Source organism: Bradyrhizobium sp. MOS001 (assembly GCF_004634465.1).
Lineage (GTDB): Bacteria > Pseudomonadota > Alphaproteobacteria > Rhizobiales > Xanthobacteraceae > Bradyrhizobium > Bradyrhizobium barranii.
Genome location: NZ_SPVJ01000020.1, coordinates 1 through 57,671, shown reverse-complemented (window position 1 = coordinate 57,671; position 57,671 = coordinate 1). Strand labels below are relative to the sequence as shown.

At 61.9% G+C, this 57,671-nt stretch carries 53 protein-coding genes (1 of these 53 running past the window's edge); 27 read left to right on the top strand and 26 right to left on the bottom strand.

What is annotated here, in order from left to right; translation table 11 throughout:
- From CT676_RS23620 to CT676_RS23610, 3 genes are all read right to left on the bottom strand, one after another.
- On the bottom strand, positions 1-952 hold the 5' portion of the coding sequence (locus CT676_RS23620; protein WP_135215513.1) for an adenylate/guanylate cyclase domain-containing protein. The gene continues 1,199 nt to the left of window position 1, outside the view; only the first 952 of its 2,151 coding nucleotides appear in the window; its start codon is at positions 950-952; the stop codon falls past the left edge of the window.
- An 18-nt stretch (positions 953-970) separates the two neighbouring features.
- Positions 971-1,642 carry a hypothetical protein gene (locus tag CT676_RS23615; protein WP_167768129.1) on the bottom strand — a complete coding sequence of 224 codons (672 nt, stop codon included), beginning with the start codon at positions 1,640-1,642 and terminating at the stop codon, positions 971-973.
- Between the two features lie 188 nt (positions 1,643-1,830).
- Entirely contained in the window at positions 1,831-2,970 is a 1,140-nt protein-coding gene (locus tag CT676_RS23610; RefSeq protein ID WP_135215511.1) for an HD domain-containing phosphohydrolase, read from the bottom strand.
- A 286-nt stretch (positions 2,971-3,256) separates the two neighbouring features.
- Here CT676_RS23610 and CT676_RS23605 point away from each other — a divergent pair, with 286 nt between their 5' ends.
- The 12 genes from CT676_RS23605 (at position 3,257) to CT676_RS44205 (ending at position 15,433) form a co-directional block, all read left to right on the top strand.
- Positions 3,257-3,580: an STAS domain-containing protein gene (locus CT676_RS23605; RefSeq protein ID WP_135215510.1), complete on the top strand. Its 324-nt coding sequence runs from the start codon at positions 3,257-3,259 to the stop codon at positions 3,578-3,580.
- Complete coding sequence (locus tag CT676_RS23600; RefSeq protein WP_008142319.1) at positions 3,580-3,945, top strand: response regulator; 366 nt, start codon at positions 3,580-3,582, stop codon at positions 3,943-3,945. Before CT676_RS23605 ends, CT676_RS23600 begins: the two co-directional genes overlap by 1 nt.
- The gene (locus CT676_RS23595; protein ID WP_135215509.1) at positions 3,942-6,029 is read left to right on the top strand and encodes a chemotaxis protein CheA; all 2,088 of its coding nucleotides are present in this window, start codon (positions 3,942-3,944) and stop codon (positions 6,027-6,029) included. Before CT676_RS23600 ends, CT676_RS23595 begins: the two co-directional genes overlap by 4 nt.
- Positions 6,029-6,484 carry a chemotaxis protein CheW gene (locus CT676_RS23590; protein WP_014497540.1) on the top strand — a complete coding sequence of 152 codons (456 nt, stop codon included), beginning with the start codon at positions 6,029-6,031 and terminating at the stop codon, positions 6,482-6,484. The genes CT676_RS23595 and CT676_RS23590 overlap by 1 nt, the downstream gene beginning before the upstream one ends.
- A gap of 38 nt (positions 6,485-6,522) precedes the next feature.
- Entirely contained in the window at positions 6,523-8,220 is a 1,698-nt protein-coding gene (locus CT676_RS23585; protein ID WP_135215508.1) for a methyl-accepting chemotaxis protein, read from the top strand.
- Positions 8,221-8,256: 36 nt separating this feature from the next.
- Positions 8,257-8,733 carry a chemotaxis protein CheW gene (locus CT676_RS23580; protein ID WP_014497538.1) on the top strand — a complete coding sequence of 159 codons (477 nt, stop codon included), beginning with the start codon at positions 8,257-8,259 and terminating at the stop codon, positions 8,731-8,733.
- Positions 8,734-8,793: 60 nt separating this feature from the next.
- Entirely contained in the window at positions 8,794-10,596 is a 1,803-nt protein-coding gene (locus CT676_RS23575; RefSeq protein ID WP_135215507.1) for a methyl-accepting chemotaxis protein, read from the top strand.
- Between the two features lie 138 nt (positions 10,597-10,734).
- A complete protein-coding gene (locus CT676_RS23570; RefSeq protein WP_071916273.1) occupies positions 10,735-11,589 on the top strand; it encodes a CheR family methyltransferase in 855 nt (284 codons plus the stop codon).
- A 16-nt stretch (positions 11,590-11,605) separates the two neighbouring features.
- Positions 11,606-12,697 carry a chemotaxis response regulator protein-glutamate methylesterase gene (locus tag CT676_RS23565; RefSeq protein ID WP_135215506.1) on the top strand — a complete coding sequence of 364 codons (1,092 nt, stop codon included), beginning with the start codon at positions 11,606-11,608 and terminating at the stop codon, positions 12,695-12,697.
- A gap of 5 nt (positions 12,698-12,702) precedes the next feature.
- On the top strand, positions 12,703-14,430 hold the full coding sequence (locus CT676_RS23560; RefSeq protein ID WP_135215505.1) for a chemotaxis protein: 1,728 nt from the start codon (positions 12,703-12,705) through the stop codon (positions 14,428-14,430).
- Positions 14,431-14,577: 147 nt separating this feature from the next.
- On the top strand, positions 14,578-15,024 hold the full coding sequence (locus CT676_RS23555) for a hypothetical protein (RefSeq protein ID WP_135215504.1): 447 nt from the start codon (positions 14,578-14,580) through the stop codon (positions 15,022-15,024).
- Between the two features lie 124 nt (positions 15,025-15,148).
- A complete protein-coding gene (locus CT676_RS44205; protein ID WP_166350037.1) occupies positions 15,149-15,433 on the top strand; it encodes a hypothetical protein in 285 nt (94 codons plus the stop codon).
- 24 nt (positions 15,434-15,457) lie between these two features.
- Here CT676_RS44205 and CT676_RS23545 read toward each other — a convergent pair whose 3' ends face one another.
- The 3 genes from CT676_RS23545 to CT676_RS44200 all read right to left on the bottom strand — a co-directional run bounded on the left by CT676_RS23545 (position 15,458) and on the right by CT676_RS44200 (position 16,985).
- On the bottom strand, positions 15,458-15,835 hold the full coding sequence (locus CT676_RS23545; protein WP_135215502.1) for a VanZ family protein: 378 nt from the start codon (positions 15,833-15,835) through the stop codon (positions 15,458-15,460).
- A gap of 500 nt (positions 15,836-16,335) precedes the next feature.
- A complete protein-coding gene (locus CT676_RS23540; RefSeq protein WP_014497530.1) occupies positions 16,336-16,587 on the bottom strand; it encodes a hypothetical protein in 252 nt (83 codons plus the stop codon).
- A gap of 224 nt (positions 16,588-16,811) precedes the next feature.
- The gene (locus CT676_RS44200) at positions 16,812-16,985 is read right to left on the bottom strand and encodes a hypothetical protein (protein WP_167768128.1); all 174 of its coding nucleotides are present in this window, start codon (positions 16,983-16,985) and stop codon (positions 16,812-16,814) included.
- 766 nt (positions 16,986-17,751) lie between these two features.
- Between CT676_RS44200 and CT676_RS44195 the strand changes: the two genes are divergently transcribed.
- Positions 17,752-18,135 carry a hypothetical protein gene (locus CT676_RS44195; RefSeq protein WP_167768122.1) on the top strand — a complete coding sequence of 128 codons (384 nt, stop codon included), beginning with the start codon at positions 17,752-17,754 and terminating at the stop codon, positions 18,133-18,135.
- A 13-nt stretch (positions 18,136-18,148) separates the two neighbouring features.
- Here the strand turns inward: CT676_RS44195 and CT676_RS44190 are convergent, their stop codons facing one another.
- Positions 18,149-18,367 (bottom strand): hypothetical protein, encoded by a 219-nt coding sequence (locus tag CT676_RS44190; RefSeq protein ID WP_167768127.1) that lies wholly within the window; start codon positions 18,365-18,367, stop codon positions 18,149-18,151.
- Between the two features lie 162 nt (positions 18,368-18,529).
- On the opposite strand from CT676_RS44190, the gene CT676_RS44185 reads away from it, so the two are divergent.
- Both CT676_RS44185 and CT676_RS23525 read left to right on the top strand, forming a co-directional pair.
- The gene (locus CT676_RS44185) at positions 18,530-18,775 is read left to right on the top strand and encodes a hypothetical protein (RefSeq protein WP_039146277.1); all 246 of its coding nucleotides are present in this window, start codon (positions 18,530-18,532) and stop codon (positions 18,773-18,775) included.
- A gap of 51 nt (positions 18,776-18,826) precedes the next feature.
- Positions 18,827-19,249: a hypothetical protein gene (locus tag CT676_RS23525; protein WP_028159056.1), complete on the top strand. Its 423-nt coding sequence runs from the start codon at positions 18,827-18,829 to the stop codon at positions 19,247-19,249.
- Between the two features lie 28 nt (positions 19,250-19,277).
- Here the strand turns inward: CT676_RS23525 and CT676_RS23520 are convergent, their stop codons facing one another.
- Positions 19,278-20,012, bottom strand: coding sequence for a metallophosphoesterase family protein (locus CT676_RS23520; protein WP_135215501.1), 735 nt, complete (start codon positions 20,010-20,012; stop codon positions 19,278-19,280).
- 112 nt (positions 20,013-20,124) lie between these two features.
- The gene (locus CT676_RS23515; RefSeq protein WP_167768126.1) at positions 20,125-20,448 is read right to left on the bottom strand and encodes a hypothetical protein; all 324 of its coding nucleotides are present in this window, start codon (positions 20,446-20,448) and stop codon (positions 20,125-20,127) included.
- A gap of 345 nt (positions 20,449-20,793) precedes the next feature.
- Between CT676_RS23515 and CT676_RS23510 the strand changes: the two genes are divergently transcribed.
- Complete coding sequence (locus tag CT676_RS23510) at positions 20,794-22,218, top strand: undecaprenyl-phosphate glucose phosphotransferase (RefSeq protein WP_085402144.1); 1,425 nt, start codon at positions 20,794-20,796, stop codon at positions 22,216-22,218.
- A gap of 86 nt (positions 22,219-22,304) precedes the next feature.
- Here CT676_RS23510 and CT676_RS23505 read toward each other — a convergent pair whose 3' ends face one another.
- The 7 genes from CT676_RS23505 to CT676_RS23475 form a co-directional block, all read right to left on the bottom strand.
- The gene (locus CT676_RS23505) at positions 22,305-23,102 is read right to left on the bottom strand and encodes a hypothetical protein (protein ID WP_135215499.1); all 798 of its coding nucleotides are present in this window, start codon (positions 23,100-23,102) and stop codon (positions 22,305-22,307) included.
- Positions 23,086-25,311, bottom strand: coding sequence for a GNVR domain-containing protein (locus CT676_RS23500; RefSeq protein WP_135215498.1), 2,226 nt, complete (start codon positions 25,309-25,311; stop codon positions 23,086-23,088). Before CT676_RS23500 ends, CT676_RS23505 begins: the two co-directional genes overlap by 17 nt.
- 19 nt (positions 25,312-25,330) lie before the next feature.
- Positions 25,331-25,885 carry a hypothetical protein gene (locus CT676_RS23495; RefSeq protein WP_135215497.1) on the bottom strand — a complete coding sequence of 185 codons (555 nt, stop codon included), beginning with the start codon at positions 25,883-25,885 and terminating at the stop codon, positions 25,331-25,333.
- Positions 25,886-26,257: 372 nt separating this feature from the next.
- Positions 26,258-26,905, bottom strand: coding sequence for a transglutaminase-like cysteine peptidase (locus CT676_RS23490; RefSeq protein ID WP_135215496.1), 648 nt, complete (start codon positions 26,903-26,905; stop codon positions 26,258-26,260).
- 149 nt (positions 26,906-27,054) lie between these two features.
- Positions 27,055-27,762, bottom strand: a complete 708-nt coding sequence (locus CT676_RS23485) for a hypothetical protein (RefSeq protein ID WP_244623248.1) — start codon at positions 27,760-27,762, stop codon at positions 27,055-27,057.
- Positions 27,746-29,014, bottom strand: coding sequence for an O-antigen ligase family protein (locus CT676_RS23480; RefSeq protein WP_244623258.1), 1,269 nt, complete (start codon positions 29,012-29,014; stop codon positions 27,746-27,748). The genes CT676_RS23485 and CT676_RS23480 overlap by 17 nt, the downstream gene beginning before the upstream one ends.
- 259 nt (positions 29,015-29,273) lie before the next feature.
- Positions 29,274-29,978: a class I SAM-dependent methyltransferase gene (locus CT676_RS23475; RefSeq protein WP_135215494.1), complete on the bottom strand. Its 705-nt coding sequence runs from the start codon at positions 29,976-29,978 to the stop codon at positions 29,274-29,276.
- A 14-nt stretch (positions 29,979-29,992) separates the two neighbouring features.
- Here CT676_RS23475 and CT676_RS44180 point away from each other — a divergent pair, with 14 nt between their 5' ends.
- The 6 genes from CT676_RS44180 (at position 29,993) to CT676_RS23450 (ending at position 36,646) form a co-directional block, all read left to right on the top strand.
- Positions 29,993-30,160: a hypothetical protein gene (locus CT676_RS44180; RefSeq protein ID WP_167768125.1), complete on the top strand. Its 168-nt coding sequence runs from the start codon at positions 29,993-29,995 to the stop codon at positions 30,158-30,160.
- 111 nt (positions 30,161-30,271) lie between these two features.
- The gene (locus tag CT676_RS23470) at positions 30,272-31,516 is read left to right on the top strand and encodes an acyltransferase (RefSeq protein WP_244623246.1); all 1,245 of its coding nucleotides are present in this window, start codon (positions 30,272-30,274) and stop codon (positions 31,514-31,516) included.
- Between the two features lie 11 nt (positions 31,517-31,527).
- Positions 31,528-32,838: a hypothetical protein gene (locus tag CT676_RS23465; RefSeq protein ID WP_135215493.1), complete on the top strand. Its 1,311-nt coding sequence runs from the start codon at positions 31,528-31,530 to the stop codon at positions 32,836-32,838.
- A gap of 89 nt (positions 32,839-32,927) precedes the next feature.
- Positions 32,928-34,025 (top strand): acyltransferase, encoded by a 1,098-nt coding sequence (locus CT676_RS23460; RefSeq protein WP_135215492.1) that lies wholly within the window; start codon positions 32,928-32,930, stop codon positions 34,023-34,025.
- Positions 34,022-35,098, top strand: a complete 1,077-nt coding sequence (locus CT676_RS23455; protein ID WP_135215491.1) for an acyltransferase — start codon at positions 34,022-34,024, stop codon at positions 35,096-35,098. Before CT676_RS23460 ends, CT676_RS23455 begins: the two co-directional genes overlap by 4 nt.
- 93 nt (positions 35,099-35,191) lie before the next feature.
- On the top strand, positions 35,192-36,646 hold the full coding sequence (locus CT676_RS23450; RefSeq protein ID WP_135215490.1) for a lipopolysaccharide biosynthesis protein: 1,455 nt from the start codon (positions 35,192-35,194) through the stop codon (positions 36,644-36,646).
- Between the two features lie 27 nt (positions 36,647-36,673).
- Here the strand turns inward: CT676_RS23450 and CT676_RS23445 are convergent, their stop codons facing one another.
- The 8 genes from CT676_RS23445 to CT676_RS23410 form a co-directional block, all read right to left on the bottom strand.
- On the bottom strand, positions 36,674-37,978 hold the full coding sequence (locus CT676_RS23445) for a glycosyltransferase family 4 protein (RefSeq protein WP_135215489.1): 1,305 nt from the start codon (positions 37,976-37,978) through the stop codon (positions 36,674-36,676).
- A 177-nt stretch (positions 37,979-38,155) separates the two neighbouring features.
- Positions 38,156-39,547 carry a hypothetical protein gene (locus tag CT676_RS23440; protein WP_135215488.1) on the bottom strand — a complete coding sequence of 464 codons (1,392 nt, stop codon included), beginning with the start codon at positions 39,545-39,547 and terminating at the stop codon, positions 38,156-38,158.
- A gap of 82 nt (positions 39,548-39,629) precedes the next feature.
- Positions 39,630-40,775 carry an acyltransferase gene (locus CT676_RS23435; RefSeq protein ID WP_135215487.1) on the bottom strand — a complete coding sequence of 382 codons (1,146 nt, stop codon included), beginning with the start codon at positions 40,773-40,775 and terminating at the stop codon, positions 39,630-39,632.
- A gap of 206 nt (positions 40,776-40,981) precedes the next feature.
- The gene (locus CT676_RS23430; protein ID WP_135215486.1) at positions 40,982-45,325 is read right to left on the bottom strand and encodes an RHS repeat protein; all 4,344 of its coding nucleotides are present in this window, start codon (positions 45,323-45,325) and stop codon (positions 40,982-40,984) included.
- 379 nt (positions 45,326-45,704) lie between these two features.
- A complete protein-coding gene (locus CT676_RS23425; protein ID WP_135215485.1) occupies positions 45,705-46,901 on the bottom strand; it encodes a glycosyltransferase family 4 protein in 1,197 nt (398 codons plus the stop codon).
- Positions 46,902-46,954: 53 nt separating this feature from the next.
- On the bottom strand, positions 46,955-48,157 hold the full coding sequence (locus tag CT676_RS23420; RefSeq protein WP_135215484.1) for a glycosyltransferase family 4 protein: 1,203 nt from the start codon (positions 48,155-48,157) through the stop codon (positions 46,955-46,957).
- Between the two features lie 42 nt (positions 48,158-48,199).
- Positions 48,200-49,537: a hypothetical protein gene (locus CT676_RS23415; protein WP_343287547.1), complete on the bottom strand. Its 1,338-nt coding sequence runs from the start codon at positions 49,535-49,537 to the stop codon at positions 48,200-48,202.
- Between the two features lie 112 nt (positions 49,538-49,649).
- On the bottom strand, positions 49,650-50,873 hold the full coding sequence (locus CT676_RS23410) for a polysaccharide biosynthesis/export family protein (protein WP_244623244.1): 1,224 nt from the start codon (positions 50,871-50,873) through the stop codon (positions 49,650-49,652).
- 543 nt (positions 50,874-51,416) lie between these two features.
- Between CT676_RS23410 and CT676_RS44175 the strand changes: the two genes are divergently transcribed.
- Positions 51,417-51,560, top strand: coding sequence for a hypothetical protein (locus tag CT676_RS44175; RefSeq protein WP_166084269.1), 144 nt, complete (start codon positions 51,417-51,419; stop codon positions 51,558-51,560).
- A gap of 11 nt (positions 51,561-51,571) precedes the next feature.
- Here the strand turns inward: CT676_RS44175 and CT676_RS23405 are convergent, their stop codons facing one another.
- Positions 51,572-52,732: a glycosyltransferase gene (locus tag CT676_RS23405; protein ID WP_135215483.1), complete on the bottom strand. Its 1,161-nt coding sequence runs from the start codon at positions 52,730-52,732 to the stop codon at positions 51,572-51,574.
- Between the two features lie 98 nt (positions 52,733-52,830).
- Positions 52,831-53,946 (bottom strand): glycosyltransferase family 1 protein, encoded by a 1,116-nt coding sequence (locus CT676_RS23400; protein WP_167768124.1) that lies wholly within the window; start codon positions 53,944-53,946, stop codon positions 52,831-52,833.
- A gap of 269 nt (positions 53,947-54,215) precedes the next feature.
- Between CT676_RS23400 and CT676_RS23395 the strand changes: the two genes are divergently transcribed.
- The 4 genes from CT676_RS23395 to CT676_RS23380 form a co-directional block, all read left to right on the top strand.
- Positions 54,216-55,235, top strand: coding sequence for an NAD-dependent epimerase (locus CT676_RS23395; RefSeq protein ID WP_038960118.1), 1,020 nt, complete (start codon positions 54,216-54,218; stop codon positions 55,233-55,235).
- A 176-nt stretch (positions 55,236-55,411) separates the two neighbouring features.
- Positions 55,412-56,482 carry a GDP-mannose 4,6-dehydratase gene (gmd, locus tag CT676_RS23390; protein ID WP_135215482.1) on the top strand — a complete coding sequence of 357 codons (1,071 nt, stop codon included), beginning with the start codon at positions 55,412-55,414 and terminating at the stop codon, positions 56,480-56,482.
- Positions 56,454-57,404, top strand: a complete 951-nt coding sequence (locus CT676_RS23385; RefSeq protein ID WP_135215481.1) for a GDP-L-fucose synthase — start codon at positions 56,454-56,456, stop codon at positions 57,402-57,404. The genes gmd and CT676_RS23385 overlap by 29 nt, the downstream gene beginning before the upstream one ends.
- Before the next feature lie 175 nt (positions 57,405-57,579).
- A partial coding sequence (locus CT676_RS23380; protein WP_135215480.1) for an NAD-binding protein occupies positions 57,580-57,671 on the top strand: 92 nt, incomplete at its 3' end.

Here is a 57,671-nt window from a genome sequence, read left to right as displayed (position 1 = left end):
GCGTGGTGTTCGTCGGGACGGGCAGGGCGCATCGCGCAGCCGGCGTCCCGTCATGTCCGCCGGACAGTCGCATCGAGGTCAGCTTGCGGTCCTCGAAGTTGAGAATGGTGCCGAACAGCACGACCTTGCCGTCGAAGGCGCGGCGGAAGAAATCGGCGTCGCCCTTTTCGAGGCAAGCCCGCAGGTCGGCGAAAGAATAGGTCGGGACATCGCGGCCCATGCCACGGTAGTTGAGCGTCAGCGTGTTCGGCAACGCGCTTGGGATGGCATAGCCAGACAATATCGTTGCGCCAGACGGCTCGATCTGCGGCGCTGCGCCGAGTGCGTGCGCAGCCAGCTCGACGGCCATAGCGGGCACCCGTTTGTCGCCGATGGAAAAGCTTAGAGGCATCCGCCGGATCACGTCGTCGGTGTCGGTATGAACGTTGAGGGCACGGACATTGTTTCTCACCGCAAGTCGCTGTGCGGGGTAGGGCACATCCGGATGGTCATTGCTGAGGATTTCGCCGAGCACCAGCTTGCCGTTGTCGGAAAGCTGCCGCAGCGCGATCAGATAGTCCCGGTCAAAGCCCTTCATCCGGGCGCCGATCGGCGCGTCACCAAAGGAAATCTCCGACTGCTCGATCGAGCTCGGAAAGATGACGTCGAAGCCGATCACCTTGGCGCCGCCATCGGCGATCCCGGTGAGCACCCGGCCGATCTCGCGTGTCCAGGTCTGGGTCGGCGATCCCTTGAAGGGCGGGCTGTCGTAGGTCTCGCCGTCGATCGCGACGACGACGACCGGAGATGTCGCGAGATCGCGGCTGTCGCCAATGATCTTGCCGCGCAGCGCCGTGAGGATATCGAGCGAGAGACCTTGCAGCGTCTGAAGCGGCGGGGACGTGAAGACTGCGCCCGCGACGAGCGCAATCAGGATCGCCGCAACGATGTCCCGTCCCCCGATCCGCCGCATCGCCCCGTCGCAGACCGCCTATTCGAGCCGCAGCAGGCGACCGACGATCGGCGTCGGCGATGACGTGGCGCTGGCATCGACCTGGAAGGCGTAGCGCTTGGCGCCGAGGATGGCGAGATAGCTGCCGCCCGGGGTCAGTGTCTTTCCGGCCTTGGCAAAGTCGTAGAACTTGCCGCCGACCATGATCTCGCTCTTGAGCGGCACGCTGATCGTGGGCTCCTTGCCGTCGGTGCGTTCGATCACCAGCGTGCTGCCGCTCTTGGCCTGCACCAGCGGGGCGACGCCATAGAGCGTCGGCAGCTTGGCCGGCGGCGCTCCCTTGGCGTCCGATCGCATGGTGCGGAAGGTCGTTGCGGCGCTCTGGTTGGCCTCGCGCTCGGACAGTTTTGCCGCATTGGTATCGCAGGGCACCTTCTCGCGCTTGACCTCGCCGAGCTGCACGGTGCTCTGCTCGGCGCCGACCAGGACGACGCCTTCGCTGATGGTCTCGCGCTGGCAGGATTTGAGGTAGCTGAGCGTGATGCTGGCCTTGGGCCCGAGCTTGATGATCTTGCCGGGCGCCACGTAGTCCATGAACGCGATGCCGTCGACCTTGCCTTGGACGTCCTCGACGATCGCGGCAGGGGTCTCCGCCAAAGCGGGGGCCGCAAGACAGAACGCGCCGACACCAGCGCTGATCAGGCTTCTCATGGGAATTCTCATCCAATTCGACCGATAAATCGCCGGTCCCCGTCCTGGTCCGATGCTTAGCAGCGGCGCGTCCAGACAAATGTGACCGGAATCACTCTTGGTTGTTGGTGCACTCTAGCAGGAACAGGTTCAAACCTGCGACCGGAGAAAAGCGAAGCCGCGGCAAGCTATTTGCCGGATGGATCATGTCAGGCGGCCGGGACGGGCTCAGGCAACCGGTCCTCGACCGCAGGGCTCTCTGCCGCACACTCTATAATGGGCGCGAGAGGGGCTTCGGTCTTCTGATACGGCGTCGCCTGCTGACCGGCGGCGATTTCCACGACCTCGTCCCAGCGCGACAGGAAGGCCTCGACGCAGGCCGGGTCGAACTGCCGGCCCTGGTTCTCGACGAGATAGTTGCGCGCCACGTCGAGCGGCATCGGCTCTTTATATGGCCGGCGCGTCGTCAGGGCGTCGAAGACGTCGGCGACCGCGACGACGCGTGCGGCGACCGGGATCTCGTCTGCCTGAAGGCCGTTCGGATAGCCCGCGCCGTCCCAGCGCTCGTGATGGCCTGCGGCAATTTGCGCACCGAGCTGGATCAGCTCGCAGCTGGAGTCCGCCAGGATCTTTTCGCCGATCGTCGCATGGGTGCGGATCACCGCCATCTCATCGTCGGTGAGCCTGCCGGGCTTGAGGAGGATATGGTCGGGGATGGCGACCTTGCCGACGTCGTGCAGGGGCGCGGCCAGATAGATGTCGCGGCAGAGCCGGGGCGGCAGGCCGAGCTGCTCGGCGATGATGCGGCTGTAGCGGGCGACCCGCAGCGTGTGCTCGCCGGTGTCGTTGTCGCGGTATTCGACCGCGAGCGCGAGCCGCAGGATGATCTCCTCCTCGCGCTCGCCGAGCTTCTGGGTCGCGGCCGCGACCGCGCTTGCCAGATCGGCGGCACGGTCGTTCTGCTTGCGCACGGCTGCACCAAGGCGCACCAAATTGCGCAGGCGCACCGTCATCTCGACGCTCTGTGGCTGTTTCGGTAAGAAATCGGTTGCACCAACCTGCAGCGCTTCCATCTTGACGTCATCAGTCTGTCGCGACGTGATCATCGCGATCGGGATGTCGGCGCAGCCGGGCAGGGTGCGGAAGGCGCGGATGAAGCTGATGCCGTCCATATGCGGCATCTCGTAGTCGACCAGCACGAGGTCGAAGACGCGCTCGCGTGCGCAAGCCAGCGCCTCGACGGGATCGAGGAAAGTCGTGGCCTCGACCAGGCCTTCGGCTTCGATATGACGTTTCAGGAAATTGAGGACAGAGCGGCTGTCATCAACGAGAAGCGCTTGGGTCAGCATCGGCGGCCGGTCTCGTTCGGATGCGAGGCGTGACCTCCACGAATAGTCTTTGCGATTTAACGCGGAGCAAACGCCCGGGCTGCGGCGAACTGACTCAAGACTGCGCACAGCGCATGCGAATTGAGCGAACCATGCACGCCTGCATGCATGCGCGAAGTTCTTCGGTTTGTGACCCGTAGTTGTACGGTGATGCCCATTAGGGGTTTGCACACTCTCCCAAGCGAATAGTCGTCGCGCGAGATTCGCGTCATGCGTGCAGCGAATCCCGAGGAAATCTGGGGGACGAATGCCGTCTGATGTCACTGAGCCGAAGTGGTCCCTACGGCTGCCTGCGGATTGCAGCATCGCTGCGATCCGCAACGTCTATGACCTGATCCGCGAAGCTTTCGGCCGGCAGGACCGGCTCGAGATCGATTGCTCGAGCGTCGACAAGGCCGACGTAACCTCGATCCAGCTTCTGCTGTCGACCGCCAAGACGGGCGAGGCCCAGGGCCGCCCGGTGGTGCTCACATCATTCTCCCAGTCTCTGCGCAACACCCTTCGCCGCGCCGGCTTCGCCAGCGATGCGATGATCGATCAGCACTTCCCGCAAAAGAAAGATGGCACCTGATGGCCACGATTCTCACGGTCGACGATTCCCCCAGCATCCGTCAGATGATCAAGGTCGTGCTCGAACCGGCCGGTCACAACGTGATCGAGGCCGGCGACGGCGCGCAAGGGCTCGCCAAGGCGCAGGCCGGCAAGCTCGACCTCGTCATCACCGACCTCAACATGCCCGTCATGAACGGGCTGGAGCTGATCCGGGCGCTGCGCAAGCTGCCGAGCGCGGTCGGCATGCCCATCGTGTTCCTGACCACCGAATCCAACGATACGGTGAAGCAGGAAGCCAAGAGCGCCGGCGCCACCGGCTGGATTACCAAGCCGTTCAAGCCGGAGCAGCTGCTCGCCGTGGTCGGCAAGCTGGTGCGTGCATGAACGCGATGGACCCGACAGAGGTCTTTCGCCAGGAAGCCAGCGAGCTGTTCGAGGTTCTGGAAGGGGCTCTGCTCGATCTCGGCCAGCGTCCCGACGACCGCGAGCTGGTCGATTCCGCCTTCCGCGCCCTGCATACGATCAAGGGCTCGGGCGCCATGTTCGGCTTCGACAAGGTCGCCTCCTTTACCCACGAATTCGAGACTGCGTTCGACCGCGTCCGCAAGGGCGAGATCAAGCCGACGCAGGAGCTGATCTCGGTCGCGCTTGCGGCCAAGGACTATATCCGCGCGCTGATCGAGGATCCGCAGTCGACCGACGACATCATCGGCGAGGCCATCTTCGACGACCTCAAGCGCTTCGTGTTTCCCGACCAGCCTGCCGCGCCCGTCGCCGAAATCGCTGAAGCGCCGCCGCTGGCCCCCGGCGAGAGCAAGCAGGCCGGCTGGCACCTGTATCTGGAATTTGAATCCCACGTTCTGCGCAACGGCTCGAACCCGCTCGATCTGCTGGAAGACCTTTGCAAGCTCGGCCCGTGCTTCGTCGTGCCCGTGACCGAGGGCATCCCGTTCCTCGACGAGATGGAGCCGGAAGACTGCTATCTGAAGTGGGACGTCAAGCTGCACGCCGCCTGCGACAAGGACGCGATCGACGACGTCTTCATGTTCGTCCAGGACGAGATGAAGCTGACGCTCTCGCCGCTTGAGCAGGTCGAAGCGCCCGCGCCGCTGCCGTTGTTCCAGCTCCTCGACGAGGAGCCGGCTCCCGTGGCCGAGATGGCCGCGCCGGCGGTCGAGGCTGTTGTTGCGCCTGTCGCCGCGCAGCCCGTCGCAAAGGCGGAGCCGAAGCCGGAAGCCAAGCCTGAATCGAAGTCCGAACCGAAACCCGAGGCCAAGCGTGACGATCGCGGCATCGCCACCGTCCGCGTCCAGGCCGAGCGTCTCGACGAGTTGATGGACCGGGTCGGCGAACTCGTCATCGCCCAGGCGCGGCTGACCCAGCTCGCCTCGTCCGGCTCGGATCTCTCGATCAAGATGATCGCCGAGGAAATCGAGCGCCTCGCCTCCTCCTTGCGCGACACCACGATGGGCGCGCGCATGGTACCGATCGGCTCGCTGTTCGGCCGCTTCCGCCGCCTGGTGCATGATTTGTCGCGCGACCTGTCGAAGCCGGTCGAATTCGTCACCACGGGCGAGGACACCGAGCTCGACAAGACCATGATCGAGTGCCTGGCCGATCCGCTGGTTCACCTGATCCGCAACGCCATCGACCATGGCATCGAGGACACCGCGACCCGCTCCGCCAACGGCAAGACGGAGCAAGGCCGGATCGAGCTCGCGGCCGTTCATTCCGGTGCGCAGGTGCTCGTCACCGTGAAGGACAATGGCGGTGGCCTCAACACCGCGCGCATCCGCGCGAAAGCGGAAGAGCAGGGGCTGATCGCCTCCGGCGCCGTGCTGACCGATCACGAGATCCACCAGTTCCTGTTCCACCCGGGCTTCTCGACCGCGCAGACCATCTCGGCGCTGTCGGGCCGCGGCGTCGGCATGGACGTGGTCAAGCGCACCATCGAGAACATGCGCGGCACGATCGACCTGTCGACCCGGCCGGGCCAGGGCACCACGGTAACGCTACGCCTGCCGCTGACGCTTGCAATCATCGAGGGTCTTTTGATCCGCGTCGGCGAGGACCGCTACATCATTCCGTTGTCGGCGGTGGAGGAGTGCGTCGAGCTGACGGCCGAGGACGAGCGCTCCCGCGGCCGCAACTTCCTCAACGTGCGCGGCAACCTCGTGCCGTTCCTGCGCTTGCGCGAGATCATGACCGCATCGGGCGCGCCTGACCGGCACCAGAAGACGATCATCATCTCGACCGGCGAGACCCGCGTCGGCCTGGTCGCCGACCAGATCATCGGCAACCACCAGACCGTGATCAAGTCGCTGTCCAAGCTGCACTCCGACGTCACGATCTTCTCCGGCGCGACCATTCTGGGCGACGGTACGGCAGCGCTGATCCTCGATGTCGCACAGCTCGTCGCGATGGCGCAGTCGAAGGTCGAGAAGCAGCACATCAGCGAGGCGGCGTGATGAACGAGGCGGGCGAACATCAGGTCGACGCGATGCAGGTCGTGATGATCGGCCTCGGCGAGGAGAAGTTTGCGCTCGATGCCGGCCTCGTGCGCGAGATCATCGATCCCGTGCCGGTGACCAAGGTGGCGGGCGCGCGGGCCTTCGTTCCCAGTGTCATCAACGTGCGCGGCAACGTCATTCCGCTCGCCGACCTGCGCATTCGCTTCGGCATGCCGCAGCTCGACGACTCCGCCGACACCCGCATCGTCGTCATCGAGATCGAGCTCGACGGCGAGCCGGTGCTGGTCGGCGTCACCGCCGACAAGGTCTATGAGGTCACGGAGATATCGCAGACCGACGTGCAGCAGACGCCGCGCGTCGGCATGCACTGGAAGCCGGAATTCATCCGTTTCATCGCCAAGTGGCGAGAAGAGTTTGTCATCGTTCCCAACATGGAACGCATCCTGAATTGAAATGAGGTCTCGGGGCGAGACTGGGGTAGGGGCTGGAAATGAGATTCACGGTCAAGGCAAAGCTTGCCATCGCGTTCGGTGTGGTCCTGTTGCTGTCGATGGCGGCGGGCGGCCTCGCTTATGTGAAACTGAGCGAGATGATCGACACCGCCGACAGTCTGGTGTCGCGTGCCAACCGGATGGACCGTGCGGCGGAGATCGAGAAGGGTATCCTGCTTCAGGTTCGCGCCGAGAAGAACCTCATTCTCGCGCCTGAAGGCGAGGCGGATCGTTTTATCGCCGAAATCGCCAAGCAGCGCGAGACGCTCTCGAAGTTGAAGGAAGAGATCCAGGCCGCGGCTTCCCCCGAAGGCAAGAAACTCATGGAGAATTTCGGCGTCGCGTATGCGCGGATGAACGCCGTTCAGGACGACGCCCTCAAGACCGCCCGGACCGACAAGGCGAAAGCCGCCGAGCGCTCCATGACCGAGGTCCGCAAGGCGGTCGCCGAGGCCATGGAAGCCGCCAACGTCTACGTCACCAACGTCAAGAAGAACATGGCCGCTCAGGCGGCCCAGGCTCACGAGGACGGCAACCGGGCCCAGCTCCTGCTGATCTCGGCCGTGCTGGCTTCGCTTGTCATCGGCCTGATCGCCGCGATCTGGATTTCCTTGAGCATCTCCCGCGGTCTCGGCCGCGCCGTCGGGCTCGCCGGCGCGGTTGCCGATGGCGATCTCAGCCAGTCGATCAAGGTCACAAGCAACGACGAGATCGGCGATCTCGTTACCTCGCTGAACTCCATGGTCGAGAAGCTCAAGCAGATCGTCGCCGAAGCACTCACCGCGGCGCAGAACGTCTCGGCCGGCAGCCAGGAGCTTTCGGCCAGTGCCGAGCAGCTGTCGCAGGGCGCGACCGAACAGGCTTCGTCGGCCGAGGAAGCCTCGTCCTCGATGGAAGAGATGGCCTCGAACGTGAAGCAGAATGCCGACAACGCCAACCAGACCGAGAAGATCGCCGCGCAGTCGGCCAAGGACGCGGAAGCCAGCGGCGTCGCCGTGGGGCGTGCCGTCAATGCGATGCAGACAATCGCCGAGAAGATCACGATCGTGCAGGAGATCGCGCGCCAGACCGACCTGCTTGCCCTCAACGCCGCGGTCGAGGCCGCGCGCGCCGGTGAGCATGGCAAGGGCTTTGCGGTGGTCGCGTCCGAAGTGCGCAAGCTCGCCGAACGCAGCCAGGCGGCAGCGGCGGACATCGGCACGCTGTCGACGGAAACCGTGAAGGTCGCGCGGGAAGCCGGCGACATGCTGTCCAAGCTTGTGCCCGACATCAAGAAGACTGCCGAGCTGGTCCAGGAGATCACGGCGGCCTGCCGCGAGCAGGACGTCGGCTCGGCCCAGATCAACCAGGCGATCCAGCAGCTCGACAAGGTCGGCCAGCAGAACGCCAGCGCCTCCGAGCAGGTGTCCTCGACCTCCGAGGAGCTCGCCTCGCAGGCCGAGCAGCTTCAGTCCACCATCTCGTTCTTCCGCATCGAGCATGCCGGTCGCGGCGAGGCTGCTGCGCCCGCGCCGATCGACCGTGCGGTCACCCAGCTCCGCGCCAAGGCCGCGCACATGGCGGCAGTGGACCGCGGCGTCAAGAAGCCCGCGCCCGCCCGCAAGCCGGCGCGCGCGATGAAGGTCGCCAATGGCGGCGGCTTCGCCTTTGACATGCAGGACGGCGAAGACGACCGCGACGCCGAGTTTCAGCGCTGACCGCAACTTGAAAACAATCTGACTCTGGACCGTACCATGGCCGCAACCTCGCAATATCTGACGCTCGGGCTCGCCGGCGAGACGTTCGGCATCAGCATCCGCAATGTCCGGGAAATTCTCGACATGCGGCCGATCTCACGGCTGCCGCATGCGCCGAATTTCCTGCTCGGCATGATCGACGTGCGCGGCAGCGGCTATCCCATCGTCGACCTCCGCACCAAGCTCGGCCTGCCGGCCGTGGAAGCGACCGAAGCGACCCGCATCATCATCCTCGACGTGCCGATGAAGGATCGCCTGGTCGGCGTCGGCTTCGTCGCCGATTGCGTGTTCGAGGTCACCGATATCGACGAGGAGGCGATCGAGCCCATCCCCGAGGTCGGCGGCAAATGGCAGTCCGACTATGCCGCCGGCATCGGCCGCAAGGGTGAGAAATTCGTCGTCATCTTCGATCTCGCCAAGCTGATGGCCAACGACGAGATCCCGGAAGGGCGCGATACCTCTCGCGCCGCCTGAATTTGCAAGCGTGAAGCGTGGTCAAGCGTAAGCACCCCAATTCGAACCAACGAGACTGACATGAGATTCACCGTCAAAGCCAAGCTTGCCAGCGCCTTCGGCGTCGTCATCCTGCTGTCCATGATCGCCGGTGCGGTCGGCTATTTGAAGCTGGCGGACATGGTCAGCACCACCGAGCTTCTGGTCAGCCGTGCGGGCCGGATGGAAAAGGCCGCGGAGCTGAAGGAAGGCATCCTGTTCCTTGTGCGCGCGGAGAAGAACGCGATTCTCGCAGCGTCCGATGCGGAACACGAGCAGTTCCAGGCCGACCTCATCAAGAACCGCGACGCGATCACCAAGTCGAAGGACGAGATCTACGCGGCCGCCAGCGAAAGCGGCAAGAAGCTGATGGAGGTCTTCAACGTCGCCTTCGCCAAGCTCAACGCCTATCAGGACGAGACGGTCCGGCTCGCGAAGACCGACAAGCCGAAGGCCCTGGATCGCTCCATGCATGATGGCCGCAAGGTCGTTGCGGACGCGATCGAAGCGGCCGATGTCTACATCAAGAATGTCAAGAAGAACATGGCTGAGCAGGCCGAGCAGTCAAAGCAGGACGGTGCGCGCGCCGAGATGCTGCTGATGAGCCTGGTCATTGCCTCGCTCCTGATCGCCGCGGTCGCGGCGACCTGGATTGCGCTGAACATCAGCCGTGCGCTGGCGCGGGCGGTGGGCCTCGCTGATGCGGTGGCGATCGGCGATCTCAGCCACAAGATCGAGTCCTCCAGCAATGACGAGATCGGAGATCTCATCAAGTCGCTGAACGCGATGACGGTCAACCTCAACGCGACGGCGGCGCTCGCCAACCAGATCGCGCAGGGCGATCTCATGGTCGAGGCCAAACCGCTGTCGGACAAGGATACGCTCGGCCTTGCGCTCGAGCGCATGGTGGAGAAGCTCCGTCAGATCGTGTCGGAAGCCCTGACCGCGGCGCAGAACGTCTCCGCCGGCAGCCAGGAGCTCTCGGCCAGTGCCGAGCAGCTCTCGCAGGGCGCGACCGAACAGGCCTCGTCCGCCGAGGAGGCCTCCTCTTCGATGGAAGAGATGGCCTCGAACGTGAAGCAGAACGCCGACAACGCCAACCAGACCGAGAAGATCGCCGCGCAGTCCGCCAAGGACGCGGAAGCCAGCGGCGCCGCCGTCGGCCGCGCCGTCAACGCGATGCAGACCATCGCCGAGAAGATCACGATCGTGCAGGAGATCGCGCGCCAGACCGACCTGCTCGCGCTCAACGCCGCGGTCGAGGCTGCGCGCGCCGGCGAGCACGGCAAGGGCTTTGCCGTGGTTGCGTCCGAAGTGCGCAAGCTCGCCGAACGCAGCCAGGCGGCCGCCGCCGAGATCGGCACGCTCTCGACTGAGACCGTCAAGGTCGCGCAGGAGGCCGGCAATATGCTCTCCAAGCTCGTCCCTGATATCAAGAGGACGGCTGAGCTCGTCGAGGAAATCACCGCCGCCTGCCGCGAGCAGGACGTCGGCTCGGCCCAGATCAACCAGGCGATCCAGCAGCTCGACAAGGTCGGCCAGCAGAACGCCAGCGCCTCCGAACAGGTCTCCTCGACCTCGGAGGAGCTCGCCTCGCAGGCCGAGCAGCTTCAGTCGACGATCGCCTATTTCCGCATCGAGCAGGGACGCAGCCAGGCCGCCGCGCCGATCGACCGGGCGGTTACCCAGCTCCGCGCCAAGGCGGCGACAATGGCGGCCGTTGAGCGGCCGGCCAAGAAGCCGCAGGCGAGGCCGGCGCGCGCGGTGAAGGCGGCCGGTGGCGGCGGCTTCGCCTTCGACATGAACGACGGCGAGGACGATCGGGACGCCGATTTCCAGCGCTGAGAGCGGTCAAGAGGTCGGCCCATCCTTCACCGGTGGGCCGATCCGCCGTCAGTGATCGTGTAAACGCGTGGGATTCAAGATGGCCCGTTCGGCCCAATATTCAGTGCAGGCGGCCATCGCGGATCGGGGCATTCAGCCATGATGCCCGCCGTGCAGGATACGGTCGTCCATCTGTCCGACCGTCACTTCCGGACCATCGCCGAACTGATCGAGGGCCAGGTCGGCATCAAGCTGCCGCAGGGCAAGCGGCTGATGCTGGAGGGGCGGCTGCACAAGCGCGTGCGCGCGCTGAACTTCTCCGACCTCAACGAGTATGTCGACAACCTGTTCGAGGCCGATCATTTCGACACCGAGCTGACCCATCTCATCGATGTGGTGACGACCAACAAGACCGACTTCTTCCGGGAGCCCCAGCACTTCACCTTCATGAGGGACGTCGCGATCCCGGCCCTGCTCAAGTCGCACGGGCGGAAGAACGCGAACCTGAAGATCTGGAGCTCGGCGAGCTCCACCGGCATGGAAGCCTACACCACCGCCATGGTGCTGGACGACATGACGCGGAACGGCTCGCGGTTTCAGTACCGCATCCTCGGGACCGACATCTCGACCGCGGTGCTGCGCCTTGCCAAGTCCGCGATCTACACCCGCGACGTGCTCGCCCCGGTGCCGGAGCCCTTCGTGAAGCGTTATTTCCTGTCGTCGCGGGACAAGTTGCGCGGCGAAGTGCGGGTGGTGCCAGAATTGCGGCGCATGACGCATTTCATGAGGATGAACCTCATGGATAAGTCCTACCCCGTCGACCGGGACGTCGACATCATCTTCTGCCGCAACGTCCTGATCTATTTCGAGCGCGAGACCCAGCGCAAGGTGATCGAGCAATTGTGCAGCCATTTGCGGCCCGGCGGCTATCTTCTGGTCGGTCATTCGGAATCAATGATTCACAGTGCAGTGCCGGGTCTGAAGCAAGTTCAGCCAACTATTTTCAAGGTCTAGCCGGAGCGCAACCAGAATGCCGAGGGAGAAAGTTCGCGTACTGATCGTGGACGATTCGGCGTCGGTGCGCCAAATCCTGCAAACGATCCTCAACGACGATCCTGACATCGAGGTGATGGGGGCGGCCTCCGATCCGTTCGCGGCGGCGCGCCGCCTCCAGTACGAAATCCCCGATGTCATGATCCTCGACCTGGAAATGCCGCGCATGGACGGCATGACCTTCCTGCGCAAGATCATGGCGCAGCGCCCGATCCCGGTGATCATCTGCTCCTCGCTCACCGAGGAAGGTTCCAACGTGATGTTCGAGGCGTTCGAGGCGGGCGCGGTCGACATCGTGCCGAAGCCGAAGATCGACACCCGGCAGGCGCTGCTCGAATGCTCGACGCGGCTGCGCGAGGCTGTGAAATCGGCAGCGCGCGCGCGGGTGCGTCCGCGGGCGGAGCGCCGTATGATCGAGAGGAAGCTGACCGCCGACGCCATCATCCCGCCGCCGGTGCAGGGCAAGGTCCGGCCGACCACTGAACGCATCGTGTGCATCGGCGCATCGACCGGCGGGACCGAAGCGCTCAACGACGTCCTCGAGATGCTGCCGCCGCACTGTCCTCCCATCGTCATCGTCCAACACATGCCGGCAGGGTTCACCGCGGCCTTTGCCAGGCGTCTCGACAGCGTCTGCCAGGTCCGTGTCAAGGAAGCCGAGGACGGCGAGCCGGTGCTGCCGGGCTGCGCCTATATCGCGCCGGGCGCCCGTCACATGCTGCTCCAGCGCATCGGCCTGCGCTACCAGATCGCGATCAAGGACGGCCCGCCGGTGTCGCGGCATCGCCCCTCGGTCGACGTGCTGTTTCGCTCCGCGGCCCAGCATGCCGGCGCCAATGCGCTCGGCGTGATCATGACGGGCATGGGCGACGACGGCGCGCGCGGCATGCTGGAGATGCGCAAGCTCGGCGCCTCGACCCGCGCGCAGGACGAGGAGAGCTGCGTGGTGTTCGGCATGCCCAAGGAAGCCATCGCGCATGGCGGTGTCGAGAAGGTCGTCTCGCTGCATCATATCCCGCGCGAGATCATGCTCTGGTATCAGGCCGGACACGTTGCGGTGGCAGGTTGATTGCGATGTCCGCCATTCCAGCCAACACGCTCACCGAGGCGATTGTCGCGATCGAGGATGTCTCGTCGCGGATCGAGGACGTCTTCGCGCGCGTCGGTCACGAGCTCGGTCGCGGCCACCTCATCTTCAAGGAGCTGAACCAGGGCCTCGCGACGCTCTCGGAGGAACTCTCCGGCGCCGAGATCGAGGGCGCGGCCACCGCGCTACAGGAGATCGCCGCGCGGCTCAGCGAACTGGCAGAGGCGCTGCCGTCCGAGAGCGCGCTGCTTGCGACCATCGGCACCAGCACGGCGGAGGCGTCCTCGCTGCTCAAGCCGCTGTTCAAGCATATCCAGATGATCACCATCATCGCGCGCAGCGCGCGGATCGAGGCGGCTTCGCTGGATGGCGACCGCGAGGGCTTTCTCGCCTTCACGCAGGAAGCCTATGATCTCGGCAAGGCGGTACAAGGTTCGATCGAGGGCTGCGCGCGGGACCAGCAGCGCCTGTCGGAAGCCGTTGCGACCGCGTCCGGCAGGCAGAAGGAATTCGAGAGCCGTTACCGGAATCAATTGGTGTCGGAGAGCGCCGAACTCGGCGCAGCCTATTCCGGATTGCGCGGCCAGCGCCGCGACAGCAGCCAGCTCGCCGACCTCGCGAGCACCAGCACCAGGAAGATCGCCGAGGCGGTCGGCGGCGCAATCATTTCCTTGCAGGCAGGTGACAGCACGCGCCAGCGCCTCGAACATGTCTGTCATGGCCTCGGCCAGGCGTCGGAAGCTGCGCCGAGCCTCGTTCCCGAACGGGGCGCGAGCGAGGACGGCGCGCGCGCGATCTGCCAGTTGCAGGCGGCCTTGCTCAGGGACGCCCAGCGCGAATTCGGCGGCGACATCGGCCAGATCGTTCGCGCGCTCACCGCCATCCTGCACGATGCAGGCAACGTCGTCGGCCATGGCCGCAATCTGTTCGGCGGCGAGGATGGCGGCTCGTCATCGTTCCTCGCGCGCATCAAGCAGGCACTGGCACATGCCTCGACCCTGATCGCCACCTGCGAGAGCGCCGGCCGATCGGTCGACGAGGCGCTCGCCTTCGTCGAGGACACGCTGGCAAAGTTTCGCCAGGCCATCGCCGGACTTGCCGAGGCGACCGTCGACATCACCCTGATCGGAATGAATGCTGGCCTGAAAGCAAGCCATCTGGGCAGTCGCGGCAGCGCGTTTGTCGTGATCGCCAACGAGCTCAAGGCGACCGCCGACCAGGTTTCGGCGGGCGCGGGGCGCCTGCGGCCCGTGCTCGACGGCATCGAGCGCTCTGCGAACGAGCTGAAGGAGCTCCGCGTCCGGGGCGATCCCACGCAGCTCGCCAAGTTCGAGCCGCAGATCCTCCAGGCGCTGCGCGAGGTCGAGGTCGGCAACGAACGGCTCGGCAAGCTGATGAGCCGGCTCGTCGATGAAGGCGCGGAATTCGAAGGCCTGATGAATTCGGCGCAAGGTCTGATGAGCTCGCTAGGCGAGAGCTCCGCAGCCTTGCCTGCGGTTGCCGCGCGGCTCGAGACCGCGAGCGCCGGCGCGCAGCGGCCGCAGCCGGAGGCGCAGGATCAGGCGATGCTCGATGATCTCTTCGCGCGCTACACGATGGAGCGCGAGCGGGACGTTCACCGCGAATTCCTGCAAACGCTTGGCCTTGCGTCGATCGTCGCCACGCGCCGCGTCGAAGCGGTCGAGACCGCGGATGACGGCATAGAGTTGTTCTGACGTTCGCCGCCGGCGTCGCGCGTCGGCGGCATTCGACGGATTGGGTTTTCCGAGCATTAACCTTGCCCGAAGGGCTGGCCGTTAGGTCATTGTCGCGCCCCAGAGTTGGTCGCAAATACAGGGCGATCTTCACCTCGGAAATTCCCCATGCTGAGAGACGGTAAATACGCTGCCTGGTTCAGGACCCCACGAGGTCAGGGCACCGGCATCGTGGATCTGGCCGAGGGCCGGATCTCGGGCCGCGACAGCTTCTTCACTTATGGTGGTTCCTACCGGGTCGATGAGCGGCACTTCTCGGCCGTCCTGACCGTGAACCGGCATGCTGACGGTCCGCTGAGCGTGTTTGGGCCTGATGAGGTCGAGGTCAAACTTTCGGGTGTGTGCAACGGCCTGGTGGCGAGCTGTTCGGGAACGGCCAAGGAAGCACCCGACGTGAAGTTCGAGGCGACGCTGATCTACAGCCAGGAAGATGCGCCGGCAGCCGACGCCAAATGCGCGGTCGTGAAGCTCAACGCCGACAAGCTGCCCAAGGGCCTCGACAACCGTTCCCGGCCGCGTCACCCGTTCGCGCCGCCCAAGGCGCCTGTGTCGTAAGGTGCCGGTTTTTAGCTTTGCATTGACGCTGTTGTCGCGAAATCACGGCGCGACTGGACTGCGGCAACATTAGTTTTAGAGGTGAAATCTAGGTTGGGGCCCATAACAAAAGGCGGACAGGGACATGCCTCAGATCTGGATGACATATGACGAACTCGCGACCCTCAGCGGCTGCAGCGCTGCCGAGGCCAGGATGCAGGCGCTGCATCTTTCGCTCGATCGCCGCAAGAGCCGCGACGGGAACACCCGCGTCAAGCTGAACCTCGCTTTGATGGCCCGGTTCTTCGAGACCGTTCGCGAAGCCGAATTCGACCTCGATGACGCGATCACGGCGCTGCGCGATGCCCATCGGCAGATGTCCGGGGTTCTTTCGACCAGTCAGCCGAGCTTGCGGCGCGGAGTGGCGTAAGTTCTCGCGGCGCCGGCGGCCGCCTCAGGACGGCGGCCTCGGCAGGAAAGCCAGGATGGTCTGGGCCAGAAGGACGCCGACGGTGCCGCCGGCGGCCTTTTGCAGCACATCGATGAATCGTGGATCACGATCCGGCGTCACGGCCTGCAAGACCTCTAACCCGACTGCGACGGCGACCACGAACGCGCAAGCCAGCTTGACGCGCCCCGGTAGCAGGAAGGACAGCAGGAAGCCCAGCAGGAAGCCCAGCAGGCCGTAGGCGCTGAAGCGCTCAATCACGACGACCCAGTAGGCCTCCGCGTGGCCCATGAGTGCCGGCCGGCCCGCGAGCTTGGCCAGCGTCGCATAGACGATGAGCACGAGACAGATAACCGCGGCTGCGATGAGATGATTGCGGCGCATTGCGCCAACATAGCCGGTCGACCGGCTGGCCGCTTTCGAAAGCCAAGAACATCGTTAAGGTTCACAAACCCTCGAGGGCATGAACCAAGGTTCACGGGCGAGCCGCGGAGCCCTGGCTACGGCCCAATCCGCATGCATTCACTTGACGTCAAACGCGGCGGTGTAGTCGCGATCTCACGCGGACGGTGCTGAGTTGGCGAGGGCAGGCATTCATCTGCCAGTTCTTCGGCCTGGTGACCCAAAGCCGCACTGCCAAGAACAGGAAGTTGATGCCGAACCAGATCGACATCACGATAAGGAAAGAGCTTGTCATGACGGCTCCGCCTCCCGCTTTTCTTTCGAAATCAATGCGGAGCGCGGCTGAGAGTTCCGCCTTCAGGGGAAAGGGCAGGCGATCGTCCCTGCCCAAATTCTCGTCATCGACAAAACCAGGCCACCCCGGTCAGGCACAAAGCAACGCGCCTGACCCCATGACCAAGCCGTTCGCAGGGATCGACGTTTCAACGCCGATTGTAGGACCAGCCCTTGTCGACATTGGTCGGGTAGTGGGCTGCGAAGTACGGATTCTTGAGGCAGTTGCGCGCGGGATCGAAAATCCAGTCGGCGCATTCCCGGTAATTCAGGAATCGGCAATCGAAACCGAAGGCGCACCACGGCGCGCCGTTTGGAAATCCGAACCCCACGGGGACTTGCGCCGACGCTACTGAGGGCAGAGCCAGGAGCAGAGCTACGGCGAGCGCGCGGGACAACATGGTGCATTCCTCCAACAATCTATCAAACTGAGACCGAAGCCAGTCCGGCGACCGTTCTGCGCCGAAAAGGGACGATGTTCAATCTTCGTCGTTGGATAGTCTAGCAGCCGGGCGCGGAGAGATCGAGAGCGCTGAAAGCGATCGGCCCATGTCGATTGGCGGCTGCCATGCATCGATTGATGAGGCGGACGCACCCGTCCATGACGTGTCGCGCGCGGCCGCCGCTAGCCCTTCTTGGCGCCCTTGGATTTGAGCGACAGGCCGAGGCGCAAGGCCATACGCTTGATCGCATCGGGCGAGCGCCCGAGAAGTTTTGCTGCCTCTTCCAGCGAAGTCGAAGACTTGGCCAATTCCATCAGCCGGCGGTCTTCCTTGAACGACCAGGGCCTGCGCACCATAACCGAAATCATCCTCTCGTCGACACAAAGACAAAGCCGCCAAGCGGACCCACGTTCGCTCGACGGCTTTGCTTGGGTGGGGCCGGGCCTGGGGGAGCCCGGTGAGAAGATGGATATGCGATCCACTAAGGTTCGCAACAAACAACGCGGATTAAGCTAACTGCTCAACCTTACCGCGATGAAATCGGCGCGTTGCGCTCCGTATAACCACGGAGTTTCGCTAACCAAGATCGATCTGCACGCTGTGATGGTGGGGATTGGGGATGTTCTGCCACCACGTCCGGTTGTCGCAGAACCGGTGGACGGTCTTCGCAAGTCCGCGCTCGAAATCCTCGCGGGGGGCGCCTGCCGATATCCGAGATCACGACTCCGCGTCGCGACGCTGCGGCACGACTCAGCAGTTCGGCCAATCGGCGCGGACTGTTCTGATGAGCATGGAAGAAGTGCCGATCCTCGAGCCGTCGCCGAGCAGCCGTCGAAACAGCGACCGGTCCTGCGGCGTGGTGGTGATGAGGATTCTCCTGAGGTCGGCGAACGTCAGGGTGGATCACAGGCACTCGATCATCGGCTTGCCGAAGACAGGCAGGAGCTGCTTGGACGCCATGCTGGCGACGGAGGCGAGCAGGGAACTTGTTCCCTGCGATGTGTCCCTCAATGTCCTCCAAGCTCAGGCCGGCAACCTCCACTTGACAATGGATGGTACGGCGTTTCGGCGTCAGCACTTGTGCGCGATTAGGAATTAAGTGCTTCGAGATCACGACATTGTTTGCTTCGAAATCACGACGTCGATTCGAGCGATCAACTTGAATTGAATCGGCGTCGGTTGGTCGCAACGGCTTCGAACGAGAAAAAATCCAATCGCGATGCATGCGGCAGCGGTTTGACGAGCAGTATTGTGCTTCTCTCGGTTGAGTCGTCACGAGATCGTCGAATTCGTTCGGCTATGGTGCGCGCGCACGAACAAATCAAAATCAACAAAATCAAGAAGACCGAGATGCTTCAAAAGGCGCGAGCGGCACTTCCTCTCACCAAGCTCAGAGAGCGGGCGTTTGAAGGCGCGTTTTTCAGCGTTGCGCTGATCGCGATGGCGGGCTGGGTGTATTTCATCACGCTGTTGCTGGTGCGATTGTTCCTCTGGTTTTTCGGCTGACGCACGAGCCCGATCACTTCGCATGCAGGGTGCTGCCCAAAAAAATCCCTGGCATGACGAGAAAATCAGCGGCGGTGATCATGATCTCGACACAACTCGAGGATGAGACTGCCAGTATCACTGGAACGAATTGCGAATGATGCTGCTCGCGATCCTGGTCTCGCTCCTCGTTGGCTTTGGCGTAGGCTATGCGACACGCGCGCTGCGGCCCCGCGAGCGCGCGGAGCGTCATCCGTTCCACCGTCCCTACAGTCCCACCGCGTTCCGGCAGAACAGTTCATTGGCGAGGGCACGGCGTGCATTCTGAGGATTTACATCCGGTGTGCGGTTCTCGCGTTGCGGCTCGCATGGCGGCGGAAGGGAGTGAATCATGACGGGATTTCGGGGAGACGCCATGACGAGCCCGACGTACAACGCGCCACGGCGGTATTTCGTCGACGGGGGAGGTCGCCGCGTCCTGATCGGCCTGACGCCCGAGGAGACGTTCGAGTTCGAGCGGCTCGACAGCGAGCAGGCGCAGGTCGCGCCCGATGCCGGCGAGCGGCGCAGGCTCGAGCTCTATGAGAAGCATGAGGGGGCCTGGAGGGCCTGGATGGCGCAAAGCCGCACCGAGCGGCGCGAAGGATTCAACCTTTATTAACCATCGCGGGCCCATTTTCTGGTCTGGCGCCTCGAACCGGAAAATGCACGCATGTTTCAGCTCTTCCTGCGGGCCCGCACCCATAACTTCCTGAAAGACCGTTTCGGCGGAGAGCAGGTGTTCCGCGCGCGCTCGCCCGAGCGCGACGCCGAAACCGATCGCACCCGCATCGAAGCCATCATGATTGCGATCGATGACGCCCTGCATGCGGCGGAGCGCGAGCAGTCGGGTCTCAACCGCCGGGTCGAGGACGTGCTGGCGCGCGCCGCCGTGACGATCGGGAACGGCGACGACGAATATCTCGAGCGCGAGGCGCTCGACAATCACCACCAGGATCTGTTCGACAAGGAAATCCTGAACGGCCAGCGCCGGCTCAAGGAGCTTGGCGCCTCGATCGCCCATTTCAAGTTCCTGAAGGCGGCGATGCTGAGCCGTTTCCCGGACTACCGGCCTCCGGCGAGCCCCACCAACTGACGCCCGGTACGGCGCGCGAGCGAGGCCGCTAGATCGCGAGCATGCTGTTGCCCTGAATGGACAGCAGCGTCAGGTTTCCGGTGGCATAGGCCCCGGTATCGATGTTGGCCCGGTTCTCGAGCAGCTCGGCCTGCTTCACCGGCGTATGGCCGTGCACGACGTATTTGCCGAAGCGCCTATTGCTTTGCAGGAACTCGTCCCTGATCCACAACAGATCCTGCTCGCGCTGCTCGGAAAGCGGAATTCCCGGACGCACCCCTGCATGGACGAAGAAGAAGTCGCCGCATGTGAAGGTCGGCCGCAACTGGCGCAGGAACGCGATGTGCTCCGGCGGCATCATGGATGTGAGCTCGCGCACCAGATCGGGCAACTCGTCCTTGCCAAGGCCGGGCGCGGCCGACACGCCGTACGACATCAGGGTCTGGAGCCCGCCGAACTGAAACCATTCGGCGGCGCGGGCGGGATCTTCCAGCACCGAGGTGAAATAGGCCTCGTGATTGCCCTTGAGAAAGACGGTGTTGCGGCGGCGGCTGCGGTTGATCAGGAGATCGAGGGTATGACGCGAGTCCGGTCCGCGATCGATGTAGTCGCCGAGGAAGACCTCGATCGCGCGATATGGCCGGCTGTTCGCCATGTCCGCATCGATCACGGCGAACATCTGCTCGAGCAGATGGGCGCAGCCGTGGATATCGCTGATCGCATAGATGCGCACGCCGTTCGGTAGCTTCGGCCGCGGCGAATTTCGGGGCGCAATCATGGACATGGGGTGCAACTCTTTCAAAGAGCTTCGCCCGGGATGTCAATATGCTATCGGCGAATTTGGGTGTCCGAGCAGGTTTTTTTCTACCCCTGCCGGCAAGCCTGCGCCTGCCCGATCATTCACCAGCGTTGCGAATCACCCGTCCCCAAGCTTGCGCGAGGCTGGCCGAGTTGCCGCTGTCGAACGAGGGTGCGGCCTTGCCGCGATAGGCGGCCGCTCGCGCGCGGACCAGAACCGCGCCGCAGAAATAGCCAAGCTGGAGCACCGACGCGAAGACGAGAATCGTCACAACGATGTGAGCTGAATCATGTCCCTGCCAGGCGGAGCCCACACCGAGGATCGTCGCACCGAGAACGATGGCGGGCGGCAGGATGAAGATGCGGAATCGGCCTCCCAGCAACGATCCGATCAGCAGACTGAAAATGGCAACCGTACTCACGACGCAACTCCTCGAATTGGTCACGAGTGTTAATGGCCGCGGCCTAATAACGGCTTAAGCGGCATGGTTGAACAGCCGTTCAAATGCGCGCGACAATGCTGTGCGAAAATGACGCGATTTGGTGCGAAACGCGGCGTGATGCCCGCTTAATTGTCACGCGTGTGACAGTAGTTTGAGCATTGTTTTGCTGCGACGCTGCATTGCATGAAAATCGATTTGATTTTTTCGGTGCACTGCCGCAATGTCGCTTTGTTTAGTTAAGATATACTTCGGCGCACATCGAAAAAATTAGATCGATTTGCTCGCAATTCTGATTGCGAGTGGTGACGAGGCAGCGAGGTTCGGATGGCTGTAGCAACTTACGGTTCGGAAAACTATTATTCGGTTATCTCGAACCGACGCGGTGCCCTCCAAAGACCCCTGCAAGTGGCTTTGATCGCCGGAGACTTCGTCGCCGTACTGCTCAGCTATTTCGTAGCAAGCGGCCTGTATCGCGTGCTCGTGATCGAGCAGGACTCATCCGTCGGAGCAGGCCTGGTCGTCGGCGCGGTGTTCGTGACCATCGCTTACTTCCAGGGCGTCTACGATCACCATCGTCTGCTGAACACGGTCTGGCAGCTGCGCAAGGCCCTGGCGGTCTGGCTGATCTCGCTCACCATTCTCGCCGTCGAGGCGTTCCTGCTCAAATCGTCCGCGGATCTGTCGCGCGGAACCACGCTGCTGTTCGCCGCGACCGGCGGCGTCGCCTTGGGCGGTCTGCGCGTGCTGTGGCGCCTGGCGCTGACCTCCAGCTACGCCAAGGGCCGTCTGGTGGACCGCAAGGTCGTGCTGCTCAGCCTCAAGCCTCTCGATTTCACCTCGACCCGGTTCAAGGATCTGCGCAAGCACGGCTTCAACGTCGTGCGACATTTCGTGCTCGATCCGTCTGAAGAGGGCGCGGGCTGGGATCACGAGATTCGCGACATCACCCGTCAGGCGCGCACGGCGGATGTGGAAGAATATCTCCTGGTCATCGACTGGGACGAGATGCCGCTTCTCCAGAAGCTGAGCCAGCATCTGCGCGTTGTCCCCCAGCCGATCCGCCTTCTGCCGGATTTCCCGATCGCCGATCTGGTCTCGCGTCCGTTCCAGCCCGTCAGCGGCACGGTCGCGATCGAGATCCAGCGCGCGCCGCTCAGCGTGTTCGAGCAGGCGCAGAAGCGCTGCCTCGACATCGGCCTTGCCTCGTTCGCGCTTCTACTGCTGGCGCCGCTGCTGATCACTGCTGCGATCATGATCAAGCTCGATTCCAAGGGCAAAGTGATCTTCAAGCAGGCCCGGCGCGGCTTCAACGGCAAGCAATTCGATATCTGGAAGTTCCGCTCGATGACGGTGGCGGAGAACGGTCATGTGGTCACGCAGGCGACGAAGAGCGACGCGCGGGTGACCCGTGTCGGCCGTGCGCTGCGGCGGACCAGCATCGACGAACTGCCGCAGCTCTGGAACGTTCTGCGCGGCGAGATGTCACTGGTCGGGCCGCGCCCGCATGCGCTCGCGCACGACAATTACTACGATCCGATCATCAGCAACTACGTGTACCGGCATCACATGAAGCCGGGCCTGACCGGTTGGGCCCAGGTCAACGGCTTCCGCGGCGAGACGCCGACCATCGATCTGATGGAAAAGCGGGTCGAATACGACATCTGGTACGTCAGCAATTGGAGCATCTGGCTCGACTTCAGGATCATCCTGAAGACCGCGCTGGCGCTGATCCATCAGGAAGCCTACTGAGCTCCTTCTGAATTGCCTCCCGCCTCCGGAACGCGCGGGTTTAGTTGACCGGCGTACCCGATCTTCGCAATCAGAGCGGGACCGCGCTAATCCCTTTGATAGGCAGGCCGTTCGTCAGTCGGGTAGCAGGGGTGACGCAGTTGCAGTCCCTTGCCCGTGACGTAACCGCGAAACAGCTCCCGGTCTGTTTCAGGGGCGTCGCAAGTCAGATTGAGAAGATCAGCGCGGGCCCCCACCGCTGCCGCCTGATAAAGCGCGGCCGCGCTCGGGAAGAGGCGTGCCCCAAAGACGTCCGCGAAGTCCTGAACCGCGCCGGCCCGCAGTTCCGGCGACAGCGCGCCGTAGACCCGAAGGGCCAGCGGTGCACGAATGAGCTGGAGCCAGGCTTCATGAGGTGCGAGCTTGTAGGAATGGCCGAGGAAGGCCGCCGTTCGCGGTCCAAAGCCTTCCTGACGGATCGCCGACCAGTAGCTGCCAAGCCAGCCAAGTCCTTCGGACGGAGCACAGAGCAGCAACGCACGGCTGGCGGAAGCAACAGCTTCGGTGTCGGCATCCGCCTGCTTCATGCTGTCACTGCGCATCGACTCATCGGCGATGGCCAGTTGCAGCAATAGAAGCTCCCGCATGCTCTTGACGCTGCATTGGCGTCGCGCAGCCGGCAGGTTCTCCGCGATGATCTGTCTGAGCTGATCGAGATCGTATCGTTCACCGCGCGAAATCCGGCCAGCGATCTGCGGGATCGCCGGAGACGTCAGATTGGGCGCGACAGATGCGACCCAAGCCAATGCGCAGACTGCAATAGTGATGTTTGAACCGAGCAGGACCCGGCGGTAAGCTCGATCCGAACGCTGGCGCGTTACTGACGCACTAGGCTCCTTCGACATAGTAGCTGCCGTAGTGCGAGCCCTTATAGGCCTCGATCCGCTTCAGCATCTTCGGATTGGCACGGTTGAGCACGGCACCCAGCACCTTCTTCTGGATGCCTTCGGAGCTTGCCATGGATTCCTGCAGCGCGTTGCGGCTGGTGCGGCCCCACTCGATCACATAGACCATCGCGTCGACGAGGTGGCTGACGGCCTTGGCATCCGACACCGGCATCACCGGCGCCAGGTCGATGATGATGTATTCGTATTCTTCGCGCACCACTGCAAGCAGGTCGGCCATCGACTTCGACGCAATGACGTCTGCGGAGTTCACCATTCGCGATGCGACGAAGGACGGCAGGAAGTCCAGCCCGCTCTCCTTGCTGCGCTGGATATGGTATCCGAACGAACGAGGATCCTTCAGGGCCTCGACCAAGCCGGACTTGGCGTGAGGCGCGAGCTCGCGTGTGAGCGACCGGGTGTGGAGGTCGCCGTCGATCAGCAGTGTGCGATGGCCGGTCAGCGCGGTCAGATGCCCGAAATTGGCTGAAACCGTCGTCTTGCCTTCCTTGGGCAAGGACGACAGGATTCCGATCACCTTGACCTCACGGGACAGCCGGGCCACGTCGATCGAAACCTTGATGTTCCGTAGGGTCTCGGCAAACCGTGAGAACGGGTGGTCGACGACATAATTTGAGATCACGGCATCCACCGTCAAGCCGTCCGCCGCCTTAACAAGCTGGCCGGTGGCACGAATATCCGGAAGCACGCCAAGGCACTTCACGCCGAGCAGGTCTTCGACGTCGCTCGGCGACCTCAGCACGTCGCTCAGCAATTCCCTGGCGAAGGCGGCGCCGAAGCCGAAGCACAATCCGCCGAACAGGCCGCCGACCAATGCCAGCACGGTCTTCGGCGAGCTCTTCTTGTCGGGCTTGACCGCCGTGCCGATAATGCGCGCTTCGCTGATCGGGAAGCTCTGGTTTTGCGTCGCGTTCTGCAGCTTCTCGAGAAAGCTGTTGTAAAGATTGCGATAGGTGTCGGCCGCGCTCTCGAGGTCGCGCAGCTTGACCTGCGCCTGGCTGGTGCTGCCGGCCTGAGATACGAGATTGTTGAGATTGTCTTCGAGCGATTTTTCGCGGCTCTTCGAGATTTCGTATTCGCTGCGGTATGCGTCAGCGATGCGCCGTACCTCGTCGGCCATCGACTTGCGCAACTCCTCCATGCGGTTAGCCAGATTGATCGCCGCCTGATGCGTCTTGCCGTAGCGGGTCGACCAGTCGGCATACTGGGCCTGAAGATCGAGGTATTGCGCGCGCAAACGCGTGATCACGGTGTTGTTGAGGGCGTCGGTCACGGTCGGCTGGACCAGATCCTTGTCGAGCAGCGCTTCGATCCGGTCCAGGCGAGCCTTGGCCTCGGCGGTCGATGCGCGCGCAGTCACGAGCTGCGAGTTGGCGTCCCCGAGCTGCTGCTCGCTCATCAGGCCGCGGCTGGTGCCAACGATGTTGTTCTGTGCCTTGAACGTCTGCACGGCGCGGTCGCTTGCGGTCGCCTGTTCGCGCAGCTCGGCGCTGCGCTGCTGCAGCCATTCTCCGGCCCGCTTGGTCGACTGGTACTTGGCCTCGAGTGCCCCGACGATGTAGGCGTCCGAGATCGCATTGGCGATGACTGCCGCCTTGTCGGGGTTCATCGAGCGGAACGACACCGACAGCACATAGGTGGTCAGAACGCGTTCGACCTTGAGGTTCCTCTGAATGGTTTCGACCGCATTGCGCTCGATTTTGTCTTTCGATGCCGGACCGTCCGATCCGAGTAACGATATCAGCTTGCCGATGACCAGTGCGGGCAGCCCGGGCTGCGAGCCATTGTACTCGGGGTCATCCGCGAGTTTCAGACGGCGAACGATGGAAAGGATCAGATCGTCCGATTGGATGATCTCGACCTGACTGTCGACAAAGCCGGTATCGATCAGGGCATTCGACTGGCCACTGTCCTTGTCGAGGACCTGGGTCTGCCTCGTATCCATGAGAATGCGGGCATTCGCGGTGTACATCGGCGTCGCCGCCAGCAGGTAGGCGACGACGAGCGCCAGTGCGGCGCCCACAATCGAAGCGATCAACGGCCATTGCCGGCGCAGGATGTCGAACACCCGGTCGACGCTGAGAGTCGTGCCGCCGAGCTCGATGGCGTATTTGGCGCGGGGCTGGAATTGGTCGCGAGGTTGAAACATCTGTCGGGCGCTCGCAGGGTTATTCGGGAAGCGGCATGGCGGCGAAAGGATCGGCGATGTCGGTCTTGAATTCGCCCGACATCAGGCCTGACCCGGATTGGGCAGGCAGGTTGGCTGTCGTCGGCGGAGGCGACGGCGCTGCGTCATCCGGTTCGGAGGAATACCCTGCGAGCACGGCGCTGTCGTGAAGCTTGCCGACGAAATCGCCGATTTTCTGTGCAAACTCCGGCTTGCTTGAGCGGCAGCGAATTTCAGCCCGGTGCAGCGCGGCCCCGATCGAGGCGCGGTCGGCCTGGGTCGCGGCCCGCGTAAGGGCTGGCACCGATTTGAGGACCGATATGTCGCTGACCAGATAGCCCTGAAGCCGGCCCGACAATTTTTCCTTCTCGCTGCGCAACTGAACCAGGAGCGAGCTGGGCTCGGCGACGAAGGCGTCGATGGCGATCTGTGCTGCCCGCTCCGAACGCGTGACGCATTGCGCATCGGAGCTGCTGGTCATCGCACACAGAATAGCAGCCGCCATGACGATCGGAACGATCGATCGGCGGCTAGCGTCCATGATCGTCTGAGGCAAATTGTCTTCCATTCCACTTACGTTCGTCGACTGCGCCGGAAGTCCTACGAGAAGCCCTTGATGCGCATAAAGTATGTCAAATTTTTGTGCGGTGCAAAATTAGCTGGAAACGATGCATTCTGCCAAGAAATTTTTCGATTTGCCGCAATCCCTTTGGGCAGGCGGTGACACGAGAGTCGCCTCTTAACAGAGCAGCAAAATCCGCGCCACGGCGTAGCACGTGCGGGTGACAGGATTTCGAAAACGTGGTTGCTCCCCGGGCATCCATGCCCGCCAAATGCCGTGGCCAGGCTACACGATACGTCACAAACGCGTTGATCGGCCCCGACGAGGATCGGGACCGATCAGAAAGGCTTGTTGCAGCGTTGTGTCTTAGGACGGGGTCCGCACCGAGGCGGGGCGGCTGGCGCGCAGATGTGCACCGTGCTCACCTATGGCCACCCAGAAGCGAGGATTGCTTCCGGACTGCATCGAAATCCACTGATACCCGGCTGTGCTCCAGGGGCGGACCGACGAGGAGAGGTTGTCGAGCACCATGTCGCCATCACTCATCCGCGCGACGAGAACCAGATGGCCCTGTCCGCCTTCGGTGAGGACAACCGCAAGTCGCAGCGCCGATCTCGGCCAGCCCATTGCGATCAGGCGGTGGCGCTTGGTCACGGCGTAGTCATTGCAGTCGCCGGCGTCGGGCGACACCGTCCAATGCGCAAGCATCGGGCTGGTCGGCTTTTTCATCGGCGTGATGGCATCGTTCACCGCGCGATTGACTTCGCGAAGCATGTCCCGCGCGCGTTCGCCCGAAGGCAGCGTCTGCTGGTCCGCGGTCGCATCCTGCTCGCACTCCGCCCCGTAATTCATGCAGAATTTCACAAACTGCAGCGGTGCGAGGGCGTTGTCATACTCGCTGATGAAGGAGCCAGCCACGGCCGTTGAGGGCGTCTCGACGATTGTGTCGGCTTTGGCAGCAGCGCCAGCGCAAGCGAGCCCAGCCGCCAGGAAAGATCTGAAAATCCAGCTCATAGTCATCCCCGTTATTCGCCATTCTTCTTGGCGCTAGGGATACAACGAACCAATTAGGTTCGGGTTTTGCAGACAATTACAATTTTAGCTGATTCCGGTGGCTGGTTCCCGGAACATTCGTTTGGTTAAAATTTCTCCGCCCGGAATTGCTAGCGGGACGGGCTGACTGAAGTCAGCGTCGTCGTCGTGGCAGCAGCGGTGAACAAAGTCTGCGTCTGCGTCTGCGACGCTGCGCCGGGTCCAGCTGTGTTGAGCGTCGTCGGCGCAGTGTTCGACGCTGCACCGCCACGCTCTGGGGCGGCTGAATTGGCTCCCCCGCCGCCGGTCGTCGTCTCGCCGGTGGGATCAGCGCCGTTGGTCGCTTCCGTCTTGATGTCGCCGGTGATGCCGGTGAAGGATTCGATCAGCGGCGGATTCTCCGTCTTCAGGACCGCTTCCTGAATGCGCTGAGCCACCTCCGGTTGCGACAGGACACAAACGGAAGCGGCAGTTCCAAGACCCGCACCGATGGCGCGGCTCTGGTCCTCGTTGCTGGCTCTTGCCAGCGAAACGATACCCTCGACGGTTTCCGGTCGCGATGTCAAAAAGTCGCGAATCTGCGAGGCAAGGCCGCCCTGACCATCCTTGAATTGATCGAGCAACGCTGCGGGATTCGAGAGAAACGAGTTCGCTTTCTCCGCCGATACCACGTTGGCATTCGGTCCGCAGGGTGAGCTATTTCCGGTGGCTGAGAACGACGGGGAAACTGTGCCGAGCAACGCAGTAGCGCCGAGGATGACAGGCAAAATTTTTCGAAACTGCATAATGACCACCAGAATTTCTTGGCTCTTATAGTTCATTTTATTCAAACTTGCCACGTTCTTTCCGTAGTTCGGACGGAATCGACTGGGCAAGTCCGCAACCGGCGATGGCAGCAAAAAAGATCCCGAAGCCAGGTATTTGCAACGAAAAGTCGATGCAGCTATGGACCAGCCCGAGCGCCGCTACGCTGACGCCGACAATGGGTATGTAGCGGTCGCGTTTTCGCCGCAAGCTGCTTCTTAACAAAAGGTAAATATACCAGAGGCAGCATAACACGACGAGGCTTGCGGCAGGCAGACCAAGCTCTGCTGCGAGCTCGAGCGGAGTCGAGTGGGCGCGATCCCACACTCCAAGGCTGCCGAGCTCCGCCGTCCGGTAGGCCGGGAACGTCGTCTCGAAATTGCCCCAGCCGACACCGAGCAGCGGATAGTCGCGGATGATGGCTACGCTTCTTTGATAGGCACCGAGCCGCTGCTCATCGATCAGGCCGTAAGTGCCAATTCGTCCGGCAACGGCGCCACCGACAAGCTGGAGGATCAGCAGCGCCGCGACGGCTGCGCCCCCGGCAAGCGCCCATCTCCGCAGATTGCCGAGCGGCAACGGCGCAAGATAGAGCACGCCGGCGAGCAGAAATGCACAAATCGACAGCAGCAGTCCTGCGCGAGAACCGGTCATCGCAGTTGCCGTCAGGCAGATCGCAAAGCCGATGCCGAGCGCGGCTGGCGAAGATGAATAGAATGTGACGCGATCCGAGAGGCGGGGCGATGCCGGCGCATCGGGAAGGTCGCGGCGATGCGCGAAGCGCACCAGCGGGACCAGAAACAAGATTGCGCTGCTGCCCCAGAAAATTGCGGCCGTGTTTCGGTTGACGAAGGTGCCGGTCGCGTAGCCGAGATAGGCTTCCTTCCGTCTCGACAGGAGGCCGTTGGGGTCGCCGAATTCGGCAAGGATGCCGTAGACCGCGTAGGCGCAGCCGACCCAGGCAAGGAGCAGGAGGAGCCGGCGGGCGCTGCTCGCGTCAGTTGAAATCACGAATGCGCGGATAAGCACCATCGCAAGGAGAAGTGGATAGCCCACCGCCAGCCACGGGCCGTTGACGGTCGTCGAGACGCGGCTGGACGACGGCGAACCAAGCCATTTCGAGGCGGTCTGCCAGACCGGGTTGCCGAGCTCAAACGGCGGATCGCGCCATTCCTGAACGACGACGACCGCCGCAATCATTGCGAGCGTGGCAAGTAAAGGCATCAGCAGCCACGCATCCTCGCGGGCCACGCCGTCAAGATCGGCCGTCGCCAGACTGGCGGCCATCAGCACGCACCAGATACAGATCCAGATCTGGTCGGTGGATCCGAGCGGCAGGGGCGCCAGCATGACAACCGCCAGAGCCAAGATCCTGGACACGGTGTTCAGCTGGTAGTCCCCCGCAAGCGGCAATCGATCCCGTTCGCGGACCTCCGTCCGCGGCAATGTGCAGCATTAAGCATCAATCAGCGCCTTCAGGAAGCGCTGATTTCAATGTCGGGGCGGGGGAGCGGCAACCGTCCCCTCGGACGGGTGCTAGATGGTGCTACGCCTTTCGCGCGAAACGGAAGAACACCTGGCTGTTAATCATGTGGGTTGGCAGTGGAATCGGCGAGTAGCCGAAAGATTCCACCTCGAAACCACATTTTGCGAACAAGACGGGGATCACACGAAAATCGAATCCGAGGTGGGAAGAGATCCAGCCGGTCTCGCTCGGCGGCCGCGCGATTGCAGCCGTATTGCCGATGAAGGAATCCCAGACAATCTTCCAGGTGGTGCCGCGATGGCGCTGGCCCGCAGCCATGCGAAAGAGGTTCTTCAGCAGGGAAGAGAGTCCGATCTCGATCGGCACCGAGACGAGGATGTGACCGTTCGGAGCCGTCTGCTGCGTGAGGAAAGTGACGATATCCATGAGAGGAGGGCCGACAAAGTGCTCGAGCGTCTCGAGACAATAGACCTTGTCGTAGGGACCGCCGACGATGCTGTCGCGCTCGCGCACAAATTGGACATCCGGAAACCGTTGTTTCACCTCATTTGCCATTGCGTCCAGATGCGGGTCGAAGCCGCAGACGCTGACGGAGGGGCATAGCTCCTTGAGCAAGCCGACAAGATGCCCATCTCCCGTTCCGAAATCGAGGATGCGATCGTTTTCCGCCGGCGGCATGACGCTCAATGCCTTGGTGAATCGCGAATTATGGCTCCAGCGCTTGATGGAGCTGGTGTTCCCAATCGTCATGGAAGAATAGGCCACTAGGAATTCTCCCAATGTTGCGGCTGATCGATCATGTGGACGTCTACCGTTCGTTGCTGGTCGAGGACAATGGAAATCTCGCTCACGTCAGGATCGACTTCGCATTGCATTGGATTCGCTATTCAGAACTCGTGCCAGCCGGGCATCGATCGACATTCTCGCGTGGCGGAACATGGTGCTGACTGTCGTTCCGTGCGCATCAACGTTAATCGTGACCTTGGCATTCCCGTTCAACAAATCGCGTGTGCCGAAACTCAGATTCTCATTGAAAACTGAGCTCAAAAGTTAGAATATTGCAACGCAGCAAATTAAGCAACGGGATAGTGATGGAGTCTACGCACAAGCCTAAACCGCACTATCTCCCACTGGATAGTATTCGAGGAATCGCAGCGCTCTCAGTCGCGATCCATCATGTCATTCTGATGAAGATCTTCCTCGCCGCCTTCTCCAACAAGGCGTGGTTCGACTGCGCCTTCTTCCATAATGCGTGGCTGTTCGTCGATCTGTTCTTCGTGTTGAGCGGAATCGTGATTTCGATGAGCTACACGGATGCGGACTTCGGAAAATTCTCGTTCCGCGATTTCATGGTTCGTCGCCTGGCGCGGATCTATCCGCTCCACATCGTGATGCTGGTTGCGCTCCTCGTCTTTCGGCTCGCACGGATTGGTCTGGTGACTGTGGGCCTGCTTACAGTCACGCCTTGGCAATTCGAGGTCAACACCGCCTATACGTTCGTCTTGAACGTATTCCTGCTCCACTCGCTTGGGTTCGTCGATTACCTCAGCTGGAATGGACCGAGCTGGAGCATCAGCGTGGAGTTCTATACTTACATCGTGTTTGGGCTGTTGCTGCTGTTTGCGCAGCGCCTGAATTCGCGGACGGTTCTCTATGCGACCGCGGCAATCATGGTTGTCGGGAACTGGATCATTATCGTCTTCGTGCTGCAGAAGGAGGCGCTTGGCCTTCAGTATGATTTCGGCATGCTCCGTTGTCTCCTGAGCTTCTTTCTCGGCGTCCTCGTTGTTCGATTCGTCGGTCCCCTCTCGAAGATCAAGTCGCCCATCTACCAATTCGGGCTCCAGGTTGGCTCGCTGGTCGCGAGCTTCGGCCTGGTCGTGCTTGTCAGCAACTATCCTGCCGCCAGCTTCGCAGCTCCGTTCGTGTTTGCCCTCCTGCTTGCCAGCTTGATGGCCTTTCCCAAGGCTCCATTGTTGCCGCGTCTCCTCGAGAGCAAGCCGCTTGTCTGGCTCGGCGCCCGCTCTTACTCGATCTATATGGTGCACGCGTTCGTCATACTTCTCGCCGAGTACGCGGTCCGCGTCGTGGGGCCGCGGCCGATCGAGGCGCTCGATTCGATCCGCCCGGGATTGGCGTCAACGTTGACTTATGGCGTCATCATAGCCGCTGTCATCGTGCTCTCGGATTTTACCTATCGGCTGGTCGAGATTCCAGGCGGGAAATTCGTCCGTCGATTGTTGCAACGTGAGCCGTCGTTTTCGACGGCTCAGTCCGTTCAAACTTCGCGCCGCTTGAGCTAGGAGGGCGCGAGGTGACGCCACAACAGGACAATGCCGCCGTTCCGCTCGCGTTTCGCATCGAGGTGATCGCGCTCGCGCTCTACTTCATCCGGGACGCTTTCGGCGGAGCGATGCGGTACTATACGAGCATCTTTCACGTTGAGGTGCTCTGGTTCACGCCCGATATCGTCGCGGTGTTTTGCGTCGGTCTCTTCATTCAGCGGTGCATCATCCAGAACCGCAGCGTCGTGGCCGTCCTCGTCCTGCTGCAAATCGTCCTGTCATTGATCATCGGCTACTTCTTTCTGGGCTCGTTCAATGCCATGCTGTCGGCGTTCAAGATGATGATCCCGGTATTCGCGGGCTTCTGCTTCTGTGACAGCGACATTGGTTCCAACAGGAGATTGCTTCAGGTCATCGCGTCGACCTTCTACATCTCGCTGGTCGGCGTGCTTCTCGCCTCGCACTGGACGTTCCCCTGGGTGGGCTTCAAGTACGAATCCTTCGGTGCGACGCGCGAAGCCGGACGGCTCTGGTGGGCTTTTGCGGAACAGCGGATTTCGGGCTTCGCCGCCGACAACACGATGGCCGCCTTCTTCATCCTCATCACCTTCGTCATGACCTCGATTCGCAAGAGCGTGCTCTGGGTCCTGCTGTTCGGCATCACTTCGCTCTATGCGATACGCCTCACCACGAGCAAGACGACGATGGTCGTTCTCGGCATCTACATCCTTTGTCTTCTCGTCGTGCGCGCGCTGCCCGAGCAGAGCAAGTTGCCGACGCTTCGTAGGCTCACGCTGAGTTCCTTCGCGGCGATTCTGATCCCGCCCACGCTCATTCTGCTGCTGACTGGCGTCGAGCTCGCGCCGGGCCATAACGGGTTCTTCTTCAGCATGCAGGATCGCATCAACAACAGCTGGCAGCTGCCGTTCGTCTATCTCGGTCAGCTGATGCCGATCGGGATCTTCACCGGATGCGGAATCGGGTGCTTCAACTACCCGCAGCAATTGTTCTCGAACCTGCAGGCCTATTGGGTGCCGGTCGATAATTTTTACATCGGCACCTACATCATGTTCGGCTTCCCGTTCGTCATCTTCATGTGGATGGTTTTCCGCGCCGCGGGTGGCATCACGGACGTCTACAAGCTGTCGATGATCTTCGTGATGAACATCTTCACGATCACGGTGCTCAGCTATGGACCTGCAACCGGCCTTCTGGTCATCGCGGTGGGTTTCAGCGAGGTGTTCTCGAAGCGAATGACTGGCGTGCTTCAGGGGGCTCGGAGAAGTGACGGGCCGGCGCTTCACGGAACTGCGGTTGGGGCCATGCGGCCTGTCAGTTGATGTTGGGTAAGTGCCTGGCCTGGGCCGAGCCCGACATCGGCGAGGCCGGTCGGCGGGCGTGGGCGCTAACTGGCGACGAAGGAACTTAGATGCATAGCCGACTGGCCTTTGTCGACACCTTGCGCGGAATTGCCGTTCTCAGCGTGATCGTTCAGCACGTGCTGGAGAAAATCGTGCTCACGGGGCAGACCGGGGCATATGAAGGGCTTCTGCATGGCCTGATCGGATATTATTTCAATCTCGGCCGTTTCGGCGTCGTGCTGTTCTTCTTTGTCAGCGGCTTCGTCGTGCCTTTCAGCTTTCCCAACAGCTCCACGCCGGTTCGGGATTTCGCTGTCAGCCGTTTTTTTCGGCTCTATCCCATGTACTGGCTGTCGATCATTCTGGCGGTCGCAATTCTGCCGGTCACCGAAGCCAAGGAGTTTCCGGTCTGGCAGCTCGGCGTGAACCTGACGATGTTCCAGAATCTCGTCGGGGTGCCGAATATGGTTGTCGCGCATTGGACATTGGCGATCGAGCTGATCTTCTACATCGGCTGTGTTGTTCTTTTCACCCTTGGTCTGCTTCAGCGCAGCGCCGCCGCCTTCGCTATCGTCGTCGCGCTCTCCGTGGCGGGCATCGTCCTGCCGCTGATGTTTGAGCAGCGCATCGTGTCGCGCCTCCTCGAGGTGGTCCTCAATATCGACGCGATGCTGATTGGCAAAGTGATCCGCGACACGGTGATGGCGAAGCGATTGCGGTGGTGGCATGTCGCGATTTGTCTTGGCCTGTATTGCGCGTTCGCGGTCCAGATTTTCCACCGCCTTTACGGGGCGGCCTATCAGGACTTCTTCTACAGTTATTCGATCGCTTCGGCCTATATCGCCGCGGGGCTGGTGTTCGTCCTTTTCGCTAGCTTTGGCGATCGCCTTGCCTCGGGAATCCTGAGCTTCACCGGCCGAATCAGCTATTCGATGTACCTGATGCAGGTCTATGTGCTGACGATAACCCTGCATTATTTCGGGGCAGGCGAGAATCTTCCGCAGTGGCTGCTTTTTACTGTCGGGGTGTTGGCTTCGACCGCTTTGCTCAGTTGGGTCACTTACGTCCTAGTCGAGAAGCCGGCCATCGCGTTTGGCCGGAAGTTCCGGTCACGGCGAGCCGACGAGGCCGGAGCGTTGCCGGCCGCGCAGCGGAGCGTGGCATGAGTGCATTGGCCAAATCGAGCGAGACGGGCGCGAGCACTGGCGGCTTTATCCCTTCGATCCAGGGGCTGCGCGGCGTCGCGGCGTTGAGCGTCCTGCTCGTGCACATGTACGTCATGCCGCTATTGGCGGGATTTCTACCCTCTCTGCCGCCGTGGTTTCATGCGATCGCAAATACGGGTGGCCATGGTGTCGAGCTGTTCTTCATGATCAGCGGATATCTGATCCCGGCCAGCCTCGTGCGCCACGGTGATGTCTCGGCCTTCTTCTATGATCGTTGCATGCGCATCCTGCCAGTCTTCGTGGTGCTGCATGTCGCGTTGTTCACGATCGGGCCGATCGTCGGATACAAGTTCTTCAAGGGTATCGACGTCGTCACCTATATCGAGGTGTTCGTCGCCAATCTGTTGTTCCTGCCTGATGCGCTCGGCCTGCCGTTGGGGCAGCAGAATGCCTGGACGTTGAGCTATGAATGGGCCTTCTACATCTGGTTCGCGGTGATCTTCGCGTCGCGGCGGGGTGGCAATTGGTTCATAACCTGGCTGCTGATCGGCGTTGCCGTCGCGGCGGTTGCCTATCGCCCGAACGCGGCGTTCTTCGGGATCGGCATGATTCTCAGCCGCGTGACCTTCCGACTCGCGATCGCAGGATGGCCCGGCTTGCTCGCCGGGGCGGCCTGCGTGATCGTGATGTATGGTTCACTCGAATACCTGCACGCGCTGCCGGCGCTGCTACCCGGCCTGTTGCTGTTCGCGATGGTTCTCAGTCCGGGTTCCGGCGTTGCAACGCTGCTGGACTCGCCGTCCCTGCAATATGCCGGGAAAATCAGCTACAGCCTTTATCTGGTTCATCCCTTCGCGCTGTATCCGCTTCAGGCGCTCGGCGCTAAATTCGTCGCGGCCGGCGTCAATCCGTGGCTGCTATGGGGCGGCTTTGTCGCGATTGGCCTGCCGACCGCCTTCGTCGCGTCGGCATTGAGTTACAGATTCATCGAGGTGGGGCTGCGTCGCAGGCTCGACTGGATGCTGAGGGGGACGCCAACCCTTCGCGCCGAAGAGCTGCAGCAGCGTGCCTGACCGTATCCCTTTCCGGTTGCCTGCGAAGGCAGCGTCGCCAAATCCTGCTTCACGCTTCCAGCGGGCAAGCAAAGAGTTCGAGGTTGTCCAAACATGATGATCCGCAGTGTGTCGTTCATGTCGGTGGTGAACATCAGCCGGGCCGCGACCCAGGTTGCGATCAATATCATTTCGGCGCGGTTCATCACGCCGCACGACTATGGGCTGGTCGCGTTCTCGATGTCGTTCATTCTGTTCATTGCGCTATTGACTGACCTCGGGCTCTCCAGCGCAATCGTGCGCCATCCGGATCTCGACGGCAGGCAGGTCGGCGCGGCGGCAACGCTGATCACGCTGTTCGGGACGCTGCTGGCTATTTTGATCTGTGTCAGCGGGCCGACGTTGTCGAGCGTGTCCAATCTCGAAGGGCTGACGTCGGTGTTGGCCGGACTTTCGCTCTCGATCGTCTTTGCCGTCGCGGCGGTAGCGCCCCGCGCCCTGCTCGAGCGCCACCTCGACTATCAGAGGATTGCCACGATCGAGGGCTCGGCGGTGGCAATAGGGTTCATCTGCTATCTGATTGCGCTCCTGTGCGGGGTCGGCGTGATGGCGCTGGTGCTCTATCAGATCGCCATGCATCTGGTGCGGGCCATCGCCTTCACTGTGACCGTCCGAAAGCAGATGACGCTCAATTTCGGATGGTCCCGATTGAAGCCGCTGATGGCCTTTGGCGGCTGGGTGCTGCTGACCAACGCGCTCAACTTTCTCGCGCGCACCTCCGGCCCCATCGTGATCGGCATCTATCTGGGGGCGGCAAGCGTCGGTCTCTACGGTTTCGCGAACCAGTTCATGATCATGCCGCTGGTCGTCCTGGCGTGGCCGGCGAGCGGCGTGCTGATGTCGGCGCTGGGTCCGCAGGCCGGCCTGGTGCAGGAAAGCAAATCATCGTTGACCATGGCGACCATGGCCATGACCGCGCTGCTCACTTTTCCCGGAATGTTCTACTTCGTCATCGGTACCGGATATCTGGTGGATCATCTGCTGGATCCCAAATGGCACGAGGCGATCTGGCTGATGAAGGTTCTCGCGCCGATCGGGGCGGTGCAGTCGATTGCCGCCTACAGCGGCTCGGTCATTCTCGCGCGCGGCGAGGGCAGCCTGAACTTTAACCTGAGCGTCATCAACAGCGTCGTGTCCTTCGCTGTGTTCATCCTGATGCTGCCCTACGGCCTGCATGTGTTTGCGGTTGGCTACGCGGTGACAGGCCTGGCGCTGGCCGCATTGTCGCTCGGGGTCGTCTTCTACAAGATCAGGGCGTCGGGCATGTCGCTGGTCAATGCGTTCCTGCCGCCGACGGCCGCAAGCTGCCTCGGTGTTGCAGCGGTCTGGATGTTGTTCGGCCCGGACCCCGACACGTTCGTGACCTGGCTGGAGGCGAGTGCAACCTACTTCGCCGTTGTCCTGGTCGTGTATCTCGGCTGGCGGAAGGCGATCGTCGCCCATCTGACCGCGATGCGATCGCTCGTTTCCTCGCGGCGTCAGGGGGCTCCGGTAGCGCAGCCGGCCTGATCGGGGACTGCGCAGGGACCGGCAGGATCAAGATCCTGTAGGACGCCGGGCGAACTTTTCGTAAGTCGCCGCCAACCGTCGCGCAATGGTGTCGTAGGAGCGGTTCTCGAGCACGTAGGTGCGTCCGCGCGACGCCATGGACTGGCGGAGCGCAGGATCGGACAGCAGCTTTCCGACCGCCTCCGCGTAGCGCGCGGTGTCGAGGTCAGTGCAGAATCCCGCTCCGCTCTCGTCAATGACCTTGCGCTGGTCCGGATGGTCGTTCGCGACCACCGGCTTGCCCATCGCGAGATATTCGACGAGCTTCGTCGGCGTCGTCGAATCCAGCAATGGATCGGGTGGCATCAGGGCGAGGCAGACGTCGGCTGTAGCGAGATGGGCTTGTGCGGCTTCCTGCGGGAGCCAACCGGTTATCACCACGCGGCCGGTCGCCCCGGTTTCGTCCACGCGCCGCCGTAGCCATGCTTGATCGGGCCCGTCGGGAGCGTCGCCGATGATCAGCAGGGTCACCAGCGGATCCGCTGCGGCAACGGCAGCGACGACTTCGAACAGAAAATCGATCCGGCGCATGCGCTCGCACGTGCCGAGATAGGCGATCACATGGCGGCCAGACAGGCGTGGATCGGGTTGAGCTGGTGTATCCAAGCGAAACCGCTCGGGATCGACCCCCATGGGCACAGGCGTCATGCGCGATGGATCGATCCCCTGTGCCGCGAGATCGGCTTTCATTTTGTCGCTCTGGACAAACACGTGAGAGGCCCACGGCAGGACGAACCTGTTCAGCACCTCACGGCCCGCATAACCCGCCGTCGCCAGGATGAGCCATTTCAGGAATCCCTGCGAGCGCCCGCGTTCACGGGCGACCCTGAGGGCGGCATCGGCCATCGGGAACGACATCCAGTAGTAGAAGGGGATCCCGAGCCAGCGCGCTCTCAGAATTCCGAACACAGAGGCGAAGACCTTGTTACGGATCTGGATCGCCGAATATCTGTTGCGCTTTGCCCCCCACAACGCGCCGATGTCGTGAAAGAAACCACGTAGCGGAAGCCGGAGCCGCGATCGGCGGCGATGGGTCAGGAATACGTCGCCGGCCTCCCACGTTCCGCCATCGCCGTCCGCTTCCGCGACGAGATCGGTCAGAACACCATGTCGCGGCAGATAGGTGCCGAACAGGGACGAAACGTCGGCGCGGAAGGTCGGAAATCCGGTATCGACGATGAACAGGAGCCTCGTGGCGGAACGAGCCGTGCGGCGATCCGAAGGTTGCGCCGCGTCATTAATCGTCTCGATCCTCTCTGCGCCAGAATAGCTATCTTGGTCCATCGCGGGCATCTCGGCATCATGTCCTGTTCGCGCCGGCGGCCAATCGACGGCGTGGGTGCGATATCATCTGCTGAATGTGCCCACCCCGCATGTCAACCGCAAAAATGGGCGGCACTGTGCTGCCGCAGTTCATCGAAGTGTTACGTGCATGTAGCGCAAACATCGTCATTCCATGCTGGTTCGACGTCAGGCCTTGTCGTGATGCAGGAAATCGCCGAACCACACGATGGCTGATGTCACCACCGCTGCCACGATGATCTTACCGAAGAGCAACGCCAGCGGCTCGGAAGGCAACGCGGCCAGTCCCCCGACGATGGCCGAACTGATTGCGGTGAATAGAACCAGGCCCGGGCGCGGATAGGCGCCAAATCGGAGCGTCGGGCCGCAAGCCGCCAGGATGACCAGTGCGGTTGCGAGGGCGGCGCCGGCAAGCGCGGTTGTCGGCGCGGAGCTTGCGAAACTGCTGATCAGGACAAAGACGGAGATGAGGACCAGTTGCCCGGCCGCAATCAGAATGAGACGCAGGGCGGCCTTCTGCAGGTGCGGGACGAGCGCCAATGTGGCCTGAAGGTGCGTGTGCAGGAAATAGAAGGCCGCCACACTTGGCGTCGCAGCGAGGAAGCTTGCAATCAGGGCAGGGGGAACGAAGAACCTCGCGGCGTCCGGAATGAATGCGATCAATCCGCCCAGCATCAGCGCCGTGGAGCAGAACGCGAGTTCGAACAGCTCGGCTGCGGCTTGCTGCGCTTCTTTCCTGGTCCCTGTGTCGTAGCGCAACACCACGTCGGGATAGCTGATGGTATGAATGGCGGACAGCAGCACCGAGAACGGCCTCTGCAGAAGGTCGATCGCCATGGAGAAGCCGGCGCTTGCGCTCGAGGTGATGCCGAAACGGCCGACAATCATGAAGCGAATGAGGATCGGGGCGGACAGGTGGACCACCGACGCGCCGGATGCCAGCATCCCGTAGCGAGCGAAGGTCGAAAGATCCGCCTTCCTGGCGAGCCGGGGAGACCAGTTAAGCAAGGTGCGGTCGATCAGCGAGCCGAGAACAAGGCCAAGGACGTGGCCAGCCAAGATACCGACCAGCGCGGCTTCCGCCGTTCCATAGAGCTTCGCGCTGACGGTCGTCCCCACGAGAAGAAATGTGGCGCGGCAAATCATCAGGATCGAAGACGAGGACAATCTCCCGGAGACCCGGATCATCATGTAGTGCAGGTCGACCGTCCCCTGCACGATCGTTGCGGCGAGCCCTATTCCGATCAGGGACGTCGGAAGCCGACCGGACAGCGCGGCAAGCCCTGCGACCGCGATCAGAGCGGCGATGCTGAGTGCGAGCGCACTGAACAGGGATGATTGCAGTCGCGGTGTCTCGTCTCCCTGGCTCGATGCGAGGAAACGCTGACCCGCCAGTTGCAGCCATTCAAAAGCCACCACCGTGGCGAACTGGCTCACGGCAACCGTCAGGGAATAGGTCGTGTACGACGCCGGCTCCAGCAGATGGCTGAGAGCCAGAATGAGAAGGATCGCGATCAGGCTTTGGTAGAAATAGCTGCCGAGAGCAAGAAGTCGAAGCATGCGGACTTACTTCCTGCTCGTCGTCATAAGGGGTCGAAATCCGGAATCTCGCACGCGCCTGGTGGCGGCGCGCCGCCGACACTCAAGCTCTTTTTGTAAGGCTCTGTGCCTTCGCGAAAATGACATTCCGGAATCGAGCTAGAGGGCTTAGCCAGTCCATCAGAGGATCCAACTTCGAGACGTGGTGACGGAGGCCGAGGAACGGCTTTTCGACGCAAGTCCACGAGAACAGCGCGAACAGCAGGCAGAGCGGCACCGCGAACAGCAAATTGGTCCACCATTCCCGGACGCCGACGTAAACCACCAGCTGTTGAATGGTGAAGCTATACAGAAACACGCCGTAACTAAGGTCTCCGATCTTCACGATGAGCGTTTTTGGCGGATTGGTCAGTCCCAGATAGACCGTCAGGTAGGCCATGAATGGAAGCGAGAGATAATCCATTGCCGATGATTGCGGCCATAGCAGAGCCAGCGAAACAAGCGTGCTGGCAAGGAAAATCCACTTGCTCCAGATCAGCTTGTCCCTGAACTGGTAAATGATGACACCATAGAAAAATGTCATCGTGAGCTGGTTCCCGGACAGGACCGAATGCACCCGAATGAGAGTCGGCGGGGAAATGATGTTCTTGATGACGAACGCAGCTTGCAGGAACGCGACAATGAAAAGGAGCAGCGCCCGATTCCTGACGATGCCGACCACGGCGGCGGCGGTCAGTGCGACGTAGCATTCGAGCTCAAAGGGGACCGTCCACAATTGGCCGTTGACGATCAACGGGAGGGGATTGGTCTCGAATGCTCCGGGAAGCTTGAACTGCACATGGCCAATGATGTTGAAAAAATAGCGAAAGAAAAGCGAATCCGAGAAATAGTCCCGGAGCGCGTAGCTGGTGACGGCGGGTCCGACCAGCAAAGCCGAAAGCAGCACCTCCGCCGAGAGGGCCGGAAAGATACGCAGGATACGCAAGGACAGGAAGTGTACGATATTCTTCGATCGCTCGAGGCTTCCCGCCACCAGGAATCCGCTCAGAGCAAAAAAGCACGGCAGGATGAGCGCGATGAAGGAATGCAGCGGCCCCGTGACAAGGCGGTCCTGGGCGGCCTGTCCGTACGAGGTGATCGCGCTGTGGTAGCCGACCACACCAAATGCAAGAGAAATGCGAAGGTAGTCGAAGCCGGTAGAATGTCCCCCAACATTCTTGATACGTTCGGAAATCGTGACGCTCTGCATCAGCCAGTCTCAACCTATTTCAATCTGGTGCAGTGCTTATCCTAACATGATGACCTTTGAAAGGACTGCCAAATTATTGATCGCGCTGGTGCGGTCAAAATAAGCAATCGGTTATTTGTCAAGCCGGGAATTTGCAGTCCTCAATCCTGCATATCGACCCGCTCCGTCCCCACGCGCCGCAGGCGGCGCGTGGGGTGCTCAATCGATCACACGAACAGGAAATTGCCGTGGTCGAGATTCTGGGCGTTGATGCCCTGAAGGACGATCGAGTCGGTCGCCGAGATCTGGACCACGGCGTTGGAGCCGCTCTGCGTCACCTGCAGATGGGCGTAGTCCGCGACCAGGGCTTTCGAGATCTCGATGACGTCGTGATTGGCCGCCGTCCCGGCGTGGAAGCCGATGACGCTGTCATTGCCGTGGTCGTAGACGACCGTGGTCGATCCGGGTGATATCTGGAACTGATCGTTGTTCGCAGATCCCTGGAGCGTCTGTCCTGCCGTCACGGCCGTGACCTTGTGAGTCCCGTCGGCATTCTGCATGTCGATCTTGACCAGTGTGCCGCTGGCGTCGCGACTGTCGTGTTCGATGGCGCCGGGCTTGCCGGACACGGAGAAGATGAACACGTCGGAGCTGCCGTCGGCGTATTTGATCGTCTCCTGCGTCTTCGTGCCGGCGCTGTCGTAGTTGTCCGTCACCTTGCTGCCGTCGCTGTTTAGGACCTGCTTGAAGTCGAACGAGCCGTCGGCATGGAGACGGGTGTCCGAAAGCACGGTGCCGGCCGCGTCGGTATGCTGATATTCGGTGACATAGCTCTTCCCCGCAATGTTGAAGAACGAGTTGTCGTGCGTGCCGTCTGCATTGGTGACGTAGCTGGCCGTCTTGACGCCGGACGAGTAGACGGTCGAGGAGGTGGAGCCGTCCGTATTGTAGACGGTGTCGTTGGTGAGGTTGCCGCTGGAGTCGAACAGCTTGGCTTCCTTCCAGCCGTCGGCGTGGACCACGTAGATCGACGTCGGATTGTCGCCGGAGTAGTTGGTGGTCGTCGTGTCGCCGTTGGCGGCTTTCTGGATTGCCTGCGTCGTTGCGCCCGACGTGTTGTAGTTGAGCGTGAGACTCGATCCGTCGGTGTGGGCCTGCACCTCGTTCAGCTTGTGGCCTGCGCTGTCGTAGACGTCGGTGACCTTGGTTCCGTCGCTGCCGACGTTCTGCTGATAGTCGAGCGATCCGTCCGCGTGGTAGCGGATGTCCTTGGTCACGACGCCGCTGGCGTTGGCGTGCTGGAACTCGGTGACATAGCTCTTGCCGGTGATGTTGTAGGTGGTCGTATCGTGGCTTCCGTCCGCGTTGGTGACGTACTGAGCCGTCCTGACGCCGGCGGCATAGACCAGGTTCGACGAGGATCCGTCGGTCGCGGCGGTCATGTCGCTTGCCAGCCGGCCGGCCGAATCGTACAGCTTCGTCTCTTTCGATCCGTCGGCGTTGATGATGTAGACGGACGCCAGCAGCGTTCCGTTGTAGTTGGTCGTCGTCGTGGCGCCGTTGCTGTTCTGCACGATCTCCTGGAGCAGCGCTCCCGACGTATTGTATTTGTCGGTGATGGTTGCCGCAGTCGACCACTTGATTGCCGTCGTCTTGTGGCCGGTCGAGTCGTAGAGGGTCGTCAGCTTGCTGCCGTCGGAATTGACCACCTGGCTGTAGTCCAGCGTGCCGTCCGTGTGATATCGCGTGACGGATGTGACCGCGCCAGCCGCCGTGGTGTGCTGGGTCTCGGTGACGTAGGTCGTGCCCTTGATGTTGTAGGTGGAAGTGTCGTGAGAGCCGTCGGCATTGGTGATGTAGAGCTTTGACTTCACGCCTGACGCATAGACGGTGCTCGACGAGGAGCCGTTGGTGTTGATGACGGTGTCGCTGGTGAGCACGCCTGTGGAGCTGTAGAGCTTCGTCTCCTTCGAGCCGTCGGCATTGAGGATGTAGACGGATGCGAGCAGCGCGCCGTTGTAGTTGGTCGTCGTCACCGCGCCGTTGCTGTTCTGAACGATTTCCTGGAGCAGCGTCCCAGACGTGTTGTATTTGTCGGTGACGGTCGCCGTCGCCGACCATTTGATGGCCGTCGTCTTGTGACCGGTCGAGTCGTAGAGGGTCGTCAGTTTGCTGCCGTCGGAATTGACCACCTGGCTGTAGTCCAGCGTGCCGTCCGTGTGATATCGCGTGACGGATGTGACCGCGCCAGCCGCCGTGGTGTGCTGGGTCTCGGTGACGTAGGTCGTGCCCTTGATGTTGTAGGTGGTCGAGTCGTGAGAGCCATCGGCATTGGTGATGTATAATTTGGACTTCACGCCCGATGCATAGACGGTGGTCGAGGTGGAGCCGTTGGTGTTGATGATGGTGTCGCTGGTAAGCGCACCGGTAGAGCTGTAGAGCTTCGTCTCCTTCGAGCCGTCGGCATTGACGATGTAGACGGATGCAAGCAACGCGCCGTTGTAGTTGGTCGTGCTCACCGCCCCGTTGCTGCTCTGAACGATCTCCTGGAGCAGCGTTCCCGACGCATTGTACTTGTCGGTGATTGTCGACGCAGGGGTCCACTTGATGACGGTCGTCTTGTGGCCGGTGGCATCATACAGCGTCGTGACCTTGCTGCTGCCGTCGGCGGCGATCGTCTGGCTATAATCCAGGGTGCCGTCCGTGTGATAACGGATGACCGACGTGACCTTGCCGGCGGCCGTGGTGTGCTGCGTCTCGGTGACGTAGGAAGCGCCCTTGATGTTGTACGTGGTCGTGTCGTGTGACCCGTCGGCGTTGGTGATATACATCTTCGTCTTGACGCCGGCAGAATAGACGGTGCTCGAAGACGATCCGTCTTTGTTGACGATGGTATCGCTGATCAGGCCGCCCACGCCGAACTTCTTCGTTTCCTCGGAGCCATTGGCTTTGACGATGACTTCCTGGGTGGCAACGCCGGCTGTGTAGTTGACGGTATCGGTCGATCCATCCGCGTTGACCGTCACCTTGCTGGAGATGAGGCCATTGCTGAAGTTCGAGGTGATGGTCGAGACCAGGCTGCCGGACGAGTTAAATACCTTCGTCAGGCTCCAGGTGGTGCTCGACGTCGTCACCGAGAACGAATAACCGCCCTGGATCGCAGCAAGCGCCTTACCATAGTGCGAGATGATGTAGTCCATCGTCGCTTCGGACGCGGCGGGAAGGACGTGCGTATCCGTGAGCGTGATCGTCTTCAGCGTCGTCGAATCGTTCAGGTCCGACAATTGCGCGACGATGTCAGCTGCCGTATCGCTGACATTGACCACGGCTTCGGGAGGTGACCCAGCCCGGGCCGGTGCGTCGATCTCGATGATCAGCGGATGATCGCTGAGCGGGAGCACGATCTGGCTGACGTCGGTGTAGGTCGCGATCGGCGACGTGCCGCTCATCGGGTCGTAGACGACGACCGAATGATGAACGCCACCGAGGTTCACGGTGACCTGCGTGGTGGCAACCGCGATCTCGCTGTCGGTGGCATCGTCCCAGATCTTCGGCTCGGCCCAGACGACGAGGTCATAGGCACCGTTGCTCTTGGCGAGCACCATGCTATTGCCCGAAGCCGGCATGCCGGAAAGACTGTAGCCGAGCTGTGCCGTCGGGGTGCTGCCGCCGGTACCGTCATCCGCGAGAATGGTCGTCAGGTTGTGGATCGCGGTTGCGGCGAGTTTCGGCGTACCGTCGGCATTGAACAGGCCCATCTGGGAGCCGGCGTCCGTGCCATGATCGAGGAGCTCGTAGAGATAGGTGGTGGTCACGCCGTCCTTGAAAGCGTCCGCCAATGTGTTGAGGATCGACTTGGCTTGGACGGTCTGGTCGACGCCGAGATATTGTGTGCTGCTGAGCGTGGTGTAGCCGGTCTCGGTGATCACGGTCGGCTTGCCCGAGACGACCGATTCGGCGTCGCTGATATGCGTCGCCAGCGCCGCAGCCGGGTTCGTGGACGTCGCCGCATAGGCGTGGGAATTTGCGTAGTCGGAGTAGGAGGACAGATTTCCAAGTTTGGCGTAGTCGTTGGTGTCGGTATAGCCGAGCGAGAGATTGTAGACCGAAACCCCCGACAGCGTCGCGTCGCCCTTGATCGCCGTGTAGAGCGCCATCTGGAACTGTGCGGCGGCCGAGACGTCGGAACTTCCGTTGTACGAGAAGGGCTGCATGTTGGCTTCGTTCAGGCCTTCCACGGCAATCAGGCTTCCGGGATGCGCCTTCACGAAGCTGTCGAGTTGCGTGAGATATTGCGCGAGGCCGCTGGAACCGGCCGCGGGCAGGCTCGACGAGACGATCAGATCGAACTTGTACCCGTCTGCTGCGAGCCCATTCATGATGGGCTGGCTGTTCGGTGACAACGCGATCGCATCGCGCAGCTTGGTCACGCCGAGATATTTGAGATCATCCTGCATAAGGGCGAGGTTGGTGTAGTTCCCCCACGAATATGCGACATGCGTGTTGACGCCGATGGATCCGGTAAAGGAACTCGCCGAATGAAGGGTCTGGTCGACAGGAGACGCGGTCATCTGTTGCTCTGCATGTGAGTTCAATTGCGTCGAGCAGTAGCCCCGACGTTTGTGTTTCAGGTTTTTTATTCAGGTAAAAGTCGACACATCGCGATCTCTGCTCGCGATGCGTTTCGTCGACTCGTTCGAGCGAGTGATTAACCGCTATCGATGTCAGCCGTGTGCGTGAACGATGTCACCACAGAGGCGCGATGCTGTTCCCTGCAACGTTTGTTGTGCAGGTTGCATGCGGCGTAGGCAAACTACGCGACGCACTCGGGAAAATGCGGGAAGTTCCGAACGCATTGCGTGAAAAAAATTAGCGGGTTGCAAACCAGCGTCACACACTTCGCAAACCCCGATCGGCGATCGACAAGCGATCGTCAATCGCCTGTCATATCTATGGCCGGCTGGCGACGACGTTTTCGAACAGGGTGCGGTACTCTTCGACGACACTCGCGAAGGTATATTGGATCGATTGTAGCGACAGTTGCTTAACCATCGCTGCGATTTCGTGCGGCTTCGACAGGAGTTGCCGAATGCTGGCGGCGAGGGATTCCGGATCGGGTTCCGTGAGCCAACCCTTCGCGCCGTGTGCGACGGCCTCGGGGATGCCGCCAAACCTGGTTCCGAGGAATGGCTTGCCGGCGGCTCGCGCGTCGGCAACCACGATCGGGCCGGGCTCCTCCCAGATCGGCGGAATGACGACGACGTCGATCTGCTCGTAGAATTTTTCCGGCGCGATGAAGCCGAGGAACTCGAGCGTTGCACGTGGCGCGAGATTTTGAAGCTCCTGCTTCAATTCGTCGCTGGCATATCCGGCGATGACGAGCCGGACTGAGCTCGGCGGCAACAGACTCACGGCCTTGACCAGGTTGTAGATGCCTTTCTCCTCGGTCAATCTGCCGATGAAGCCGAGCCTCAGTGTATTCGAGGGAGGAGTAGCGGACGGGGCAATCGGTTGGAGTGCCGATGCATGCCGAATGACCTTCCGCGTCGTGTTCGAGAACAGCCCGAGCTCGGTGTGGATGTCGAGGATCCGCTGGCTCACGCCGACAACGGCGCTCAATTGGCTGGTCGCGCTGCGACGGCTGATCGTCAACAATTTGCAGCTGAAGCAGGTGTGCTTGCATGCCCGGCCGTTGGAGAAGCGCGAGCACCTTGGGCAGGTCAGATAATAGTCGTGCAGGGTGTGGACGATCGGGATGCGCCGGTCGAAAGCCGCCTTCCAGACTGCCGTCGTCAGACCCGATAGGTTATTGGAATGCAGCAGGTCCGGCTTGAAGGCATCGATGCGCGCGCCGACGACATCAGCCGTTCGCTGCCAGTCCTCGATGGCGTGCCAGATGCCGCGCGCAGGAGCGCTGCGCTGTTCGGTAAACGGCAGATAAATATTTCTGCTCTGCGCAGAGTAGACGTCGACGTCGTTGTATCGCTCGGCCTTCTGGTCCGGCACGGAGGCGGCGCGAACCACCTCGATCGTGTCACCACGAGCGACGAGGCTCTCGACCAATCGCCGGACGAATATTTCGGCGCCGCCGACGACTTTCGGCGCCCCGGGCGTCGGATAAAGCGATGAGGTGACGAGGACCTTCATTAAGAATGTGTCTCAATATCCATTGTGGCATTGGCGCCGCAGCTTTTCGCCCGCTATTCTTGTGAAGAGGTCCCGGACTTGCCGGTGTACATCTCCAGGTATTGCCGCGTAATCGTTTCGGGGGTGAATTTCTCCGCAAAATCCGGTCGGGCCGGCGAATTCTTTTTCCATCGATCCGCCTGACGAATTGCCTCCTGCATCAGCTCGGCGAGCCGCCGATGGTCGTGCGGCTCATACTTCCCAACAAGATTAGAAAACTCCGATATCTCCGGTATTCCACCTGCTGTGGAACAAATTGTGGCCTTGCCTGCCCCGATCCCCTCAATAAGCGTCCGCGGCAGCGGCTCCGGCCAGACGGAGCTGATAAGGCAGACGTCTACGCTGGCGTAGAAGTCCGCGGATTTGGTGAAGCCCAGCCATTGCACGCGATCGTTTCGGCACGCTGACTTCAGATCCCGCACATAGGCTTCAAGGCCTCTGCCGGCTATCTTGAGCTGCCAGCCGGCGTCAGGAAGCAGCTCCGCTGCCCTGAGGACGACATCTATGCCTTTTTCGGGCTCCAGGCGTCCGATGAAGCCGAAGACCAGGTCGTCGCCGGCAGGCCCAGACGCCGCCGCAAGGTTGGTCGTGTCGGCGATATTGAAGATGACGCGGCGAGGGATGTCCGTGAAGTAGCCGGGCGCGAGATGACGCTCCAGCACGAACTGGCTGTTGGACGTCACCGCGTCGACCATGCGCGAAGCGCGGCGATATGGCGCGGTCATGGTTGCGCAGGCCGCGCAGCGCTGCATGCATGTCGCGCCCGCCCGAAAGAGCGTCGACCGTTTGCAGATCAGCGAATAGTCACGCAAGGTGTGCACGATTCTGATGTTGCGACGTTTGGCTTCTGACCACAGCGAGGCGGAGAAGCCCGTCAGGTTATTTGTGTGAACGACATCGGGCTTTTCGATGTCGAGAATCTCGGCGAAGCGGGCCGCCGCCTTGCGATTCCAGGTGTCCCGCAAATGCCATTTGAGCCGCTGCATTGACGAGGGCTTTTCGTCCCGGCCAAACGGCCAGTAGTCGTTGTCCAGCGGTACCCGGTAGACGCGCACGCCATTGCGATCGTCGACGGACCGCGCATGATCATTCTGAAGGCAGACGACCGCCACCTTCTCGCCACGCTGAGCCAGCGCCTCCGCGAGCAGTGACACCGATACTTCAGCGCCGCCGATGATTTCCGGCGGGTAGAGTGTGTTGACGATCAGAATTTTCAAGAAACGCCTCGGATCTCGCAGAGCGCGGCCGCCATGACAGCGTCAGTTAGCGGCCCGGATCTCGAAGTCGAGCGCGGCCTGCCCCTTCGCGGTGACGAGCAAAGGAGTGGTCGACAGCTCCGTCCAGGCGCCGGGAGCGGGACCTGCTCCTTGCTGGCATACATGGCTGACTTCGACATTCGGTTCTGCGCCTTTCAATCGTACTTCAAAACGCTTGGTCGGGCTTTCCGACCAAAGCGCCGCCTTCGTGCCCGGCCCATCCTGGCTTCGGACAAGGACCACGCCTGGAACGGGTCTGGTTTTTTCCGCTTTCAGGCTCGTACGAATGAACGCCCAGCTCTCCCGGATGGAGCATACGGCGGGCTTCGGCGAATTGTCGAAATGATAGATCCCGAAATTGTTCTCGAGCTCGGTCGGTTTGGTGCCGCTGTCCTTGAGCTCGTAGACCCAGATTCCCTTCAGCCACGGCCCGGCCGTCGATGACCACAGGATCATTTGCGCCATGTTGTCGGCCGCCAGTTGTTCGCTCACGCTGCATTTGGCGTTGCCGTTGGGCCAGCCCGTCTCGGTGAGATAGATCGGATAGTTGGGATTGTTCGTCGCGCGTGCGACACGCTGATGAAAAGCCTCCAGCCGCTCGATCGCTTCGGCCGAGGTTCGCATGGCGGGGTTCATGCAGAAATTGTAGATGTGAATCGATATTCCGTCGGCGATCGAAAGCACGCCGGTCTGCAGCAGCGCGTCGGTCCATTTCCAGCCGTGATCGTCGCCGAGCGCGCCGACGACGAAAGGAGATGAGGGCGCCGCGTGCTTGACCGCCGGCTGCACGACCCGCGCGAGCGCCACGTAGTTCTCGACGTTGAAATCCGGGTTGCTGCGCGCGGCGATATTATACTCGTTCCACAGCTCGAAAATGGGCCGGCGGGCCGCCAGGGATTGTGCGGCGGCCGTGGCATAGCTGACGAAGCGCTGGCGAGCCTCGTCGGTGGTCGGCGGATTCGAATTCGGGACGAGATGATGGCCGAAGGCCAGAATGATCATCGGCGGACCGATATCGGCCTTGATCTGCGCATCGAGGCGGCCGAGCAGCGGATTGAAACCGAGTTGCCGGCCCGGCAGCTCGAAGTCCGACCAGGGTAGATCGTCGCGGAATGAGGTAAGACCCAATTCCTTCATCTGCTTCACGGCGGTGGCGGGCACGTAGCCTCGGCCTCCGATCGAGCCGCCGAGACCCTGATGCGTGCCGACACCAAGCAGAAGCCGCTGCCCGAGGGGCTGTGCGTTCTGCGCGTTGGCGGAAGCTGCCAAACCAATAGTAACGACCAATGTGGCAAGCAGCCATCGCAAGCTGCGCGGGTCACGTCTGTTAGGCTCGGTCACGCGTTGCTCCACATTCGCCATCGATCGGCTCGACGAACTACCTCCCCCTTATGGTTCGAATTGGGCGGATCTGCCGCCACATGGCGGCGGACGACAGATCCTTAATCAAAGGTCACTTCGCGTTCACGACCACCGAGCTGATGTTGTCCGCGTTCACGGTCGCCGCGTTCAGCGGGGCCATGAGCTTGATGAATTCGGTCGACGGCGATTCCGCCACCGAAATCACGTCGTGATCGCGCATCCTGAACGTATCCGCCTGGAACCAGCCGTCGGGCTTGCTCATGTCGAACTTGTAGACGGCAGGGACCGACTTGGTCGGGAACTGCGACACGTCGATGCCGATCTGCTGCAGCAGCGGCTTCGGCTCGAAACGGTAGACGTAGATGGACTTGGAGTCCGCACGAATGCCATCGAGGCCGCCCGCCTTCGCGATCGCTTCGGCCAGCGACATGTTGTCGTTCTCGAACGAGAAGCGGCGGTTGTTGGTGCCGCCGATCGAGCCCGGCGACGGCGTCGAACCGAACACCATGTAGACGCGAGGAATGCGGGTCAGGAAGACGACGTCGCCCGGAGCGAGCAGCACGTCCTCGCTGGGATTATGCACCACCGTGGACATCGTCTCGTTGTAGGTGCGGCCCTCGCGCTTGATCGTGATCGTGCTCTCGTAGGAGGGATATTTCGGGCCGCCGGCGCGCGCGATGGCGCCCATCAGGCGAATGCCGCCGGGGTCGACCGGAAAGCGCTGTGGCGAATTGACTTCGCCGAGCACGCTGATCTGGTTGCCGCGCTGCTCGGCCACGCTCACGACCGCCTGCGGATCGATGGCGCGGTCCTTGAGGCGCTCGCGGATGATGTTCGACACGGCGCGCGGCGTCAGCCCGGCGACCTTGATCGATCCGGCGTACGGAATATTGATGCTGCCGGACTGGTCGACTTGCTGGCGCGGAATATCGACGAAGTTGCCCGGCCGCACGCCCGCTTCGCGCGGAATGAACAGGCCGCCCGCCTGCGCTTCGTAGACGGTCACGGTGACGATATCGCCGATGCCGATCGTGACGTCGCGATAATTGCCGCCGGGGAGGCGGGAGAAGATCTTTCCAGAGGCGTCCGTGAACCCGTTGGTCGCCTGGAGGATCGCCGGATTGGCCGGCATCAGGGCGTAGGCGAGGGGCGCGGTCGGCTCGGTGACGAGCGCGGCATTGGTTTGCGTAGCGACCGCATCCGGAGAGTCCATGGGAATGAAGCTGGCGCAACCCGCCAACGACATGCCGACCGCAGCCAGCACCAGGATTCGGCTAATCCCGAAATCAAAATTCAATAGTTCGGTCTTAGCCACTGGAATTCCCTCATACTCATCTAAAATCGGAATCACCGTACAAATCCCGTGCTGCGGAGTCACTGCTACGTCTTCGACTTTATGGTAAAGCACTTGTGGCTGTGACCTTATTGCCACTTGTGAACGTGGATACACGCCGAAATCTCTGTCCAAAATTTGTGCGGAACATCCTCTTAAATAAGCAGTTCGCAAACCATACATACACGTGTCAGATCGATGTCACGATTGAGACTGCGATCGAACCAATGAGCAGCGCGCGGCGACGGACATGCAGATGCGACGGCATTGTCGCGAGATGACATCGCCATGAACTTCAAGTGTTGGATCCCGTCCTGAGTGATCCTGCGTTGTGTTTTCGTCGTCCTGCGGCGGGCATGGCGCCAGAGCGGACGTTCTCGCCGGGTCATCGGACCAATGTTTCTGCGACGGGATTCCACCTCCGTTAACGCTTAGATTTGGAAGCTGGCGTCACGCTGGCGTCCGTAAGGTCTTCCTAATCCTGATCCGGCTAGTGGTCGGCCAAACAAAAGGAAGGCGAAGACGATGTTGCACACCGGATCACTGCTGTTCGCGGCCGGCTTTCTCACCTGCGCGATGATCGTCGCATCGGCCATTGCGTGGTCGTTCTCCGATAAACGCGTGAATGACGGCGAGTTCGCGCAGGGCGATGCCCGCCGGCTGGCCTGATCAGCCGGTTGCTACGATCGCAGATTGTTCGGGAAATCGGACTGCAACTTCGCTTGCTGCCCGGATTCGCTCATCCGCATATGCACGACGTCGGCATAGACCTGACTGAGCGTGCGGTGGGTCTGTTCGATGTCGTAGAGGCGGGTGAAACGCTCATATCCGGCACGGCCGACCGCAGCCAGGTCGAGCCTGGTTGCGCGTTGAAAACCTTCAACCAGCTTTTCGGCCGAGACTTCGTCGCACAGCACGCCCGTCGCATTGTCTTCGACGATTTCCGGCAGGGCGCCGATGCGGAAGGCAATGATCGGCTTGGCCGCCCGCATCGCCTCGATGGCGACCAGGCCAAACGCCTCCCAGCGCGAGGGAATCGCGACCATGTCGGCTTGGTCGAGCTCGGCCTCGATCTGGTTGCGGTTCATCCAGCCCAGAAAGGAGACGTTGGCGGGCAGATCGCTTCTGCGGAATTTGCTGACGACCGAGGCGCCGATCAGGCGTACGTCGAGCTTGTCTCCGAGTGCGCGCGCCGCCTCGATCAGGAGATCGTAGCCCTTCTGACGGTCGAGGCGCCCGATGAAGAGAACCTTGATCTTCTCCGACCGCCATTGCGCTGCGCCCTTGTCGAGCGCAGGACGCTGCTTGGAAATCCCGTTGTGCACAAGAACCAGGCGATTCGCCGCGATTCCGACCTGCTTGGCGTCGGCCTGCTCGCTTTCCGAGATGCAGACGATGCGATGGGTGAATTTCGACAGCACCAGCTCGGTGAACTTCGTCACCTCGCGGCTGAGGCGGCCGGTTTCGCGGCCGAAGGCCCAGCCGTGCGGGCAATAGACGATGCGCGAGCGCCGATAGGTGAGCCAGAGCACCGGGCGCACCACGAGCCCGGCGAAGGACGAGTGCAGGTGGATGACGTCAGGACGAAGCTGCCGGACCGCGCGCATGGTTGCAAACAGCATGCGAAACAGGCCGACCGCGTTGCGTCCGTCGCGCGGAAACGTGGTGACCGCGTCGTCCTCGATGTTCACCAGGTCGCTGCGATGGTCGGAGGGAACGACATAGTTGACGTTGCCGGGGCCGAAGCTCGCGCTCTGGTGCGGATGCAGCTCGTTGAGGTAGGTCGCGATGCCGCCACGGACCGTTTCGGCGACATGCAGAATCTTCAGGCCGCTGGACAACGGTCATTCCTTCCTTGTCTTGAAGGCGCCAGATACTGGAGACGCCGGATCTTGCAGGCGCACGTCTAACCTCGCTAAGCAGCAATAATCGGGCCGCGTCATTGTTTCGCACGGTCGGATGTGGATCGGGATGCCGGCTTGGCGAGGAATTCGAGCATCGCTGCGGCGGACTTGGCCCAGGAATATGTCATAAGGCGCTGCCGCTGCTTCTCCTGTTCCACCGGTGAGATCCTGCCGAGTTCAATTCTTTCGCGCATCCGCGCCGACAGCTCGTCCGCGTCGAGCGGATCGAAATAGACGGCGGCATCGTTGCAGGTCTCGCGCACGGCATCGGCGGAACTCGCGATCACCGGACAGGCGAAGAACATCGCCTCAAGGGGAGGCACGCCGAATCCCTCATAAAGGCTCGGAAACACGAACGCGGCGGCCTGGGAGAACAGCGCGGCAATCTCCTCGTCCTTCAGGCGCCCGGCGATGACAACGCCGGACCTCGATTCCGTGGCCGCGCCTCCGAACACTTTGCTGTTATCGCCTCCGACCACGACCAGCGGAAAGTCGGCGCGGCCAAGCTGCTCGGCGGCGCGAATGGCCGTATCGACATTCTTGTTCTTCGTCATCGAGCCGACGAAGAGGAAGAATTGATGGGGCGCAAGACGCAGCTTGTCGATGATCGAGAAGTCGGGCGCGACGGTCGCGAAATGTTCCGCGCTGTTCGCAATGACGGGGATCGAAGCCGGATCCAGCGACAGCACCTCGGCAAGTTCGTTGCGTGAAAACGCCGAAACTGTTGCGATCGTTGCCGTGCGCGCCAGCAGATGGCCGAGCGTCCGGTGCAGGGCGAGGTAGCGCCAGCTGAAGAAGTCCGGCCGCCGGAAAACCTGCGCGTCGTGAATCACGACGAGATGGTCGCGGTGGAGTACGGGGCCGGAATTGGCGAGACTGACGAGACGGGTGCCGGCCGCGGCGCGCGCCAGATCGATCTGGTCCCACGCGTGCCCCTGCAAAGATCCGATCTGCTTGATGGCGATGCGGCGAAGACCTGGAAGCGTCTGCGCATTCGGCGGCGCAAGGATTTGCCACTCTGCATCCAGCAGTTGTTGCGGAGCCTCTCCGCTCGCGAGCAAGCGGTCCATCGCCTTGACGATCTCGGCGGCGTAGCGCTGCACGCCCGTGAGCGATTGTGACAGGAACCTGCCGTTGATGGAGAGTTTCAAAGTCGATCTTTTTCTTTGCGGGTTCTTGCGCGAACAATGCCCGAAGACTGAGCATCAGGCGCCGAATATACGTCCTATGACGTCTAGCACATGTGGCGCTATCGTCCGAGCATCCTTGCAGGCGGATAGCATGCGATGGTGCATGACGCCATCATGTTTCCTACACATTTCGATGCGCTTACATGGGCGGACTGATTTGATGATTGTCGTGACTGTCCAAACCTTGCCTCTCATGTCCTGGTCTGGCAATGCTCCGCGGAATGAACGAGATGACAACTTTGCGGCCAGTGATCGTTACCGGTGCTGCCGGCTTTATCGGAATGCATGTTTGTGAACGGCTGTTGGCACGTGGCGAGCAGGTCGTCGGCATCGATGCAATCACTCCGTATTACGATCCCGCGCTGAAGCGTGCGCGTCTCGCAACGCTCGAACACCATCCAGGGTTCAAATTCCACAAGATCGATCTCGCAGACTTCGCCGCCGTGACGCGCGTCTTCGACGAGGTCTCGCCCGATCGCGTCGTGCATCTGGCGGCGCAGCCCGGCGTGCGCGCGTCGATCGACGATCCCATCACCAGCATCCGGGCCAATTGTGACGGCTTTGTCACCGTGCTCGAAGCCGGCCGGCGCCATGGTCTGGCGCATCTCGTCTACGCCTCGTCGAGTTCGGTGTATGGCGCCAACCGCACCTTGCCGTATTCGACCGAGCATTCGGTGAACCATCCGGTCAGCCTTTACGCCGCAAGCAAGAAAGCCAACGAGCTGATGGCGCATACCTTTGCGCATGTTCACAAGCTGCCGGTGACCGGGCTTCGCTTCTTCACCGTCTACGGCCCGTGGGGCCGGCCCGACATGGCCGCCTATCTGTTCACGCGCGCGATCTTCGCGAATGAGCCGATCAGGATTTTCAATAAAGGCGACATGTGGCGCGACTTCACCTATGTCGACGACATCGTCGAAGGGGTGATCCGCACCCTCGATCGGCCCGCGGCGCCGAATCCCGCGTGGAATGCGGAGCGGCCGGAAAATTCGTCGAGCTATGCGCCGTATCGCGTCTACAACATCGGCAACAACAGGTCGGTCAACCTGATGGAGTTCGTCGAGACGCTCGAGAAGATCATCGGCAAGCCGGCGATCCGCCAGCTGTTGCCGATGCAGGCCGGCGACGTCCTGGAGACGCGCGCCGACATTTCCGCGCTCCAGCGCGACGTCGGCTTCTCGCCGTCCACGTCGATCGCGGATGGCCTCGGCCGCTTCGTCGAATGGTATCGGAAGTACCACGGCGTCTGATCCCGCGGGCGACGGCACCTGCGTGTCGCCCGGGAATGCCGACTCTTAAGCCGGTTCTTGCGCTGGTTCTTGCGCTGGTTCTTGCGCTTTTGACCGCCGGCGGCCTTGTCAGCGGGCGCGAACGGTGGTTATCCCGTCCCTCTGAACCTCTTTGACCCCGAACCAGGCGCGGGCCCATGGCTGAGCGGATCGCTCTCATCACCGGCGTGACCGGTCAGGACGGCGCCTATCTCGCCGAATATTTGCTGTCGCTCGGCTATGTCGTGCACGGCGTCAAGCGGCGCTCGTCCTCGTTCAACACCGCGCGCGTCGATCACCTCTATCAGGACCCGCATGTCGGCAACGTGCCGTTCCTGATGCACTATGGCGACATGACGGATTCGACCAATCTGATCCGCCTGGTGCAGCAGATCCGGCCGACCGAGATCTACAATCTCGCAGCTCAAAGCCACGTCGCCGTCAGCTTCGAGAGCCCGGAATACACCGCCAACGCCGACGCCATCGGCGTGCTGCGCCTGCTGGAAGCGATCCGCATCCTCGGCATGGAGAAGGAGACGCGGTTCTACCAGGCCTCGACCTCCGAGCTCTACGGCCTGGTGCAGGAGATCCCGCAGAAGGAGACGACGCCGTTCTATCCGCGCTCGCCCTATGGCGTTGCAAAACTCTACGGCTACTGGATCACGGTGAACTACCGCGAAGCCTACGGCATGTTCGCCAGCAACGGCATCCTATTCAACCATGAGAGCCCGATCCGCGGCGAGACCTTTGTGACCCGCAAGATCACCCGCGGCGTCGCCCGTATCGAGGTCGGGCTGGAACAGACGCTCTATCTCGGCAATCTCGAAGCCAAGCGCGACTGGGGCCATGCCCGCGACTATGTCGAGGGCATGCACAGGATCCTGCAGGCCGACAAGCCCGATGACTTCGTGCTCGCCACCGGCGAGATGCGCTCGGTGCGCGAGATGGTCGAGCTGTCCTTTGCCCATGTCGGCCGCCGCATCGCATGGCGCGGCAAGGGCGTCGAGGAGACCGGCGTCGACGAGACGAGCGGCAAGACGATGGTGAAGATCGATCCGACCTATTTCCGTCCGACCGAGGTCGATCTCCTCGTCGGCGACGCCAGCAAGGCGCGCGAGGTGCTCGGCTGGACGCCGAAGCGCAGCTTTGCCCAGCTCGTCGAGGAGATGATGGCGAGCGACCTGGCGGAGGCAAAACGGGATGCGGCCAGTGGCAAACGCACCGTTTGAGCTGAGGGGCAAAACCGTCTATGTCGCCGGCCATCGCGGCATGGTCGGAGCCGCGCTGGTGCGCCGGCTGGCGCGGGAGGACGTGCGGCTCGTCACGGTCGACCGGCGCGAGGTCGATCTCTGCAACCAGGCTGCCGTGTTCGACTGGTTCGCGAAAGCGCGGCCGCAAGTGATCTTCCTCGCCGCGGCCAAGGTCGGCGGCATCGTCGCCAACAACACGCTGCGCGCCGAGTTCATCTACGACAACATCGCGATTGCGGCGAACGTGATCCAGGCCGCGCATCTCAACGGCGCCGAGAAGCTGATGTTTCTGGGCTCGTCCTGCATCTATCCGAAGCTGGCGCCGCAGCCGCTGCGCGAGGACTCTGTGCTATCAGGTCCGCTGGAGCCGACCAACGAACCCTATGCGATTGCCAAGATCGCCGGCATCAAGATGGCGGAGGCCTATCGCAGCCAGTATGGCAGCGACTTCATCAGCGTGATGCCGACCAATCTGTACGGCCCCGGCGATAATTATCACCCCGAATTGAGCCACGTCGTCGCCGCGCTGATCCGCCGCTTCCACGAGGCGAAAGTCGCAGGCGCGAAGAGCGTCATCGTGTGGGGCACCGGCACGCCCCGGCGCGAATTCCTCTATGTCGACGACATGGCGGATGCCTGCGTGCACCTGATGAAGACCTATTCGAGCGCGGAACTGGTCAACATCGGCACCGGCGAGGACATCACCATCGCCGAGTTCGCCCGCGTCGTGGCCGACATCGTCGGCTACGGCGGCGAGATCAGCTTCGACACCTCGCGTCCCGACGGCACACCGCGCAAGCTGCTCGACGTCAGCCGGCTGGCCAAGCTCGGCTGGCGCGCGACGACCTCGCTCGAGGACGGTGTGAGACGCGCTTACGCGGCGTATCTCTCGCATACGTAGAATGCAACCAATGCATGTCGCGTATTCAGGAGATGACCGCAACGCCTGTCACGCGCGGCGGTTAAGGTTTATTCGGTTCGCGAAGCAACCTGCCCTAATGTTGGGCGTGCGGCCGGATACAGAAATGGTCTAGGGTGTTCAGTGGAACATCCGTCTTCAACGGAAAGAGTTTTTCATGCGAATCGCGATGATCGGAACGGGCTATGTGGGACTGGTGTCCGGAGCCTGCTTTGCGGATTTCGGTCACGACGTCACCTGCGTCGACAA

Bases quoted from the DNA above. Each gene is read 5' to 3' on its own strand.
- CT676_RS23605 (WP_135215510.1), top strand. From the start codon at position 3,257: ATGCCGTCTGATGTCACTGAGCCGAAGTGGTCCCTACGGCTGCCTGCG.
- CT676_RS23500 (WP_135215498.1), bottom strand. From the start codon at position 25,311: ATGTTTCAACCTCGCGACCAATTCCAGCCCCGCGCCAAATACGCCATC.
- CT676_RS23560 (WP_135215505.1), top strand. From the start codon at position 12,703: ATGTCCGCCATTCCAGCCAACACGCTCACCGAGGCGATTGTCGCGATC.
- CT676_RS23505 (WP_135215499.1), bottom strand. From the start codon at position 23,102: ATGTCGAAGGAGCCTAGTGCGTCAGTAACGCGCCAGCGTTCGGATCGA.
- CT676_RS23525 (WP_028159056.1), top strand. From the start codon at position 18,827: ATGTTTCAGCTCTTCCTGCGGGCCCGCACCCATAACTTCCTGAAAGAC.
- CT676_RS23435 (WP_135215487.1), bottom strand. From the start codon at position 40,775: ATGCAGAGCGTCACGATTTCCGAACGTATCAAGAATGTTGGGGGACAT.
- CT676_RS23520 (WP_135215501.1), bottom strand. From the start codon at position 20,012: ATGTCCATGATTGCGCCCCGAAATTCGCCGCGGCCGAAGCTACCGAAC.
- CT676_RS44200 (WP_167768128.1), bottom strand. From the start codon at position 16,985: ATGGTGCGCAGGCCCTGGTCGTTCAAGGAAGACCGCCGGCTGATGGAA.
- CT676_RS44180 (WP_167768125.1), top strand. From the start codon at position 29,993: ATGTTGCGGCTGATCGATCATGTGGACGTCTACCGTTCGTTGCTGGTC.
- CT676_RS23425 (WP_135215485.1), bottom strand. From the start codon at position 46,901: ATGAAGGTCCTCGTCACCTCATCGCTTTATCCGACGCCCGGGGCGCCG.
- CT676_RS23510 (WP_085402144.1), top strand. From the start codon at position 20,794: ATGGCTGTAGCAACTTACGGTTCGGAAAACTATTATTCGGTTATCTCG.
- CT676_RS23545 (WP_135215502.1), bottom strand. From the start codon at position 15,835: ATGCGCCGCAATCATCTCATCGCAGCCGCGGTTATCTGTCTCGTGCTC.
- CT676_RS23395 (WP_038960118.1), top strand. From the start codon at position 54,216: ATGACAACTTTGCGGCCAGTGATCGTTACCGGTGCTGCCGGCTTTATC.
- CT676_RS23455 (WP_135215491.1), top strand. From the start codon at position 34,022: ATGAGTGCATTGGCCAAATCGAGCGAGACGGGCGCGAGCACTGGCGGC.
- CT676_RS44175 (WP_166084269.1), top strand. From the start codon at position 51,417: ATGTTGCACACCGGATCACTGCTGTTCGCGGCCGGCTTTCTCACCTGC.
- CT676_RS23555 (WP_135215504.1), top strand. From the start codon at position 14,578: ATGCTGAGAGACGGTAAATACGCTGCCTGGTTCAGGACCCCACGAGGT.
- CT676_RS23450 (WP_135215490.1), top strand. From the start codon at position 35,192: ATGATGATCCGCAGTGTGTCGTTCATGTCGGTGGTGAACATCAGCCGG.
- CT676_RS23565 (WP_135215506.1), top strand. From the start codon at position 11,606: ATGCCGAGGGAGAAAGTTCGCGTACTGATCGTGGACGATTCGGCGTCG.
- CT676_RS23385 (WP_135215481.1), top strand. From the start codon at position 56,454: ATGCGGCCAGTGGCAAACGCACCGTTTGAGCTGAGGGGCAAAACCGTC.
- CT676_RS44205 (WP_166350037.1), top strand. From the start codon at position 15,149: ATGCCTCAGATCTGGATGACATATGACGAACTCGCGACCCTCAGCGGC.
- CT676_RS23600 (WP_008142319.1), top strand. From the start codon at position 3,580: ATGGCCACGATTCTCACGGTCGACGATTCCCCCAGCATCCGTCAGATG.
- CT676_RS44185 (WP_039146277.1), top strand. From the start codon at position 18,530: ATGACGAGCCCGACGTACAACGCGCCACGGCGGTATTTCGTCGACGGG.
- CT676_RS23595 (WP_135215509.1), top strand. From the start codon at position 3,942: ATGAACGCGATGGACCCGACAGAGGTCTTTCGCCAGGAAGCCAGCGAG.
- CT676_RS23540 (WP_014497530.1), bottom strand. From the start codon at position 16,587: ATGTTGTCCCGCGCGCTCGCCGTAGCTCTGCTCCTGGCTCTGCCCTCA.
- CT676_RS23585 (WP_135215508.1), top strand. From the start codon at position 6,523: ATGAGATTCACGGTCAAGGCAAAGCTTGCCATCGCGTTCGGTGTGGTC.
- CT676_RS23445 (WP_135215489.1), bottom strand. From the start codon at position 37,978: ATGCCCGCGATGGACCAAGATAGCTATTCTGGCGCAGAGAGGATCGAG.
- CT676_RS23430 (WP_135215486.1), bottom strand. From the start codon at position 45,325: ATGACCGCGTCTCCTGTCGACCAGACCCTTCATTCGGCGAGTTCCTTT.
- CT676_RS23590 (WP_014497540.1), top strand. From the start codon at position 6,029: ATGAACGAGGCGGGCGAACATCAGGTCGACGCGATGCAGGTCGTGATG.
- CT676_RS23440 (WP_135215488.1), bottom strand. From the start codon at position 39,547: ATGCTTCGACTTCTTGCTCTCGGCAGCTATTTCTACCAAAGCCTGATC.
- CT676_RS23570 (WP_071916273.1), top strand. From the start codon at position 10,735: ATGATGCCCGCCGTGCAGGATACGGTCGTCCATCTGTCCGACCGTCAC.
- CT676_RS23575 (WP_135215507.1), top strand. From the start codon at position 8,794: ATGAGATTCACCGTCAAAGCCAAGCTTGCCAGCGCCTTCGGCGTCGTC.
- CT676_RS23610 (WP_135215511.1), bottom strand. From the start codon at position 2,970: ATGCTGACCCAAGCGCTTCTCGTTGATGACAGCCGCTCTGTCCTCAAT.
- CT676_RS23460 (WP_135215492.1), top strand. From the start codon at position 32,928: ATGCATAGCCGACTGGCCTTTGTCGACACCTTGCGCGGAATTGCCGTT.
- CT676_RS23490 (WP_135215496.1), bottom strand. From the start codon at position 26,905: ATGAGCTGGATTTTCAGATCTTTCCTGGCGGCTGGGCTCGCTTGCGCT.
- CT676_RS44190 (WP_167768127.1), bottom strand. From the start codon at position 18,367: ATGACGCTCCGCGCGCTCGCGGGGCCGCAGCGCGCGTGTCGCATAGCC.
- CT676_RS23580 (WP_014497538.1), top strand. From the start codon at position 8,257: ATGGCCGCAACCTCGCAATATCTGACGCTCGGGCTCGCCGGCGAGACG.
- CT676_RS23480 (WP_244623258.1), bottom strand. From the start codon at position 29,014: ATGGCCGCCAGTCTGGCGACGGCCGATCTTGACGGCGTGGCCCGCGAG.
- gmd (WP_135215482.1), top strand. From the start codon at position 55,412: ATGGCTGAGCGGATCGCTCTCATCACCGGCGTGACCGGTCAGGACGGC.
- CT676_RS23615 (WP_167768129.1), bottom strand. From the start codon at position 1,642: ATGAGAAGCCTGATCAGCGCTGGTGTCGGCGCGTTCTGTCTTGCGGCC.